This window comes from Pseudoalteromonas sp. P1-26 (assembly GCF_001401795.1).
Classification (GTDB): Bacteria; Pseudomonadota; Gammaproteobacteria; order Enterobacterales; family Alteromonadaceae; genus Pseudoalteromonas.
In genome coordinates this window covers 1-57671 of the sequence record NZ_LKDX01000022.1, presented here as the reverse complement: position 1 = coordinate 57671, position 57671 = coordinate 1, and the positions used below count along the sequence as shown (strand labels likewise).

The window sequence follows — 57671 nt, the reverse complement described above, 5'->3', positions numbered from 1 at the left end:
TAGCGTAAAAGGCGACACCATTGATTACGATGCAACCACCTATAATGTAGGTGTTAAATACAATTTACTTGAGGCTTTCAGCCCATTTGCCAATTATTCACAAGGGTCTGATATCTCAGATATTGGCCGCCTACTACGTTCAGCAACGGTGAATGATATTGGTCTAATTCAAACAGAAGCATCAATCATCGATAACTATGAAATTGGTTTTACCTCACAGTTTGATGACTTACGTTTTGAATTTGCAGCTTACCGCAGTACATCAGAGTTTGGCACCACGAATAGCTTTAATGAAGTAACCGGTGTTTATGAGCCGGTACGTGCACCGCAAGAGATTTGGGGTTACGAAACATTAGTTGATTATAAAATTAACCCAACTCTAAAACTGGTTGCAACTTACAGCTATGTTGAAGGTAAAAACACCGAAGACGACATTTACTTAGGTTCGCGCCAAATAAGCCCACCAAAAGGCACTGCTAACTTAAACTGGCAGCCTAATGATGAGTTATCACTTACGGTGAGTTATTTATATGTGGGTTCACGCAAACGCTTTGAACCAAATGCAGACGGCGACTATGTTGGCGACCAAGGGCCAATTAGCAGTTACAACCTATTTAACCTAAGCGGTCGTTATAACTTTAGCGAGAACTGGCAAGCGTTTATGGGCGTAGAAAACCTATTTAACAATGATTACTACCCTGCCCGTGCCCAGTCATACACCTACGGTGGCTATAACATTAAAGGTTTAGGTACCACTGTTACACTTGGTGCAACCTATAGTTTCTAAGTTAAATTTTGTTTAGAACAACAAGCCCTTCTTAGTAAGGGCTTTTTTTATTTAAGAATAGAAACGATAAATTGTTCATTTATCAACCATTAACGCAAACTTAAACGAGAATCACACTCAATAGTAAACAACTGATTTACAAAGGAAAAAGTTTGCAATCTTGTTTTTATATACTACAATTACCGCAACTTGGAATTCGAGGACAGCATTATGAAAGGTAACCAAAAAGTCATCGATAGTTTTAACAAACTACTCGCAAACGAATTAGCCGCTATAGATCAATACTTTATTCATTCTCGTATGTATGATGATTGGGGCCTAAATAAGCTGTATGAGCGTCTTAACCACGAAATGGAAGAAGAAAAAGATCACGCTGATTGGTTGATCAAACGTATTCTGTTTTTAGAAGGCGTACCAAACATGACTAAGCGTCGTGATCTATTAATTGGCTCAGACGTGAAAAGCATGATGCAAAACGATTTAACACTTGAACTAGAAGTGGTTGATTGTGTTAAAGAAGCAATTGCTATCTGTGAACAAGAAAAAGACTATCAATCACGCGAAGTGCTTGAAAAGCTATTGTTTGATACAGAAGAAGATCATGTTTACTGGTTAGAACAACAGCTTGGTCTAATCGACAAAATTGGTAGCCAAAACTACCATCAATCTCAAATGGGCGAATAGAGGCTAATTGTATGAAAGGCGATAAAAGCGTCATTGCTGCACTTAATAAAGTATTAGCGAATGAATTAGTAGGTATTAACCAATACTTTTTACACGCTCGTATGTTTAAAGATTTTGGCTTTTCAAAACTAGACAAAGCTGATTACAAAGTATCTATTCAAAAAATGAAAAACGCCGACCGTTTAATTGAGCGTATTTTGTTTTTAGAAGGTTTACCAAACCTACAAGATTTAGGTCGCCTACGTATTGGTGAAAACTCTGAAGAAATGATCGAGGCTAACATGAGCTTTGAACTTGATTCTCTACCTGATCTTAAAGCGGCAATTAAACTTGCTGAAGAGAAAAAAGATTACATCAGCCGTGAAGCGCTAGATAACATCTTAAATGAGCAAGAAGAACAGATTGATTGGCTTGAAACACAGCAGCAGTTAATCAAAACCGCAGGGCTTGAGAATTACCTGCAATCTCAAATGTAATTTGCTAAAACTTAAAAAAGCAGCCTAGGCTGCTTTTTTTATGTCTACGGATATGACAAGTTGCCTTCGAATTTGGCTTTTAAAATTCATTAGTTAGATGGAATTTCATTGCTTCTCGAACACACATGAGACTTCAGGTTTATTCAGCGTGTAAGTAATACTGCCGTTCTCTTTAAAACGCAGATCTTCAGTTGTTGAACCGTTGTCGTCTTCATTATCACAGCGAAAATATCGCTTGGTTCTAACAATGCCATCTACAAAGTATTTTAACTTCGAACTGACAACGCAAAAGTTAGGTATCTTCTTTACCTGCGTGCCGTTGTGTAAGTCACTAAAATCGATTAACGTCCCTAAGGTAAAGCCTTGCGTTGGTTCTTTTATCAATGAAAAAGATGCGTTTTGACAAACCGCATCACTGCCTTCTTTTGTTTTGTAATCACCTTGTTTGTCTTTTATCAGAGCCAAAAACTGTGTTTTATTGCTCGGCTTTACATCCAGCAGAGCGCTGGCAATTGACGAGGTCGATAGTAAAAAAGCCATTAAACAAAAGTAATATCTCATTGAAAATCCATAAACTTATAGACACTTTACTAGCATAGCATGCTGATTAAGGTTGGTGAATTTATAACGTATTAGTTAATACGATTAAAAAATGCTTTTGGTTCTATTTTATGAACTTTGCATAGGCAACCAATCTGTTTATATGCTATAAATTTTAATGATGATAATTTTTGGAGGGAATCAAATGAAAATAGTCAAACTCATCGCTTTAACCACATTTTTGGCCTTAACCAGTACTCAAAGCCTAGCTAGTGATAACGATTGGAAAACAATCGCAGAGAAAAAGGTCAGCTACAAAAGCGAAACCGATACCGTTAACCCTATCACCAGCAGCCACTACAGCCATATTAAAGTTAAGTGCACCCATGGCACTGTGAATCTTAAGAAAATTAAAGTCGTTATGAACAACGGTGAAGAAAAAGTATTTGATAACCTAGGTGTTTTAACCAAAGGAATGTCATCACGTAGCTTAAATTTGCCAGACAAAAACGACGCTAAACTTGATAAAATCAAACTTGAATATGAATCAGTAGGCAGCACAGCCCTTAGTATGGCAGGCGTAACCGAAAAAGCCGAAGTTGAAATTCTCGCAAAAAAAGCAAAGAAAGAAGATTAAAGTTGCGAGATGCGAGATGCGAGATGCGAGATGCGAGTCAAGATGTTAGAGCCTATACAGTTTCACAAGCAGCGGCGTCTTTCCGACGCAACTATTTAAAAACAAACGCGCGAAACAAGTTTCACGCCTACTTTAGAAAACATTAGGCACTAGGATTTAGGCTCTAGGACGCGATGTAAAATCGCTGCTACTTGTTCGGTGTTGAAACGTATCCTAGAAACTTGTAACTCGCTAGCTTTAGCCTTTTAACGCGCTAAACAAATTTCACGCCTTCGAGTGCCCTTGTAGGTCGCCATTTATGGCGACAAAAACCGTGGAAATTTTCACGTAGGAACGGCTTCAGCCGTGAACCTTAGATGTTCGGCGTTAAAACGCCTCCTACAAGCTTTACCCTCGAAACTGGCTAACCTTACCCTTTTAACGCGCTAAAGCACGACCTACATGAAAACGCGCGAAACAAGTCTCACGCCTACGATGGTGCCCTTGTAGGTCGCCATTTATGGCGACAAAAACTGTGGAAATTTTCACGTAGGAGCGGCTTCAGCCGTGAACCCTAGATGTTCGGCGTTGAAACGCCTCCTACAAGCTTTACCCTCGAAACTGGCTAACCTTACCCTTTTAACGCGCTAAAGCACGACCTACAAACTTGTATCTCGCTAACTTTACTCTCGTATCTCGTTAACTCTCTCAACGCTTATAAAGCGCTTCAATTGTTGCTGAATCAAGCGAATAGGCATTAATCATATAGCCTGCCAACGCGCCTGATGCGTTCTCTGGTAATTCAAGCTTTTGTGATAACGCATGTAGTGTAAATTGATATCTGTGAGCGCCATGGCCTTCTGGAGGGCAAGCGCCGCCAAAGCCTTTGAAACCATAATCATTTGTGATCTGCACACTGCCTTTTGGCATTGCGTTCTTCTCTGCACTGCCTGCACCGCTTGCTAAACTTGATACCGACTTAGGGATATTCACAACTTGCCAATGCCACCAGCCACTGCCTGTAGGCGCATCAGGATCATAAACGGTCAATGCGAATGCTTCAGTTCCTTTAGGTGCATTTTGCCACGCGAGTTGTGGAGAAAGGTTATCGCCATTGCAACCAAACCCTTTAAACTCTTGCGCACTCTCCATAAAGTCACCATGGGCAATGTCTTTGCTTGTTAGAGTAAATGTCTCAGCGAATGTGGTGCCAGATAAACATAGCAGAAATAACGGTGTAGCAATTTTCAATGTTGATGATTTCATAATACTCTCCGACTAATAAGAATAATCATAATACCTAGCAAAGACAGATCAAATTAGTACTAAAACTGTCAATTATTAGCCTGCTTCGCTCATTATTGTTTTACGAAGGGCTGTTGGAGTCGTATTAAACAAAAGTTTAAACTTATCGGTGAATCTAGATTGCGACGAAAAACCACATTGCTGTGCAATGGTGCCAATAGACTGTGAGCTACTTTGAATCAGGTGTAGTCCATGGCTTAAACGCGCGTTATCTTTAATTAACTGAAAACTACTGTCTTCTGCGGTTAACTTTCTTCTGAGTGTCGATTCGCTCATCGCTAACGTAGCTGCAATACTGCTTGCATCCCAATCACGCGTTAAATCACTAGCGATGATAGTATGTACTTTGTGAGTCAGTGTTGGCGGCTCAATAATTGCCCCTAAATCTTTAAAGCCCTGAGAAAATAGCACTTGCAGCAGCTCTTGTCTTCTAATTGGCCATAATTGTGGTGGTGTTACTGCAGCCCATTCAATAAATTGTTTTAAGGTCATTTTAAACAGCGGATCAACTTGCCCTTTAATAAACTTTTTCTTTGCGCCGGCTCGATATTTCAAACACTCAAAGTCGGTGTAATCAAATTCAATCAATAGCGCAATATAGCCAAAGTTTTGTGGAATATTGCGCATTGCAACCTGTGGTGTATTTGCCATAAAAACAAAATCACCTGCATAGCAGTTAACTTCTTCTGTATCTATTAGCGTTTTGCTACCAGATAATACAACGACAAGTAACGGGTTTGCGATAGGCACATTAACAATGTGCTGTTCATCATTAGCGCAGTAAATCGAAAACGGTAAAGACGGATATTGCTTTACTGTGCTCAAACCTATCTCTATCAATTCATTCATAATTTACAGTGTTTTTTATTGGACTCGAAGGAACGGATTGGACCGTGATTCTTAGTTATTCGGCGCTAAAACGCTACCGGCTAACTTTACACTTTAAACGCGCTAGAGCACGACCTACAAAAGCGTGAAAAAATATTAGGCACTAGGATTCAGGCTCTGGGACGCGATATAAAATCGCTGCTACTTGTTCGGCGTTGAAACGCCTCCTAGAAACTTGTAACTCGCTAGCTTTTCACTGATTTATCTAATTTAGTTACATAAGCTTTAAGCTCTGCAAGCTGAAGTTTTTCGCCTTGTTGAGCATTAATCGCTTTTGCATAGTAGCTGTTGGCTTGCTGCTGATCACCTTCATGCTCATAAATGAGACCAATGCGAAGATAAGTAAAAGCAAGATTGTTAGGGCCTACCTCTGTATGCAGCGCTTTAGCGCTATCAAGCTCAAGAATTCTTGTAAGTGCATTTAACGCATAAAGCGCACTATCACTCGAACCTTTGATGTACTGAGAATGAGCAAGTTCAAGCTCTTTTTTAAGAAACTCAGCTGTAATTTCATTTGCGTTTGTAGGTACAGCTAACGAGACTAAAGCAGCTAAGGTTAAAACTTTAAACATATTAAACCTCCTTTTAAAATGTGTTTTACAGATTAATCAAACTAGACCAACTGGTCAAACTTTACTCTAGTATCTCGCTAAACTCTCTTTTAACGCGCTAAAGCACGACCTACAACGCGCGAAACAAGTTTCACGCCTAAGATTGAAAGCATAAGGCACTAGGATCTAGGCTCTGGGACGCGATGTAAAATCGCTGCTACTTGTTCGGCGTTAAAACGCCTCCTACAAACAAACTTTTTCGATTATTCCTGTCTTATTTAATATAGGTTGTGCCCATTGATAATAATCAGAAGTACCTTCATCCCATGGCCATAAACCTTTTGTTGTTGGCCATACCATTTGAAGCATCTTAAAATTACTTCCATTATGTAACCACAGGCCATAACCTAAGTATTCTTTATAATGTGAACTATCTACATCGATGAAAGTCACATCGAAGCCTTCAAGAAAATCACTATAAAATTTACCTACTTCAAAAACCTCACCTTTAAGTAATCTATCTTTGTAGTTATTAATCATTGAGTGAGCCAATGAATTATCTAAACCTAGAATGATTAAGTCCGGTTTCTTCTGTTTTTTATTAATACCAATTGAGTAAGTAAATTCAGGCGCATCTTCCCCTTCCATAACTTTCAATACATGGCATCCAAAGTGTTCAATGTTGTTTAAAGCAACCTGATCTTGTTCGTTCATGATAACCTTTGATTTAAGTAATTTTTTACGGTCGAAAATAAACTATAAAATTTAAACATTATTTGTAAAAAGCAGGCAATTTCTTTGCTCTAAAGTTTTTAGCGTATATCCACCATTTAACTCCTACATCATCAATTAATTGATAAAAGTTAAAATTTGTTTCTAGGTAATTCTCATTTAGGTAGCTTGATACAAGCTCATTTGCGATAACAATTTTAATAGGCCCAACTAAACTAAATGCTAAACTTAAAGAATCAACATCTAAAAACTCTACTTCTATTTCCCCGTTGTCTCTAGTACCAATATCACCATTAAACTTTATTTTTAAGGAACCAGAAGCTTGTTCTGTTGGTACATTAATTTTTTCAACTGTTGCCAGCCCATGCAACCTTGCGAGGTAAGCATTTAATTCATCTAAATCCATTTGTGCATTAACCTTTAAATTTATACCTTACGCGCTAAAGCACGACCTACATAATATCGCGCGAAACAAGTTTCAAGCCTAAGATTGAAAACATAAGACACTAGGATCTAGGCTCTGGGACGCGATGTAAAATCGCTGCTACTTGTTCGGCGTTAAAACGCCTCCTACAAACTTGTAACTCGCTAACTTTACTCTCGTATCTCGCTAACTTTACTCTCGTATCTCGCTAACTTTACTCTCGTATCTCGCTAACTTTACCCTTGCATGTCGCTAACTTTACTCTCGTACCTCGCAAACTTTACTCTCGTACCTCGCAAACTTTACTCTCGTATCACGCTAACTTTACTCTCGTACCTCGCTACCTTTACTCTCGTACCTCGCTACCTTTACTCTCGTATCTCGCTACCTTTACTCTCGTATCTCGCTACCTTTACTCTCGTACCTCGCTACCTTTACTCTCGTACCTCGCTACCTTTACTCTCGTACCTTGCTAACTTTACTCTTTTATCAGACTTAATCGCGACCAAAACCAATCAACTTTTTGCCATTTAAACCTTTTTTATGCCATTCGGTTTGCTCTTCGCAGAAAATTTGCGCGTCTAATTCTTTACTTGGCTCTTCATTTAAACTGCCTGCGGGTACAAGTAGGTATTTACTGTCTTGTGATTCAAATGGCAGCGCTGAGCCACAGGTTTTACAAAACGCCCTAGATAATGCACGACCAGGGTAATTAAACCGCGTGATGTGATGTTGACCTTTAATCCATTCGATAGCATCAGGCGAGGTAAACAAATTTGCAGCGTGAGCAGTGCCAGTTAGTTTGCGGCATTGTTCGCAATGACAGAAGAAAAAACGCCTAAAGTTATCAGCGACTTTAAAACTCACTTCACCGCAGCAGCATCCACCAGTAAGTGTTTTAGTCATATCTATCTCCTTATTCGCTAAGCTAAAAATTTATTCCCTAAACGATGCGCTATTTAATAATTTTTGGCAATAAAAAAGGCCATGTTGCGCTTACAACATGGCCTTTTTGCATTGACACAACTTAGAAATCTAAGTTTGATAAAACTTCATCATCAACGTTATTAGACAAGGTCACTTTAAGTTTAGGGGTACGAGCCATTTCACGTTTAATCGCAAAATTAGCTTCTTCGTTACGCGCCCAACTACGACGAGCAATACCGTTGTTTACATCAAATAATAGCATAGATTTCAAACGACGCTCGGCAGCTTCACTACCATCTAGTAGCATACCAAAACCACCGTTGATCACTTCACCCCAGCCAACACCGCCACCGTTGTGGATAGATACCCAAGTAGCACCACGGAAACCATCACCAATTACATTGTGAATCGCCATGTCTGCGGTGAAGCGGCTACCATCATAAATGTTTGATGTTTCACGGAAAGGTGAATCCGTACCACTTACGTCATGGTGGTCACGCCCAAGTACAACCGGACCAATTTCACCACGATTAATGGCATCATTAAAGGCTTTAGCGATTTCAGCGCGGCCTTGTGCGTCTGCATAAAGAATACGAGCTTGCGAACCAACAACCAGTTTGTTTTGCTTCGCATCTTTGATCCACGTGATGTTGTCTTGCATTTGCTGTTGGATCTCTTCAGGCGAGTCCGCCATGATTTTATTTAAAACGTCTGCAGCAATCGCATCTGTTTTATCAAGATCTTCTGGTTTACCTGACGTACATACCCAGCGGAACGGGCCAAAACCGTAGTCAAAACACATTGGGCCAAGAATATCTTGTACGTACGATGGGTATTTAAAATCAATACCGTTTTCAGCCATTACATCGCCACCAGCGCGTGATGCTTCTAGCAAGAACGCATTACCGTAATCAAAGAAGTAAGTACCTTTTGCCGTGTGCTTGTTAACAGCATCGGCGTGGCGTTTAAGCGTCGCTTGTACTTTTTCTTTAAATACTTCTGGCTCTTCACGAATTAAACGATTTGACTCTTCATAGCTGATATCAACCGGATAGTAACCGCCTGACCAAGGGTTATGAAGTGAAGTTTGGTCTGAACCTAAGTGAATGAAAATATCTTCTGCTAAGAAGCTTTCCCAAACATCAACCACGTTACCGATAAAGGCAATTGAAACCACTTCTTCATTTTGCTGAGCCGTACGTACACGCTCAACAAGCTCTGGCATGTTATCGATTAGCTCATCAACCCAGCCTTGTTGATGACGCTTAATAGCTGCCTTAGGGTTAACCTCGGCACATACGGTAATACAGTTAGCAATATTACCCGCTTTAGGCTGAGCACCACTCATACCGCCTAAACCAGCAGTTAAGAAGATCTTACCTTTTGGTGATTCGCCTTTTTCCAGTACTTTACGGAATGCATTCATTACCGTAATAGTTGTACCGTGAACAATACCTTGTGGGCCAATGTACATAAATGAACCTGCAGTCATTTGACCGTATTGAGTTACACCTAGTGCATTGAATTTTTCCCAGTCATCCGGCTTTGAATAGTTCGGGATCATCATACCGTTTGTTACAACCACGCGCGGTGCTTCAACTGATGATGGAAATAACCCCATAGGGTGACCCGAGTACATGTGTAGCGTTTGGTCTTCTTCCATTTCGCTTAAGTACTTCATAGTTAATAAGTACTGCGCCCAGTTTTGGAATACCGCACCGTTACCACCGTAAGTGATTAGCTCTTCAGGGTGCTGTGCTACTGCAGGATCAAGGTTATTGTCGATCATTAACATGATAGCGGCAGCTTGTTCGCATTTAGCCGGGTAATCGCTAATTGAGCGCGCTTTAAGTTCATAGTTAGGCTTAAAGCGATACATGTAAATACGGCCAAATTGCTTAAGCTCAGCGGCAAATTCAGCGGCTAATTCTTTGTGCCATTCTTTAGGGAAATAACGCAATGCGTTACGAATAGCTAATTGCTTTTCGTCAGCCGATAAAATGTCTTTACGTTTTGGAGCACGGTTTGCATCACTTGGATACGGTTTTGGCTCTGGCAATACGCTTGGGATACCTTGCTTAATTTGTTCTTGAAAAGTCATTATTTGCTCCCTTAGTTAACTTTAAACGCTTGCGATTTAACAAGTTCTACCATAGCGTCGATGTCTGGCTTAAGTAAGCGGTCTTCTTCTAGTTTGGTAACTTTGCTGCGAATTAGCGCAAAGTTTTCTTCAATGATGTCTGAACACTTGTTAGGACGTCTAAATTCGATTGCTTGCGCTGCATACATCAACTCAATAGCAAAGATTTTATCAAGGTTACCTAAAATCTGGTTTAACTTACGACCAGAGATACTACCCATAGATACGTGATCTTCTTGGCCCATTGATGTTGGTACGCTGTCTGCTGATGGCGGGAAACACAATGATTTATTTTCTGTTACCAATGCCGCAGTCACATACTGCGGGATCATCATGCCAGAGTTTAGGCCGCCCGATGTCGTTAACAAACGTGGTAAGCCGTGTAAGCCCTCAAGCAGTAAGTAACAACGACGATCAGCAATGTTACCAAGCTCTGCCGCTGCGATTGAAGCGTAATCTAAAACCATAGCAAGTGGTTGGCCGTGGAAGCCACCACCCGAAATTGCTTCTTCTTCACTGATCACAATTGGGTTATCTGTAACAGAGTTCATTTCTGTTTCAGCAAGCTCTTTTAAGTGGTAATACGCGTTACGTGATGCACCATGAACTTGTGGAATACAACGTAATGAGTAAGGGTCTTGAACACGGTCACAATCAGTGTGTGAAGCCATGTTTTCAGAGCCTGCAAAAAAGCTACGCATACGTGCTGCAACTTCAACGTTACCTTTAAAAGCACGAATTGCGTGTAACTCTTCACGGAACGGCGATTCGCTACCCTGCATACCTTCAATACTCATAGCACCTGCGATATCTGCAAGGTCTAATAAGTAACGCATTTTAGTAAGCGCAGTAATGGCATGCGATAAAATAAATTGAGTACCGTTAATTAATGCTAGGCCTTCTTTAGCATGTAAATCTAAAGGCGCTAAACCGTGCTCTTTTAATACGTCTGCTGCTGGCTTGATTGTGTCGTTTACCCAAAACTCACCTTCACCTAAAAGAGGTAAGAATAAGTGCGATAACGGTGCTAAGTCGCCCGACGCGCCAACTGAGCCTTGCTCTGGTACAACAGGGATAATATCAAGTTCAATAAACTTAAGCATACGCTCAACAACGGTTAAACGAATACCCGAAAAACCTTGGCTTAATGCATGTACTTTGGTGATTAGCATCAGCTTTGAAATAGGTTTAGCGATTGGCTCACCCACACCAACAGCGTGTGTGATCAATAAGTTCTTTTGTAATAAGTTGGTTTCTTCTGGAGAAATTTGTGTATCACACAATGGGCCAAAGCCCGTATTGATACCATAAATGGCTTTATCTGAGGCAGCCATTTTGTCTACGTTTTGGCGGCTTTTATTAATTTTATCAATTGCTTCTTGGCAAAGCTCTGCCTGTAACGTACCGGCTGCAATAGCATTAACGCTGTCTAACGTTAATTGGTCAACACCATACTTAAATGTCATTTATAACTCCTAAAGAACAGGATTAAGTTTTATTTAGATGGAGTCTAGCTTGCTCTAGTTGTTTTACAAATGCATAATTATCGTTATTCATTCCAGATTTATCGAACTAAAAGAAGAGCTATGCAAGTTCATGACGTAGACCTGCGCTTATTGCGCGTTTTTGTAGCAATTGTTGAGTGTGGCGGGCTTTCAGCCGCAGAGTCACGTTTGAATATTGGCCGCTCAACCATCAGTGCGCATTTATCTGATTTAGAAGTAAGGCTTGGTATTAAATTATGTAAACGTGGCCGCAGTGGTTTTGAAATTACAGACGCTGGCGCCATCACTTATCAGGCATCAATTGAACTGCTTCAGCAATGCGAAGCCTTTGCTAATACCGTAGCCAGCTCTAAAAACGAGTTATCGGGACGTTTAAGTATTGCCATGATAGATACCATGGTCAGCGACCCACGCTGTGCCATTCCCCGCGCGATAGCAAGATTAAAAGGCAAAGGTAAAAACATTCAGTTTGATATTAATGTGTGCGAGGCACGAGAGGTAGAAACCTCAGTAGCCAATGGCCGCTCATTAGTGGGGATTGGCGTTAGCCGCCATCATATTCGCGGACTTAATTACACCGCCCTACATAACGAAACTAACTTTTTGTATTGCGCAGTCGGTCACCCATTATTTGAGTGTGATGACAAACAAATCAATGAGCTCATTAAAGAAGCCGAAGTCATTACCAGTAACTACATGCGCGATAAAGAAAGCCGAAACGACGGTTTAAACTATCAAAATAGTGCTGTTGCTTATCACGATGAAGGTATTGCACATTTGATTTTATCGGGTGAGTTTATTGGTTATTTACCCGATCACTACGCACAGTTCTGGGTCGAAAAAGGAATTTTTAAAGCTATCCAGCCAAACAAATATCACTACGATATTCCAGTGGTATTGATCACCTCAAAAACAAATGCCAGCTCGCCTTTAGCAAATGCCATGATTGATGAAATTAAGCGTTGTTATTCGGTTTAGCTTTAAACTTGTTGATTAAACTAAAAGCAATCAAAATCAGACCAAAAATACCAAGCAATATACGAGCTATGTTGCTTTTAAATAGCGCCTGTTCATAACTTTGAATCATCTTACCATTAAGTTTTAATTGATGGACTTTATACGCTTCGGCACTTTTATCATACGAAGCCAAAATATGAACGTTATCATTTAAGCTAATTGGTAAGTTAGTTGGTCTAAGGAATGTAGTCGTCTTCTCAGTACCAACAACTGTCATGAGTTTACATTTAAATTTGCCACAATTTCTATGTGAATCATAAAAGCGTTGTACTACGCCCGGCTCATCTATTAGTTGTTCTTTTATAGGCAAATCCAAAAAATAGAATGCGGCAATAATCTGTACTAACCCTATAAAAAATAAATAAGAAGATAAAAATTTTTTTTCTTCTTTTTCGTAAATTGAGTTATTGGTGACTGGTGCGGCGTATTAAGCATTGAGCTGTGGTTCTTTGAGTTCTTTAATTAATACGAGGCTAAAGGCGATCAAAGCAATGTTTGTAGTCACAGGATTAAACGCTTCGACTAACAGTGCGGGCTGCAAAACAGCAACAAACAGCATTAGCCCAACTAAAGCAGCTATATTGAGAATATTGATTAAGATTGAACGATAGAAAATAAAAAACAGCACGGCAAATATAATTTCACCAATGCCAGCTGCTCGGGTAATAAGTGTTGAAATTTCAGCATTAAAACCAAAACTGGCTGTCATTTTTAGTTCAAGGGGGGCTATGTGAATAAGTTTTGGCATCAGCCCATGATAAAGCCAACTAAAGCTGATAATAAATCGAGCTATTTGAATCGTAGTGAAATGCTTCATTGGGTAAGTTTACTGTGTGCTCTGATATTCAGAGCACACAGTATAGCTTATAAGCTAGTAGGTTGACCGAAACGGTTCTCAGCTTCATCACCTGCTAAAAAGCCATTTTCGATTAACGCCCAGATACCACCAATAACTGGAACTAAGCCAATCAATACCCACCAACCTGATTTATTACGGTCATGCCAGCGCTTTACTTGAACCGCAAGCGAAACCCACATAAGTGGGATATAAAAGATTAGTGTGATCACAGAGATTGCTGTTTCATTACCACCTGTGAATAATGCAACTACGAACATAAAAACAAATGAAGCTACAATAATACCTAAGAAAGAATACCAATAGGTCTTACGAGGAATACGACCTTTAAAAGAAAACAAAATTTCTTTCATGCTTAAAGTGGTTGTTTCTGTTGATGCTGTAGCAAGGTTTGATTCTGGGGCTTGATATACGTTTTCTGACACTGTCATTTCCTTTGATATGTGTTGTAGCAAACAAATTAATCTAGTCTGCTGATTTATGTTGTTAATAGTGCTGAATTAAGCATGAATAAGATAACACAAAATGATTGGATTTGGGTACTAAGAAATTAAGCAAGCAACTAACCACCGCTCCATTTTTGTTTTAACGAAGCAACTTCATTTACCGCTTTTATATTTAAATTGTTTAACTGTTGATAATTTGTATATTTTACAAACTTTGGGCCGAGCCAACCATCTTCATGTGTAAAAGCCATTGACCAAGCAAAGTTTTTTGGGAAAACATGAAAGTCTTGGCGATGCAAGTTTCCTTGTGGTTTTTTATTTGTGACATAGATACTATCTTCGCCTGGTTTAAAGTAGTCAGGCATGATGTAGTAGTTTAGTGCCTGATGAGAGCTAAAGTCAGTCAATGCTTCATCATTGCTTGTAAACTCTTTGAGCTCATCCCACAGATAGCTTTTCCCTTTAACAAATTCGGAAAATGATGTTAGATGCGGACAAAAACATTTTAACCATTGAAATGCGACTTTAGCGGCATCATCTCCGTGAAGCTCTGATTTGATATCTAAATTTTCCATTCGCATAGCGTGTCCTTAACTTTTTGCAAAGGGGTCTGAAAGTAACTCTGCTTTAAAATAACTTATCGCATCTTCAACATCAGAGAATGTTTTTTGCTGAAACTTAACCCCTCGTTCGAAGTAAAAGACCTCAATATGACTCTTTGCGTCGTAAATACAATGCCCTTCAATTCTTGGTAAAGTATCAATCGCATAGGTTTCTCTTTTAATGCCTTTTTTTATTAAATACTGCTTTAGCTCAATAAGCTCCTGACGCATGTTAGCATTCACTTTATTAATATTATTTAATAACTTACTGAGTTGTCATGGTAAAAGCAAGTAACCTAAAGACATAAAAAAAGCACCCTTAGGTGCTTTTAATTAACTCGGTTGCTGCCAATATTTAGCATATAAATTTGGGTAGGTTTGTTTTAAAAACTTAGCTTTATCTTTAAAACGTTTACCTTTTGGTTGCTCAAGGCCTGATGGTACAAAGGGTAATTCGTCATCATTACGTTCTTCGTAAAGCATACCGGCAATTAAATCGTACTCATCTAAATACGGGTAAGGCTGTTCGTTTAAATGATAAACCGGCGTACACTCGGCAATTGAGTCCGGGTTTTCAAGCGCCTTTAAAAAAGCCTGTTCACCACGTGAAATAAGCCAACATAAAAACTCAGAAAAACCATAATCATCGTTACAACCGGCCATTACATAAGCGGCACCAAATAAGTCCCAGGTATAGGCTTTACGCATACGTAGGTTAAACTGCTTATCAAATTCCATCAGCTGTTCGTCAGATAAATCAGTCAGCTTTGCTTTTAATGCGTTACAAACAGACTCAGGCTCGGCAGTTTTGTCTTCGGCGGTCACGAGTTGCCAAAATTCACTTTCGCTTAAAACACTCATGATAAAATCTCTTTCACGCGCCCAACTTGACCATCATCAAGTTGAACTTTAATACCATGCGGGTGGTTTGGTGATTTAGTTAATATACGTGACACCACACCTTGAGTTAACTGACCTGTTCGTTGATCTTGTTTTAAAACAATGTTGACTTCGCAGCCAATTGAAATTTGTGAACGCGTAGGCACTGCCATTGCTATATCTCTTTCAATAATTTTTGCCGATTATAGCCATTTGCGGCTGGCTTACCAAATTAAACCTGTTTGATTGGGCTGTTTTTAAGCAGCGCCTTTGGCAATATCTCATTTAAACGTTTAGTGATTGCTTCAGCTTTGCCTTTTATTTGAAAGTCATAACCTTGGCCGTTGCCATCTAATATGACGGCTAAATAGTTATCAGCAACTTTCAGTTGCGTAATACGGCTTAATTCAAGAGTCTCTTCTTTATCGCCATAATAAACCTGCTTAACCGTTAAGCTCGTGTCTGTTGCCGTGATTGTTTTACTAAGCGCTGTTTTGGCTGCAAATTTTTCTGTTGAGCGGTAGGCCTGCACCATAAAACCGATAGCAAATATAAAACCGGTAAAGCTTGAAATAGGTAATGAGTCTGATTGCAAGCTGTACACACCTATACAAATAAATAACATAGCAAGGGCTAGATTTAAGCTAACCATCTGTTTAGGGGTTAAATTTACGTACATTATTATTCCTTTAAAAACGCAATTGCTTTTGCATTGATAGCTAAATCTATAGCGCTCAATTCTTTGATAATTAAACTGGAAATTAACTGGGTTTGCTCAGCGGTTATCGGCAGCTCTTTACAATAACAACTTACTTTTAGTGATTGCGGTAGCTTTTTTAGGTCAGCAGTATGCGTTAACCATGAAAATTCCTGTACTTGTTCTTTTGCTTGTTCGCACGCTTGCGTTAATGCAACTCGAATAGCCTTATCTATACGTTTTTCAGTTTTAGTCATGTTCTGCTTGTTGTTTTTTAAATTCTTCGTAGCTGTCTTGCTGGCGCTTTACGCACTCATGGTACTCTTTATCTGCCATATGATTGCATTCACTTAAACGCGCCGATTGAATTTCATGATAACGGGCATCTGAGCTACAAGCTGATAAAAGTATTGCAAGGGTCGCAATCACGGCCAATTTTAAGGCATTTAAAAACATTAAATTTCCTTTATGTAGTTATACATTGGTGCTGCGTTTTCCTGTATATTGCGTGGGTTTAAATATTATTACCAAAGGGTTCTATATGATGTTGTCGCAGTTACAACAGCTGTTTCAGCGTATCGATAAAAGTAAAATTTTTCAATCATTTGTTATTGCTGTCATTGTTATTTCAGCGCTAACAGTGGGTGCACACACCTACTCTTTACATCCAACTGCTGAGCTTGCCTTACATTGGATGGACTTAGGTATCACGGTATTCTTTTTAGTTGAGCTCGTGATACGGTTTATCGCAAGCCGTGGTTTTAAAGACTTTTTCACCAAAGGTTGGAATATTTTCGATTTTATAATCGTGGTGGGAAGCCTTTACCCTGCAGCTGGCTCTACGATTTTTATCGCTCGATTACTGCGTATTTTCCGCGTGTTGCGACTTGTATCTATGATCCCAGAGCTTAGACTGCTAGTTAACTCGCTTTTAAAAGCCATTCCACAAATGGGCTATATTGCCCTGCTCATGTTCGTGATCTTCTATATTTATGCCGCCATGGGTAGCATGCTGTTTGCTGACATCAACCCAGTACTGTGGGGTGATGTGTCTATTTCTATGCTCACATTATTTAGGATTGCCACGTTCGAGGATTGGACCGATGTTATGTATGAAACTATGGCTGTGTATGAACTCAGCTGGATTTTCTACCTAACGTTTATCTTCTTAACAGCCTTTGTATTTTTAAACATGATGGTTGGTGCAATATTAGAAGTTATGTCTGAAGAGCATCGTAACGCCCGTGAAGAGCAAACATCTGATGCCGACATGCCAGCAACCAAAGGGCAAATTGCTCAGCTTCAAGCTGAAATGGCTGAACTAAAACAATTACTGAAAGAAAAGTAGAAAGTTTTTAGATAATAGCTTTTAGATATTAGGCGCTAGGACCTAGACTCTAGCGCTTCTACTTTAAAACCAACAAATATGAAGCAGCTTTTTGCAATCGAACTCAACCTGAAAATTTACGATCCAACTCGATAATTTCTTCTTTTATAGCTTTCACTTGCTCTTGTGCAGCTGGATGCTCTAGCAAACCCAATTCAATAATGCCTGTGCATTTATTTATAAATGTTTCAGTTGATTTATTTTTCGGAATAAAAATTACATATGCAAACTCTGGCATCAAACTTGGTTTACAACCACCTGGTTTAAGCAATATATTTTTAGCTATAGATTTATTAGCTGATAGAGTCTCAGTTAAATCAAAATCAACTTTAACGTTATTAGTCTCAGAGGCTTTTATTAGTTTTAGATTTGTGACCTTGATTAAGTGAACTGACTTAGATTTTTCGTCAAAAATGTTCTAATGAATACCCACAATTACAAGCAAAAGCTGAAAATGATTCGAAGCTGAGTAATAAAAAAAGCACCAACCAAACAATTCTTTTTAATGTCATTAAGCCCTTCATTTAACCTCAGAGCATTTATTTAAATTCATTAATTACTCTCAAAATAAGCTTGATATCTGGCCTTCTGCTATTTTTGTATGACATACAAACAATTCAAAAGGCATACCAATATACATACTCTGATGAGCGGATGAATCCAACACTTCTATAAATATATCAGCAGTTTCTCCATCAAAGAACTCTTTACCCTCTTCAAAAATAAGTCTACAGCTGGTATCGACACGGTTCAAATATGAAATTCGAGGGTAACAACCACTTCCTGTATATCTAAATGCATGAGCCGGGCGTTCTATGACTAAGAAAGTAACTTTTGCTGTAATATTCATTACATATCATCCTCTCTTTTCTACCTTCCATGGTGGGTCTAAGCGGTTTTCTCCCGCCCAATACAATTTAATTTTATTCCCTGATGGGTCTTTTAAAATTGCTTCTGTCCATAAATAACGCTGGGCGGTTGGCGGCTGCTCAAAGCTAATGCCTTTTTCAACAAGGCTTGCGTAGAGCTCATCGAGCTGCTCATGTTCAAAATAAATTACCGCACTATTACTATACTCTTCAGTTTCTAATGACAGCGAAAATGTGGCATCACCATCTGGGCATTGAAAGCGCGCGTAATGCGGGGTATCCACAATCTGAATCATTCCCAGTGTTAAGTAAAAAGCCACCGCTTCATTCATATCCTTTACAGGTAACGTCACCTGATTGAGATTCATTTGCTACTCCCATGTAATGCTTTATTCGTTGCTTCAGCATATCGCGTTCATTAAATTAAGCAAAAGATATGTTATGAGTTAGCGAGTTGCGAGAGTAAAGTTAGCAAGTTAGAAAGCCACAAGGTGAAAGTTTCTAGGAGGCGTTTCAACGACGAACATCTAAATTCACGGCTAAAGCCGTTCCTACGGGATTCATCGTATAGGGGTGAAACTTGTTTCGTGCTCTTGTAGGTCGTGCTTTAGCGCGATTGAGGGGAAAGTTAGCAAGCTACAAGGTGAAAGTTTCTAGGATACGTTTCAACGCCGAACAAGTAGCAGCGATTTTATATCGCGTCCCAGAGCCTGAATCCTAGCGCCTAATGTTTTCTTTCGTAGGCGTGAAACTTGTTTCGCGCGTTGTCTTGTAGATAGTGCTATAGCACGTAATTTGAAGAATGTTCACGGTTATTGTCGCCATAAATGACGATCTACAAAGACTATCCATTGGTAAAAACTAATTGAGATGGGTTGTCTGTTTGAATAAACAAGACTCTTGTCACTGTTGAACCTGATTCATCTTTTGATGTGTTTGTGAAAAGGTAGTTTTCATCAAAAGTACTCAACTTATCAAGATCAAAATCAGAGTTAGCCTCATGGTGAAATGACATAGCACAGACTTTACCTCTACAAGCAAAGTCTTCAGCATAAACGTCGTTTGTGCGAATTTGACTCAACATCTCGAGCAGCTTAACTTCTCTTACTATTGAATTATCGGTTTCTTCTGCACCTCGTACATTATTCAAAAAGTCATGAAATTCAGGAATTGTGATTGCGCCAAATACGCTTTGCTGTTTAATTTGCCCATTATCAGTGATGAATGAATTGGTAACAGATTCTGATGATGAAAAATGTCTATCAGCTAAATTCGTTTGTTGACCTCGCTCTTCACTCACCTTATTACCTTCAGGCTCTGAATTGGCTAATTGTTTAACTTGAATAGTGCTTTGATGTATATCTTTGTTATTCGCCGAGATCACTTCTTTATTAGAATCACTATTAACTTGACTCTCTATTACGGTAGCCGTCACCTCACTATTGTTGCTCGATGAAGTAACCAAATAAGTTATTAGCGAACTGATAGCAATCAAAATTAAAACTGTGAATCCATTTAGTTTAACCATTACTAAAATCCTTTTATTTTTAAACCTTAATTCCCTGAAAATACAATAGATTATTTTGTATGACAAGTAATGATTTTTTTTTATAAGATACAAGGGGAAAGTTTGTAGGAGGCGTTTCAACGCCGAACAAGTAGCAGTGATTTTACATCGCGTCCTAGAGCCTGAATCCTAGCGCCTAATGTTTTCTATTGTAGGCGTGAAACTTGTTTCGCGCGTTGTAAGTCGTGCTTTAGCGCGATTGAGGGGAAAGTTAGCAAGCTACAAGGTGAAAGTTTCTAGGAGGCGTTTCAACGGCGAACATCTAAATTCACGGCTAAAGCCGTTCCTACGGGATTCATCGTATAGGGGTGAAACTTGTTTCGCGCGTTTGTAGGTCGTGCTTTAGCGCGATTAAGGGGAAAGTTAGCGAGTTAGCAAGCTACAAGGGGAAAGTTTGTAGGAGGCGTTTCAACGCCGAACAAGTAGCATCGATTTTATACCGCGTCCCAGACCCTAGATCCTAATGCCTAATGTTTATAACGTAGGCGTGAAACTTGTTTCGCGCGTTTGTAGGTCGTGCTTTAGCGCGTTAAAAGAGAAGTTAGCGAGCTTCGAGGTGCGAGAGTAAAGTAAGTGAAAGTTTGTAGGAGGCGTTTTAACGCCGAATATTTATGGTTTACGGTTATTGACGACCTACACGGCTGCAGTCATTCCTACACGAGCTCCATGTGCAATATTGGAAATGGTTTGCCCATATCATCTAATGGCGAGCGTGAGGCAACTTTAAACCCCATATGCTGATAAAACCCCACTGCAAGTGGGTTTTGCTCATTAACATCTACTTTGTTGGCAGCTAATTGCTCAACCGCATAGTTCAAGAGTGTTTTACCTATCCCCATACCCCTTGCGGCATCTAAAATGAACAACATTTCTATTTTACACTCATGTACGCCAACGAAGCCTAAAATTGCCTGATGCTCATCCTTAATGCACTTTAAAGTCACATTAGGAAATGCCTGTTCAATAATAATTGGCTTAAAAAAAGCGATGTCGTCTTCAGTTATAAAATCATGGGTTGATCGAACTGAGTTTTCCCATACAGCGAGTAGCTCTGGATAATCTTGGGCGTTCACACTATCTATTTTCATTATTTGCCATTTTATAGGAGTTTTCGTGCCTTGTGTTCTCTAATCAAATAACAAAATGATTCGTTACACGCTTTAGTTATTTATTCCATTAAAGCATGCAAAGTATATGAAACAAAGTGTATTTTACACTTTAAATTTACCCACTAAATCAGTCAGTGTATTCGATAACAGGTTTAGTTTCTCTCCATTACCTCTTGCACTATCGGCAATTTCGCTTACATCATCTGCCGCATTTTTAATTTCAACCACATTGCGGTTAATGTCTTCGGCTACATGCTGTTGCTCTTCGGCTGCAGTGGCAATTTGTGTATTTAAATCGCTAATATTGACGATGGACGCGGTTATTTCGCTAAATTGTTGCTGTGCTGAATGAGCTAGATCAACTGTTTTGTTTGTACGGTTTAAGCTGGTTGTCATCTCTTTTGACACTTGATCAGACATTTTACGTAACGTATCTAACTGACTTGCTATTTCTTCTGTTGATTCTGAGGTTCTTTGTGATAACGCACGCACCTCATCTGCAACTACCGCAAAACCTCGACCATGGTCGCCTGCCCTCGCCGCTTCAATTGCTGCATTTAAGGCTAACAAATTGGTTTGCTCTGCAATGCCTCTTATGACACTTAAAATCGACATGATATTTTCACTTTCAGCGTCGAGTTGATTTATATCCTGGGTTGCTTTGGTGATCACCTCAGACAAAGACACAACACTATCAACCGTTTCAGATATAACACTTTGCCCAAGCTCAGAGGCCTGCTGTGTTTGCGATGCAAGTTCGGCTGCATTGGCACAACTAGCAGAGACTTCATTAGCAGTCGCTGCCATTTCATTAATCGCAGTGGCCGCCATTTCAAGGGCTTGTTGTTGCTGTGATGTTGAACCAGATAATTGCGCCGCCTGTGATGATGTTTGCGCTGAGGTATCACTAACATTTTGCGCACAATCATTAATTTGCGTGACTAAATCCGATATTAGATTCAAAAATAAGTTAAAGCTGTTAGCCAGTTTGGCCGTTTCATCGCGTGTTTTAATCACTAAACGTTTAGTTAAATCACCACCACCTTGCGATATCTCGGTAAGACCATCACTTACTTCAACAATAGGTGCAGAAATTAATTTAGAAATATAGCTAGCAACTAAAATGAACACAGCAATCAAGATTGCACTGATGACTAAAATGGTAATCGTCATAGCGTTTGCGGCACTCATCACTTCAGATTTTTCTACTAAGCCTATAAATTTCCAGCCTAGTTTTTGTGAGGTATAAATATTCGCTAAGTAATCTTTGCCATTAATGTCGATTTCAAATTGCCCCTGATTATTCTCAGCGAGTTGCTTGTATTTTCCGTTATTGACTTGTGCTAACTGTTTAAACCTGTAATCAGCATTTTTAACGTCCACCAGTACATTGCCACTATCTTCAATCAACATTAAATAGCCAGTTTCACCAAGTTTAATGTTCGCAATAATATCGGTAAGGCCCTGCAAGGATACATCCATGCCCTGCACACCAATAAACTCTCCTGCTTGTTTAATCGCTTTAACAGTAGAAACAATTACCATGTCATCGGCTGCCCAATAATAGGCATTGGTTCTTACCGTTTTACCATCTGCTGCTTTGCCTGTTTCGTACCAAGGCCTCACTCTAGGGTCATAATTCGCTGTAACTTCCCCCTCTGGCCATTGAATATAACCGCCTTGCTCATTACCCATATAAATATATGCAAGTCCCGGGTGGGTGGCGCCAAAGTGATCAAACAAACTAAAGGCGTTTTGTTCGATGTTACTACCACTTAAATGATCAAGCTTTTCTGCACTAGGTGACTGCATATGGGTTTTAACACCTTGCTTGGCATCTAAGATAGCGGCATGGGAAGCAAGGTAATCGACGTTTTTTTCGATTTCGGCAAAAAACATACTGATACCATTATCGACTTGTCTTGCTTCTCTTTCACTAAGCTCGGCAAAACTATCGAGGGCTTGCTGTCTTGTTTGTGTAATTACAAGCACAGCAATGATAATGAGTGGCAGCGCAATGGCTGACGCAAAGGCGAGTTTTAATTTTTTTGAAATGTTCATAGCCAACTTCCAACTAAGCACTTAAGAAAATATAGTGAGGGCTTGGAAGTTCGGCAAATAATTAAGTGTTTATTTTTTCGGTGCAAAGTAGATTAGGATAAATAAAATCAATCAGTTTTACATATCTTCTAAGATTGCTTTAACTCGAAACTTACCGTCTCTAAATATGACATTTAGTTGACAGATACATGGAATGTACTAACTTTAGTTTTAGTAGTTAACATGCTTTTAACAAAGCAGTGCTTGATACTTTCCAACCAATTGGCAGCATTTGCGGGATGCAAATTAGCTGCCTATTCCTACTTCATGTTTAAGCATATAGCTAAGTAAGGCTTGGGCATCTGGGTGTTTATCTGATTTTAACCCTGTTACAACACCTTGTTGATCCGCTGCCGATTTATGCTGGCCTAACTTTTCTTTTGCCTGAATTGAATCAAGTTCGATTTTAATACCAACAATGCCACGAAGTAACTTGGCTTGATAATCAGCTGGCAATAAACTGGTGTCGTTTAAAATACTCGGCTCGTATTGGCTAATTAACTCATCTAGGCAGGCTAAGGTGTTTTCATCATTGAGGTATTCTACTTTGCCCTTGGCATGCACCACAGCGTAGTTCCAAGTTGATACAGCTGGCTTCTCGCTATACCAAGTGGGAGATATATAACTATGCGGGCCGTTAAAAACCACTAATACACGGGTATCTTGCAAGCTTTTACCGTGACGATTAGCCCGTGACACATGACCATATAAAGTACCAAACTCGCCTTCATCGGGTTTATAAACTAATGGTAGATGGGTTGCCTCAAACTCACTATCAACCATCAGAGCAAAGCTGTAGGTTTTGATAAACTGCGACACTCGCTCTGGTGTCATTTTCCATTTATTGGGGGTATGCATTACTTTCCTTTAGTGCTAAAAAAGGCCAGCAAACTGCTAGCCTTAATATTGAGATGTGTGATTAATGTTGGCCATCAACAATAATGCGTAACATGCGACGAAGTGGCTCAGCTGCCCCCCATAACAGTTGGTCACCAACCGTAAACGCACTGATATACTCTGGACCCATCGCTAATTTACGAATACGACCTACCGGAATAGACAGCGTGCCAGTTACTTTTACAGGGGTTAAGTCTGTAGCGGTAATGTCACGATCATTTGGGATCACTTTTACCCACTCATTGTGAGAAGCAAGAATTTCTTCAATTTTCTCAACGCTAATGTCTTTGCGCAGCTTAATTGTCATTGCTTGTGAGTGACAGCGCATTGCGCCAATGCGAACACATAAGCCATCAACAGGGACAGGTTGTTCGCTGCTACCTAAAATTTTGTTTGCTTCAACTTGCGCTTTCCACTCTTCTTTACTTTGACCGCTTGGCATTGGTACATCAATCCAAGGGATAAGGCTACCAGCTAGAGGCACACCAAACTGGTCTTGTGGTAAATCGCTTGAGGCAATTTTTTCGGTGACTAACTTATCAATCTCAAGAATCGCAGCATTTGGATCTGCAAGCTTGTCTGCCACTGTTTCGTGAATTGCACCCATTTGCGCAATTAACTCTTTCATGTTGCGTGCGCCTGCACCAGAAGCCGCTTGATATGTCATTGGGCTTACCCATTCAATCAAGTCTTGTTCAAATAAACCGCCTAGGGCTAATAGCATAAGTGATACGGTACAGTTACCGCCCACATAGGTTTTAACACCTTGCTCTAAGCCCGCACTGATAACGTCTTTATTTACCGGATCTAGCACAATAATACTGTCGTCACTCATACGCAGTGCCGATGCCGCATCAATCCAGTAACCTTGCCAACCTGATTCACGTAATTGCGGGTAAACGGCTTTGGTATAGTCACCGCCTTGGCAAGTAACAATAATATCCATCTTCGCAAGCTCAGCGATATCATTGGCATCTAAAAGCGGTTTAGCAGGGCCAGCAAGATCAGGGCCTAATTGACCGGTTTGTGAGGTGGTGAAAAAAGTCGTGTCGATATTAGAAAAATCATTTTCTTGCTGCATACGTTCTAATAACACAGAGCCAACCATGCCCCGCCAACCGACTAATCCTACTTTTTTCATTGTTTGTTCCACTGTTTGATTCATTCAAATTACCTAAACTGTTAAAAATTAAAGTCCATTGCGTGAGAGTTTAATTTTTACAGAAGTAATCTAGCATTGCGGCCTTAGCAAAACCAGCGCTAACCGAGTAACATCAAAATTTTTCATCTTAGCATTGGGCAAGCTTCTGGTAGCACCATATTTAGCGCGCCAGCGTGCACTTCAAAACGCTGTTGTTTTGAGGTAATTGGCTCGCCATCTAAGTTTATTGGCATTTCTGTTTGTGTTTGCCATTCAAGCCAAGGCACTTGAAAGCGTTTTACCCATTGTTGCGATGAATTAGGGTAATTGCTGAGCTCTTCGATAACCGCTGGTACATCTGAAATTGCAAATGATGTAAACGCCACTAAATCAACCAAGCCATCATTTATGTACGCATGTGGCGCAAGGGGCTGACCGCCACCCGCTTGGCGGCCATTACATACGGCGGCGGCAATAATATCTCCCGAAGTACGTTCACCATCAGGCAGCGTTAACTCGCCACTGTAAGGTACAAAACTCAGCGCTTGTACAAGACCAGCCAGGGTATACGCGCCACCACCGAGTAAGTTTTTCAGTGCAGGCGGTGTGGTTGCGGTAATTTTTGCCCCAAAGCCAGCACTGGCTACGTTCACAAAATAACGCTTATCAACCTCTACCGTATCAATTGCATACGGCTGACCCTGTGCGGCAAGTTTCAGTGCTGGCAAGTACCCGTGAGGAATATTAGCTGCTGTAGCAAAATCATTTGCTGTGCCCATAGGTACAATTGCAAGCTCTAAACGTTGTGACTTTTCCAGTTTCATTAATGCATTAACGGCTTCATTAACTGTGCCATCACCACCAGCTACGACAATACGTTTTACACCTTCTGCGACTGCTTCATTAATAAAGCGCTCAATGTCACCGCCTTCATAAGTAACACGCACTGCAAGTGGCTGACGAGTTCGAAATTGACCGATGGCATCACGAAGCTGCTCATCAGCCGCTTTTTTGCCATTTATAATTAACCGTAAGTCCATTTTTAATCCCTGTTTTAACACTTAGAACTACCATAACACGCAATGGTTTCTAGAAACAAAAAAGCCCTGCTAGTGCAGGGCTAAATCAACGTTAGGATTTATTATTGTATCCTTCCTTGGTCAGAGATTTAAAACTGATATTTGTACTCAATTGAGAACTCAGTGCCTTTCTCTTTAGAGCGAGTTAAGGTACCCGCTGACTCTATTTCAGATTTTGCGCCCAAAATATTCGTCACTTTAAACTTCAAGCTTGAGTTGAAATCAGGGAAATAGGTGTAGTTAAAGTCTAGAGAGTGGAAAGGTTGCTCCATCCAATCTTCTTGACCTTCAATGCCAGGAATTATAATCCGCTCACCAAATACGTTATAGATTAGCGTTGAAGCATGTTGCCCACTAGGTGCGTCATAGCCTAACTGCATGTTTACAACATATTTTGAGTGACCCGTCATGCGACGTGTTGTATTTGTAACCGCTGCAGAAACCCCTGTTTGTTCAACAATCGCCTGACGGTCCATGTTGATTTCTGAGTCACTTAAAGTCACGTTACCTGTCATGAATACGTCTTGCCAGAATCCACCTAAGAAAGCGAAATCTTTCAGGTATTCAAATTCAACACCAGCAACATAGCCATCTTCTGCATTAGCAATACGTACCAGAGGTGGACCATCTTGTGCAGGTGATTGAACAGACTCAATTGGGTCAACCATGTCTTTATAGAACACACCAACAGAGAAGTTCTCGCCCGTATCAAAATAGTTTTCCCAGCGGAAATCATAGTTTTTGATTTGGGTTGTACGTAGACCTGGCGTACCACCTACAGGGTATTCTGTAAGCGGATCGATGTAAGTTGCGTCAGAAATCTCACGTAAATCTGGGCGAACAACAGTTTCACCATAGCTTAAGCGCCATTGCGTTTCGTCACTTTGTACATAAGTTAATGCAAGTGCGCTATAAACGTCGTCTTCACGGAATGCGAGCTGATCTAACTCATCATAATCGATAGAAGATGCAAGGCCACCAGTAAATGGGTCAAGAGGAACAGATACTTGACGGAAATCTTCCCAACGTAAACCACCGGTAATACGCCATGTGTTATTGAAGAAGAAATCAGCTTCGAAGTAGTATGCATCCACTTTCTGCGCTGACTTATAGTCATCGCCTGAAACCGTTGTGTCGTTTAAGATTGGCTGCGTTAGTGACGCGTTTGTAAGTACATCCTCAGATAAAATGGTGTTTAACTCATTTCCGTTTAAGTCAACATCTGAGAATGCACGTGTATTGATATCAAAACGACGGTTAGTTGCTGAACGCTCTTTAGAGATAAAGTCGGCACCTGATTTAAGCTCAACATCCACGCCATCTAGCATAATAGGCAACGTAAAGTTAAAACCGTAGTTCTCTACTTCATCATCCAAATCTTGGAAAGTGTAACGTGCAGCTGTTGTTGCATTGGTTAATGCGCTTTCGTTTACTGTATCGTAAAACCCATCTTCGTTAGCATCAGTAACAATGAAACGAGTTTCCATGTTACCTGGTGCGTAACGGTTTGAGCGACCAATTGAATACTTCCAGTCAAAACCCGCGTAATTCAACCAATCAAAAGTATGCATACCTTTTAACTGATTAACGATCAGCTCACGCTCTTCATAACGAACATCGTACGAGCGTACACGCTTGTTGTCTGAGGTATTGTTGTTTTGGTCAATACCTAAACGGTCTGAAATTTTATCTTCAGTATCACGTAGGATTAATGCTGTGTAGTCAATTTTATGCGCTTTGTCATACTCAACACCAACCGTAACCATTCCTGATGTCTTAACCGTGTGTTCTGTACTTAGTACTTGGTCATAACCACGGATCATGGTTGTTGAGTTTTCACCAATCAAGAAACCTTGACCTTGATACTCATCTGAAACAACGTGTTTATTATCGTAGCTAAGCGACGATAAGAAACCGTAGCGCCATTTATCCGATTCAAAGCTGTTACCTAACGTGGCAGTGAACTTTGTATTTGGATCAACCTTTGCTGATTTTGGATCATAATCGCGATTTAACGACAGTGCTAAAGCACGGCTTTGCTCAGGTGTTAAATCATCAAGCGATTGACCACTTTGGTATACATCAAGGATAGGACGCGGAATTTCGCGTGTGCCATCGTCAACACCGTACCAGTCATCCGAACCACCGTTGTATTCAAGACCATCATCAAAGTTATTGTTGTTATAACCAAGCTGACCCGTCACATCAAATACAAACTGATCAGGAATTGATTTCAAGCGAATATCAACGTTACCACCACCAAAAGATGCTGGCATTGACGGTGAATATGATTTTTGTACTGATAAGCTTTCGATAATACCTGATGGAAATAAATCCAGTGGTAATACAGAACGCGTTGGATCTGGGCTTGGTACAGCAGAATTATTTAACTGTGTACTTGAATATCGTTCACCTAGACCACGTACATAAATAAACTTACCATCAACAAGTGTTAAACCTGTTACACGGCGTAGCGCTGCAGCAGCGTCACTATCACCACTACGTGAAATTTGCTCTGCACCCATAATATCAGCAACGAATGCTTGCTGTTTACGCTCTTCTAGAACAGCTGTTGCAGTGCCTTTTAAACGACTTGCACTTACAACAACTTCTTCAAGAACAGCTTCTTCGTCTGCTTCAGCTGCGTGTGCTGAGACACTCAATCCGCATAAGATAGCTGCGCTTAGTGCTGTTAAGCTGAACTGTTTTGAATATTGTTTCATGTTTACCTCTATCTGAAATAAGTTACAGAAAGTTGTTTAAAGGTGCTAAACACGTTGTTTAGCACCTCGCTTACTGTGTTATTCCAGACCTACTGTCCAACCTTCAGTCCAGTTGTTATCAGCAGATACTGCACCAATGTGCGTTGTTGTATCGAAGAAACCGTCGATTGCTTTAACGTCTGTCGCTGTTGTTGTATCGATAGTGAAGATACCATTTACAACTTGCGTTTGACCTGTAGCAACTAAGTTACCTAATGTGTTTGTCCACCAGTTTTCAACACTGAAATCTACACCACTTGGGTCTTTGAAGTTTTCAGAACATGCAATCACTGATGATTTAATCATTAAGGTACCATCTTGAGCATTCTTAACTGTTTCACTTTCACCTGAAGCAGCACCTTCAATCTCTAGACATTCGCCCATACCTTCAGGGCCCGTTACGATTGCGTTATAGATTTGCGCACCCGTACCTTCACGGAAGTACATACCTTCTGAGTCATCTTCACCATCAAAGGTATTACCGATGATTGTTAAGTTAGCAATTGTTGGGTTTGACTTAGGTGTTTTAGACGGTGTAGAACCATCGTTGTCTGCTTCAATACCACGGTTCGCGTCTGAGTTATCAGCTGCTTGCTTAACAAGAATGTGCTGCATTTTACCTTGGAAACCATTGTCCCAGTCGATGCTGTCATCTTGAATGCTTGTTAGTACTAAGTACTTCGCTTGAACGTTACCACCGAAGAACTCAACACCGTCATCCGCATTTTGGTGTACTTGTACATACTCAACAGTTGTACCAGAACCAACACCACCGAACGTGATACCGTTTAATTCGTTATCTGGTGCGATTTCGTACCCACCATTCATCACACGAACATAACGCAGTGTACCTGAGTTATCCGTTGTATCAGTACCACCGAACACCGCACCTGACTCAACACCTTCAACTTGAAGTGCACAATCACCTTCTGCTGGACACTTGTTTGATGGTGCGTTACCAAGAAGTACTAAACCACCCCATTGACCAGCGGCTGTAGTACCACCCATCACATCTTGGCTTGAAGTGAACGAGATTGGCTCATCTTTAGTACCGTTAGCATTAATTTTTGAACCACGGCTAATTACTAAGTAATCATCACCTGTACGGCCATATACTGTTACGCCTGGCTCGATTGTTAAAGTAGCTGAATCTGCATTATCTTCACCTACAAATACTGCGCCGCTTAATGCGTAGTAGTTACCCGCAGTAAGAGTTAAATCAGCGGTGATACGACCAGACACTTCACATGTTGTTGTGCTGCCATCAACTGGAGAAATTGACGTTGTACCTGATGGACAACCTGCTACTGCTGGTGGTGCAGTTACTTCACCGCCACCGTAACCAAATGCCCAACCTTCACGCCAGTCATCTGAATCATTCAGTGCACCAACAAAGTCAACTGTATCGAAGAACGCATCAACAGTATTTGCTACATCTTGGCCCGCGCCTAGTAATGGAGAACCTGCAATTGGTTGACCGTTTGCACCAAGCATTGGCTTATCATTGATTACGTTACCAGATTGTGCTGTAAACCACGTTTCAAGCTCTAGTAATGAATTGCCGCTACCATCAACTGGGTTTTTGAAGTTTTCGCCATTAGTACACGACATGAATGTGTTTTGAATTAAGATAGTACCATCGTTAGCGTTATTAACTGTTTCGCTTACACCGTCTTCAGCACCTTCAATTTCTAAACACTCACCCATTTCGTCAGAGCCAGTGATCACAGAGTTGTAAAGGTGTAAACCTGTACCTTCACGAAGGTAGATACCCTCAGCATCGTCTTCACCGTCGAAGTTGTTGCCGATGATTGTTAAGTTAGAGATGATTGGTAATGATTTTGGTTCTTTAGAAGGTGTGCTACCGTCGTTATCTGCTTCGATACCACGGTTTGCATCTGTTGAATCTGGATCTTGTTCAACGTAAACGAATTGCATTTTACCTTGGTAACCATTGTCCCAGTCGATGCTATCGTCGTCGATGCTTGTTAATACAACGTGCTTCAGATTTACCGCACCACCGAAGAATTCAACACCATCATCTGAGTTGTTGTGAACTTGTAAGTACTCAACCGTTGTACCAGAACCAACAGCACCAAATGTAATACCATTTAGTTCATTATCTGGGGCAATTTCATAACCAGCATTTTTAACAACAACGTACTTTAAAGTACCAGAACTATCTGTATTGTCTGTACCGCCGAATACAGCACCAGATTCAACACCTTCAACTTGAAGAGCACAATCGCCTTCAGCAGGACACTTATTAGAGATACCGTTACCAAGAAGCACCATACCGCCCCATTGGCCTGCAGATGTTTCTTCACCAACTACGTCTTGCTTAGAAGTAAAGATGATAGGGTCGTTTTTAGTACCTGTAGCTTCAATTTTAGAGTCACGGCTAACAACTAGGTAATCAGAACCGCTGTTACCGAATACTACCGCACCCGCTTCAATTGTTAACGTTGCACTGTCTGCTTTATCGTTACCAACGAATACAGCACCATCAAGCGCCCAAAATGCGTCTGTTGATAATGTTGTATCTTCAGTGATTACGCCTGAAAGAACTTGTACTGTCACATCACGACCTAATGCAGCAGACACTTCGTTCGAAAGACTTTGGCTGTATACACCCGGTAACTCTTCAGTTGTTGGTGGTGTAGTTGGGTTAGTAGGTGTAGTTGGTTGCTCAACTGTTTCTTCTACGTTGATGTTGATATCACCACCGCCACAACCTGCTAGTGAGATTGCTGTAGCTACAAGACTAACCTTGAATAAGCCAGATAATTTCATTGTTCACTCCGTTAAGATAGATATTTAATTATTGTGTTAGCGCATAAACTCAAGTCACCAAAAAGCACTGAAACTTAATGCTTTTGGGTCACTTGAGTTTTAAACTGCGACTACCTTACGGGAGCTGTATGACAAACTAGTTACACTTTAATAAACATAAAATGACAATATTAATTATATAAAAAAGAGTAAGTTAGTTTATTTTAGGAATTGAAAAAAGCCGCCCGAAGGCAGCTTTGGTGTTGCGATTATAAATTAGTTCTTTTGTACGCTTACCTGTTGAATACGATTTAGAGTAAAGCGGTACGTAATGTTTCGGCGTGCACTTTTTCACGCTTCACATACTTGATCCATTGCTCAGCTAAACGCTGCGACTTTTTGTGTTTTTCCGCTTGTTCAAACGCTAAAATCGAGGCATCAAAGTTTTGTAAATTGTATTGCGCCATACCTAAGGCAACATACACATTCGATTCAAACTCTAAGCCGCCTTTATCTAGGGCTTTACGTGCTGCATCCGCTGCTTCTTCGTATTTTTCAAGATTGATGCTTACCTCTGCAATACGTTGTTCGTACTGACCATGCGTTACTAAATCAGCGGCTTTTGCAAAGTAAGCAAGTGACTTTTCAGCTTCTTTTGCTTGTACCATCGCTTCTGCAACAAAGGCATAGTTTTTCGCTGATTTTTCAGCGACACCGTCTTGCATAGCTTTACTCATAACATTTGCCGCTTTAAAAGCCAGGCCGTTGTATAAATACACTTGTGATAATTGACGTAGATCTGATTTAGATTTCATGAAACCTTGTTGATATGCCGCTTCTAAAACCGCTAATTGCTTTTTCTCTGCGCCCGTTTCACCGTACATGCCGCCTAACTGAACCCAGTACTCTGGCTTGTTGTAAAGCTTAACTAAACGTTCAAGTACCTCGACCACTTTGTCAGACTGATTAAGTGAGTAGTACATTGCACGCTGTAAGATTAACCAGTTTTCTTTTGGCATTTCACCTTTGCTGTCGGCTTCTGCGATAGCTAGGTTAATGTTTTCAATGCCTTTTTGGTAATCTTTAAGCTGATAATACGCTTGAGATTTCAATACATAATAAGCATCTGTTTTAGGCTTGTCGTTAATCACATCCCACTGTGCTAAATATTTGATTACCTTTTCGTAATCGCTATTAGCCATTGCAAGTTGCGCTAAACTAAACGTGGTGCTTACACGTAAGGTTTCTGGAATCGCATCTTCGTTTACTACTTTTTCAAACGATGCAATTGCTTTATCAAGGTCGTTTTCGTTGTAGTAAATAAAACCGTAGAAATTATGCATCATGGCAATTTCATACGAGTTCATGCTCGAAGAGCGCTCTTGAATACTATCAAGAGCTTCTAACCCTGCTTTTGCATCTCCATCATCAGCCAGCTTTTGTGCTCGTGCTAATTGGCTATACACTTTTTCGCGCAGTGCAGGTACCCGTTTAGTTTTTTGTTCTTGTGCGTAAGCCGTTGCCAGTGTGACACCTGGTAACATGCTAACAACGCTTGGGACTACAAGGCTGCTTGTGAAAGCAGCCGCGCAAATCACGGCAACTTTTAAAGGTTTCATAATCGCATTCCTCTTTTCTAACCGTTAATTTGGAAAGAAATTTTGTTCTGTACGCCCGCTACTTCAACAGCTTCACCGTTAACAACGCGCGGTTTATATTTAAATTTAAGTGCTGCATCCATCGCAGCGCGGTCAAACAAAGACTCTGGTTCAGCTTTAATAACTTTCGGGTCACGTACTGTGCCTTGCTTGGTTACTGTAAACTCAACAATCACATAGCCTTCGATCCCACGCGATAAAGCTCGGCGCGGATAAACAGGCGCTACTTTTACAATCGGTAAGTATTCACCGTCGCTTGATTCAAGGGCTAAGCCGCCAGCTAAGTTAACGTCGGCTTCAACACTGGCACCAAAGTCAAAGTTGGCATTGCTCGCGTTAGGATCACTGTTTTGCATTTGCGGTGATTCCATTGGCGGAGGTGGCTCTTTTGGCGTTGGTGGCTTTTGCGGTTTACGTTCTTTCTTTTGCACTGTCTCTTCTTTTTTCAGACGAACAAAATCAAGTACGTTTCCTTTTACGGGCTCAGACATGGCCCCTTCACCACCGGTGATCAGTGCCTGCATGCCTAAAAACAGCATGACAGTCACGATACCAGCGATGATTAATGCAACTATATAACGCATCGCTCACATTCCTTATGATGCTTCTTGCGCAGCAATCGACACATCAAATGCGCCTGCAGCACGTGATGCATCCATTACTTTAATAAGTACATCGGTTGTGGCTTTCTTATCAGCTTGAATAACCACACTACCTTGTGGATTTTCAGCTTTTAAGCGCTCGATATTTGCTTGTACTGCACGAACATCTACTTGGCGTTTGTTGATCCAAATTTCACCTTTGTCAGAAATAGCAACTAAGATGTTGGCACGCTCTTTTTTCACTGCCGTTGCCGCTTCTGGGCGGTTTACATCAATACCGGCTTCTTTTACGAATGATGCTGTTACGATAAAGAAGATAAGCATGATGAAAACAACGTCTAGCATTGGCGTCATGTTGATTTCTTCAGCGTCGTCTTCTTGAAATAAGTTACCTAGTGGCGCTCTCATTGTTAGTCTCCTAGTGGGTGATGCTCACATCACCCTAAAATTCGTTTAGTGGTCTAAGACCATGTTGTCTTCAAGTAATTGCACTTCGCGTTTTGCACGACGTTGTAAGAACGTTGATGCGAAAACCCCTGAAAGTGCACCCACCATGCCGGCCATTGTTGGGATAGTGGCTTTAGACACCCCTGATGCCATCGAACGTGCACTGCCTGTGCCTGTGATTGCCATTACATCAAATACTTCGATCATGCCGGTTACGGTACCTAACAGACCTAAAAGTGGACATAACGCAACCATTACGTTGATTAGCGCAAGGTTATTATTTAGTTGCATGCCAGCGCGTGAAATCATCGCTTGGCGAATTTGCTCTGCGTTCCAGCTGTTACGCTCTGCTCTATTGCTCCAAGTGCTTTTTACGTCTTTCTTGTAGCGTTTAAAGCCACCAAAGAAATACATAAAACGCTCAAGTATCAATAACCACATCGCGAAGATGAGGACCCCGATGACCAAGAGAACTTGGCCACCTGTGTCGAGGAAATCACGTAGAGCATTGATTGCATCAATCAATAGCACCATGATTTATGCTCCTTTCTCGCTTCGCTCTGCGATGATACCTGCGCTTTGCTCTTGTAAAATCAACAGCATATTTTTAGAACGCGTGTTAAGAAGTGTGTATAAGAATACTGTTGGGATAGCCACAACCAGACCAAGTACCGTTGTTACAAGTGCCTGAGAAATACCACCCGCCATTAGTTTAGGGTCACCTGTACCGAACAAGGTAATTGCTTGGAAGGTGTTAATCATACCGGTTACCGTACCTAGTAGACCAAGTAGCGGTGCTACCACAGAGATAATCTTAATTAGCGTCAGGTTACGAGTAATTTTTGGCATTTCACGAATGATTGCTTCGCTTAATTTAAGCTCAAGCGTGTCGTACGCTACATCTGGGTACTGGTCTTTCACTTTCATTACGCGACCTAGTGGGTTGTCATCACGTGCCACTGTGTCTTTAAGCTGACGACGGATTTTGCTACCCATAATCATCAGAGATACAAAACGCTCAAGTGCAATTAGTAAAGCGATTAAACCAACACCTAAGATGATGTAACCAACCGTACCACCTTGGTGAACTTGCTCTTCAGTATCTGGTGCTTGTACTAAAAGGCCTAAGATTGAACCACCTGTAGGGTCAAGTGCGAACGGTACAACACCTGAATTTGCTTGCTGTAAATCAGCAGCAGTTGCTGTGTAACGGCTGCTAGGCTGACGTGTAAGCTGGCTGATTGTATTTGTAGCCGGTGTGTACTCAAGGTATTTACCGTCTGCGATTAAGTTAAATGCACCAACACGCATCACTTCTTTTTGTGCTTTGCTGCCACCTTCAACGATTACATCTGTTGTAAAGCGAGATACTTTACCTTGCTCAGTCATTTCGCGTTGTAATTCAAACCAAACTTTTTCGATATCATCGATAGAAGCAAGCTTTGACGTTGAACCCATTTTTTGTGCTAGCTCATCCATGAAGTTACTACGACCAGGAAGCTCTGCAGAAACAACTGACGTCATGAATTTGTTGCTTGAATCGCCCGCAACTTGTTGTAACACACCGAATAGTTCTTTAAGTGAACCCATGCGGTTAGAAAGTGTGCCTGTTAAGTTAGCTAGCTTTACTTCGTTTTCTTCAAACTGAGTTTCTAAACGCTCAGACTCGTTAAGCATTGCAGTACGTTTTGCTTGTGTATCTTTAAGCATTTGTACTTGCTCGTTTTGACGTGCCATGAACTCTTGTTCACGTTGTTTATTTTCGGCGCTTTGCTGTGCTTTACCTTGCTCTAATGTTTTTAGTAATGAGTCTAAATCCATTGGCTCAGCCGCTAGGCTGCTACCAGCAAAACCAAGGCCAGCTGCAAACACGGCCATTTTTGTCATTTTCGTTAATAATTTCATCTCAAACCTCTTATTCAGCAGCGTGGACTGGCAGTGTTAACATATCTGGGGCAAGTTGCTTACGTGCAATGCGTAAACCTTTGTTGATTTGGCTGATTGCAGAATCTGGTAATTCAACAAACGATTTTGTTTCTTTATCCCAGCTGCCTGCTTTTTTGCCATCGCGTGTTAAATAAATAAGTTCTAAACGACCGATGCGTAAGAAATCTACTTCGCGCTCTTGGCCATCTACATTCAGTAATGATGTATACGCTTCGATAGTGCGACCGTAATCAACTTCTACTTGGTAAGCTTCAAGTAAGCGGCGGAATTTTTCACTTGAAGTGATGTCTGCGCGATCCATCATTTCTTTTAATGATGCAATACGCTTGCTACGTTCTTCAGTTAAGAAAGGCACGTCTAGTGCAACGAATTGTTCAAGACCTGTGATCATACGCATCATTAACGGCGTAATTTGACGCTCGATAACCGATACCTGATCCATTGACTCGTTTAACGCGTCCATTTCTGCAATTTGGTTATTCAATTGCTTAGTAAGTTGCGCGTTATAAACAGTTAAGCCGTCAATTTCTTTATTAAGGGCTTTGAATTGTTGTAAACGACCTTGCATTGAATCTGCAATCTTGTCGATTTTAGTTTGTGATTGCGCTGCAGATTTGTTTATCTCGCTGCTTTTATCAATTACTTTATCTAGATCGTTTGCATGTACTGCTGCAGATGCCGCTACAATACCTGCTAAAATCAGTGGTTTAACGCCTTTCATCGCATACACCTTTACTCGTTAAGTTAGCTTAATTTGCTAGTTGGGTTGTTTTATTGTGCGAAAGGATAACGATGAAAAATGACAAGCATGTTGCGCAAAAAATACAAAAATATGACAGCTGTAACAATTAGTTTATATTGCGCAAAGATAAGGCAAAAGTTGGAGGGTTTCGGGAACTAAATATGAGATGTTATTTGCTGATAAGTGCTTTGCCAGTCTTGATAATTAACCGGGATAGCAGTGTATAGCCCTTTATTTTCAAGGACTAAAGATGGAAATCCTTGAATAGGTAAGCTTCTGGCTTGGTTTATTTCGGCCATGAGTAATGAATTTATTTTTTCACTTTCAATTTCGTTTATAAATGCGTTTTTTTCTAACCCTATTTGCTCAGCAAGGCTTGCAAGAGTGCTGATGTCAGATGGATTTTGTGCATTTAAGTAGTAGGCTTTTTGAATGGCGTAAAGCATTTCACATTCTTTATTGTGCTGCCTTGCAACAAGCACAGCACGGCATGCAGGGTAAGTAGAGCGACGTGGTTGCGCGGTATGCCAAAACTCATGATTAAATGGAGTGCCAAGCTGCTGTTCTATACGTTGCCATGTTTGCTGTAAAAACTGCTGCATATCTATTGGCATTAGCTCATCTGAATCAGGCGCAAGGCCACCCACTTTATATTCAATAGCCAGTTTATCGTCAAGGGCAGCTTTTAGTTTTAACCAGGTTTCTCTGTAGCCCCAGCACCAACTACACATTGGGTCGTATACATAAATTAGCTTGGCCATTTAGCTTATCTCAGTTAAATCAGAGACCACTACATTACGCCCTTTCGCTTTGGCTTTATAGAGGTTGTCGTCGGCTTGTTTAATCGCTTTACTAAATTGGCTACCACGTTCTAGGCTGGCAATGCCAATACTACAGGTAATGGTTACAGACTGCCCAACATCATAAGGGATCTGTTTTTCGGCGACATAACTACGCAGTTTTTCAGCCACCGCATGGGCAATGTTAAGCCCGGCTTTTGGCAGCAAAATAATAAACTCTTCGCCGCCATAACGGGCTTTTATATCTGTGCCACGTAATTTATCGTGCAGCATAGAGGTAAAGGCTATTAATGCCTGATCGCCAAAGTCATGACCATAAGTATCGTTAAGTGATTTAAAGTTATCTAAATCAATTAATAATACCGACATAGGTAAATAATTAGCCGCTTCAGCTTCAAGGCGCGGCTGAATATGCTCATAAATGTAACGACGATTGGCAAGGCCTGTTAGTGGGTCTGTTAATGCATCGCGTTTTTCTATTAAGGTAATATCAGCAATTTTTTGATGGCTTTTTTGCCTAAAGTATTCACTGATCCCAGAAAACAAAATTACCATAGTGAAAGAGGCTAAAAACCGTGAGGTTTCAACTTGCCCGTAATGCGCTTGCCCAAAGTTGGGGCTGAACAGCAGTGCAACTGCACTAGCGTACATAATACCAACCAACACACTGCCCACTTTTAACCCTAAAGTGACATAAGCCACAATAGGGTAAAACATGAGCCAATATAAAGCGGTGTTTTCTTTGCCGCCGGTGTACACCAAGGCCACACAGAGAAGCAAAATAATCGATAAAATAATGCAGCTTACAGAGACTAAAGCACCAGTGCGAAAGTAATAGAGCATGCACAGCACAATAGTTATATCGCTCACCACTAACATAATAGTGAGCGGTAAGGCGTAAATTTGATAGTTAGATAACACTAACGAAGTGATTAATACGATGGCAAAAAAAGCCATGGCAAATAACGTGAAGGCACGACGCTGTTTATCCGCCGTGTCGACACTGTTTAACGTAATGGCATTAAGCCAATTTTGATCCAAAATTGCAGTCTCTTAACAACTAAACTTTAAATTTAAGTACCAATTGCTCAAGCTCATAGAACTGGGCTTTCAATTTAGTGCACTCATTCAATGTATTATTAAGATTGCTTTGACCTTGATTTGAAAGCTCACTAATTGAGTGTATATCACTGTCTAGGCTTTGAATCACTTGGTTTTGCTCAGTCGTGGCATTAGCAACACTGTGGTTCACCTCATCGATTGACTCAATGGCACGGGTTACCTCAGCCATTTTATCGCCTGCTACATGAGCTTGCTCAACACTCTTTTCACTGTCGCGAATACTGGCCGTCATAACTTCAACGGCAGTCGCAGAACCTTGTTGTAACTGAGAAATGGTGTCTTCGATTTCTTGTGTTGATTGTTGTGTACGGTGCGCAAGTTGGCGTACTTCGTCAGCTACAACCGCAAAACCACGACCTGCTTCACCGGCACGGGCCGCCTCTATCGCCGCATTAAGAGCGAGCAAGTTAGTTTGTTCACTCACACCTTTGATCACTTCAAGCACTTGGCCAATGCTTACAGTGTGTGCATCTAAACTATTAATGGTTTTTTGCGCCTGCTCCATATTACGAGATAAAGCATTAATCGCGGATAAGTTGTCAGCTAATGCAGATTGGCTTTGTAACGATTGGCTGTTAGCACTGGTTGCTAACGTTGACGCATTACTTGCACTATTTGAGATTTCTACCGCACTCGATGTCAGTTCATTGATTGCCGTTGCCACGTTATCAGTACGTTTTGTTTGGTCAGCATACATGTCGAGCGTGCCTTGAGTTTGGTTAACTAAACTCTCAACTAAGCGTTCAAGCTCAACGGTGGTATTTTTAACTTGCTCGATTGATGTATGAATTTTCTCGATGAACGCATTAAAGTAATGGCTTAACTCGCCAAACTCGTCATTGTTTTCAACCTCAAGACGGCGAGTTAAATCCCCCTCACCTTGGGCAATATCTTTAATTGCATCGTTTAAGCGCTGCATTGGACGCATTAAATAGCGAAGTAAAAACTGCATCATTAATACAATCGCCACTATACCCATTAGCATGTAAATAGCCGCCATATTTCTAAATGAGGCAACTGATGAGTAAGCAATTTCTTCGTTGATCACCACACCTAAATACCAATCAACGTTTTGAATTCCTTTGATTTTGGTAAACGATACCAATTTATCTAAGCCACCTACCTGTACTTCAACAAACTCAGATTGTAACGACAAGCTTTTACCAAATAAGTCACTCATGTTTTTGTCGTTAAATTTAGTTTCTGGGTGGCTTAAAATGCGCCCTTCACTATCTAGTAAAAAGCCATAACCAAAGCCTAAAAAGTCAATTTCGTTGACGATTTTAGTAATGGTTTTCATGTCGATGTCGGCACCTGCAACCCCGCTAAACACACCGTTAGCTTGCATAGGCGCTACAGCTGAAATAGTCAGTTCATTGGTGGTTACGTCAATATAAGGAGCAGTAAAGGCAGTGTTTGTTTTGTTTTCAACAAGCTTGTACCACGGGCGTGTTGTTGCATCGTAGTCTGGCGGTAAGACAACAGATTGGTCATTCAATACAAAGGTGCCATCCGTGATACCAATATAGGTATTCTTAAAACTCCCCGCTTTGTCGGCTGTGTTCAGCTGCGTAAGTGTAAGCTCTTTGCTATCACCAAGTTGATAGGTATCAGCAACTGACGAAACAATCGCTAATTTAGCATTTAACCAGTTAGCTATGTTTTGCGACACTGACTGAGAAATCTCTTGAAGAACGAGCGAAAGCTGCTCCTGCGTTTGGCTGCGCATAGAGATGAAGTTATTAATGGTGAATAAACCGAGCACTATCACTAAAACCAGTGATGCAGCCACAGTTACCTTGGTGGTAAATTTAAGAGTGCTTTGCATGACAAACCTGTTTGTTATTTTTTTCGTTGTTAGCCTCATTATATTTAACAAATTTAAAGCTCTTTGTCTTATAAAATTAAGCTAAAACTAGAAAAACGTTCCTTTTATTAAAGTATGCTTTCTTTGAAAATCAATTACTTTGTTAACGGCAGCCAATTCCACTTCTTAAGTCACATTAATAAAAAAGCAGCAAAAACCAAATTGGAACGTTCCCATAAATTATTACTTAAAGCGCCCCTGAATACGTATTCATTAAATCATTTTGTCATCTAGTTTTGTTCGCTTTAGCAAAAAAATGGCACAAAAAAACCCCGCAACTCAGTGCGGGGTTTTTATTAATTGTTATTTTTAGCCGATGCGTTTTTTCCAGCTATCAGCTAAACGTACAACATTTAAGCCATACCAAGCGATAAATGCATAACAAATCACTGGTACGAAGAAGCTTTGTTGGATGTTTACTGTATCAGCGACTACACCTTGTACTAATGGTACTAAGGCACCACCAACGATTGCTAAACATAACCAACCCGAACCTTTACTAGTTAGTGAGCCTAAACCTTCAATAGCAACAGAGAAAATAGTCGGGAACATAATTGAGTTAAATAAACCAATCGCAAGTACAGAGTAAAGCGCCACATCACCTTCAGTGAAAATAGTCACTAACAGCAATACAATAACCATCATGGCATTAAAGAATAACGCTTTTGAAGGCGCAATCTTTTGAAGTGCTGCAGAGCCAATGAAACGACCCACCATTGCACCGCCCCAGTAATAAGCAATTAGGCTTGCAGCCGCATGCTCTTCAAGGCCAGCGATGTGTTCTTCGCCAAAATAGTTTACTAAGAAGCTACCAATTGAAACCTCTGCACCTACGTAACAGAAGATACCTACAACACCCATCATTAAATGAGGTGCTTCGGCAAGGCTGTGGCCTTTCGCTTTACAGTCTTGCTCTTCTGTATGCTCTGCAATCACAGGTAATTTAAAGAAGGCAAATACTACAGCAATGGTCAGTAGTGCTGCTGCAAGCATAAGGTAAGGCACTTTTACAGATTCTGCAGTTGCTGCGTTTGCAGCTAATGTGCCTGCTGTACCAAAGAATAAAATACCACCCACATATGGACCAACTGTGGTACCTAGTGAGTTAAGTGCTTGTGCTAAATTTAAACGTGACGACGCCGTTTTTTCAGGACCTAACGCCACAACATACGGGTTAGCAGATACCTGTAATACGGTAATACCTGCTGCTAGAACAAATAACGCACCTAAGAATAACCAGTACTCATGCACAACAACTGCTGGGTAAAATAACATACAGCCAATTGATGCTACGACTAAGCCGGTTAGTACGCCATTTTTGTAGCCCATTTTTTTAACCAACATACCCGCAGGTAGCGAAACAATAAAGTAAGCGCCAAAGAAACAAAACTGAACCAGCATTGCCTCTGTGTAGGTTAAATCGAACACCCCTTTTAAGCGCGGGATCAACACGTCATTTAAAACTGTAATGAAACCCCATAAAAAGAACAGGGTTGTCATTGCTGTCAGTGGTAGCAGGTAGTTTTTATTTTGCTGCGAACCATCGGCGACAAACGATTGGTTTGTATTTATTTCACTCACGTGGTTTTCACTCCGTTAACAAGTTACCTTTGATTCTACACATTGAAGTAAAAATAGCACAAAGATTTACTAGGAACGTTCCAATAATTTTATTTCCTGCTATAGTTGCAAGATGAACACAGATTTATTAATAACGCATGGCCACAGTTAACTTTAAAAGCCCTGATTTTCTTAAGCAGCATATCCAAGATACTCTTGCTTTTTATCACCCCCATTGTGTTGATCATTCAGCCCATGGCTTAGCGGGCTTTTATCAATTCTTTAAAAATAATGGCGCGGTTTACGAAAAACACACTCGGCATTTAGTGTCGAGCACCCGCTTTGTTTTTAATTACGCGATGGCGTATATCGAGTTTAAAGATCCAGAATATTTAAGCCTCACTAAACATGGTTTAGCCCACCTTGAACATGCGCATAAACAAGCATCTGGTGGTTATGCTTGGCTTATTGAGCAAGATGATAACGGCACAGTAACAGTGTTAGACGACACCAACCATTGCTATGGGCTTGCCTTTGTTATGCTTGCAAACGCGGTTGCTTTAAAAGCAGGGGTGAACGACTGCAAAAAAACTATTTCACAGGTATGGGATTTATTAGAGCAGCACTACTTTGAACCACAGCATAATGCCTATTTAGATGAGCAAAATGCCGATTTTAGCTGTGCAGATGACTATCGCGGCCAAAATGCCAATATGCATTTATGCGAAGCCTTACTCATGTGTTTTGAAGCAACTAACGAGACCCGTTATTTAAAACGCGCTAAACAACTTGCCGAAACTTTTACCGTAAAACTGGCAGCCCACAGCCAGCAGTTGGTGTGGGAGCACTATTCTAAAAATTGGCAAATCGATTTAGATTACAACAAAGATGACCCGCAGCATTTATTTAGACCTTGGGGATTTCAACCAGGTCATCAAACTGAGTGGGCAAAACTATTACTTATTTTAAACCGCCATATTGATGAACCTTGGCTGGTAACGCGCGCTAAAAGCCTGTTTGATGAAACCCTGAGCATCGCGTGGGATCAGCAACATGGGGGCATTTTCTATGGCTTTGCACCAAATAAACAAATTTGTGATAGCGATAAATACTTTTGGGTGCAGGCCGAATCATTAGCCGCAGCAGCCCTACTCGCTGATGCCACAAATGACGAAAGCTATTGGCAGTGGTACGAAAAAATTTGGCAGTACAGTTGGCAACATATGGTAGATCACCAATATGGTGCGTGGTATCGCATTTTATCAGCACAAAACCAACCATACAGTGACGAAAAATCGCCAGCAGGCAAAACCGACTACCATACTATGGGTGCCTGCTACGAAGTATTAAGAACCTTAACCTTGAGGAATGCATAATGAGTTTAGTGTGTTTTGGCGAAGCATTAATCGACTTTTTATCTGATGGTAAACAACCAGAATCATTTACCAAATACGCAGGTGGCGCACCAGCTAATGTCGCTGTTGCAGCAGCAAAACTAGGCCTAAACACCAGTTTTTGCGGTATGTTAGGCGATGATATGTTCGGTCACTTTATTAAACAAGAGCTTGACCAGCATGCAGTAAACACCCAGTACTGTACATTCACCGATGCGGCTAAAACAGCATTGGCGTTTGTATCACTTGATGACAGTGGCGAACGCTCATTTAGCTTTTATCGCCCACCAGCCGCAGATTTACTGTATCGAGTGGACGACTTTGACCATGCAATGTTTGCAAATCACGCCATCATGCATGTATGCAGCAACAGTTTAACTGAGCACAACATCTATCAAACCACAATTTATGGTTTAACTCAGGCGAAAAAAGCCGGTGCAATTTGTAGCTTTGATATGAATCTGCGCGAAAACCTTTGGCCAAGTATGCGCCATACGCTTGATAGAATGTGGCACGTTATATCACTTTCAGATATCGTGAAACTGTCATTTGAAGAGCTTGAGTTTTTAAATCAAAAAAGCCATCAAGAAATGCCACTTGAGCATACTATTGATGCCATTTTAAAGGCGGGTGTAACCTGTTTGCTAGTTACTAATGGCGGCGAAGCAATCAGCTTTTACCACGCAGACTTTAAAGGCCAAGTTAGCCCACCAGCTACAAAAGTGGTTGATACCACAGCCGCAGGCGATGCGTTCATTGGCGGCATGCTGTCAAAGATTGGTCAGCACTGTGAAAACAAACAAAGCTTTAAAGCGTTTTGTCAAACTCCAGATAATATCGAACAAACCATTGCTTACGCAGCGAAGGCCGGCGCTTTTGCTGTAAGCCGTTATGGTGCATTTGCATCATTACCTAGCGCCGAAGATCTTTTATAACAGCTCATAATTGCTTACAAATCTATTAAGCACTCTAGTGGAGAGTGCTTAAATTTCATGGTATGTTTTTTAACTAATTAAAGAAAAAGGAATTCATCCTATGAATAATAAGCTTCTTGCTGGGGGCGCGATTGCCATTGTTGCAGGTGCGTTGTTGTACTCACAAAATAAAGCCAGTGTTGATGTAGATTTACCAGAGCTAGCCTACGTACCTGCCGATACGGCAGTTTTTTATGGTCAACTTAAACCCTTTCCGTATAGCAAGTATTTTGCGCTTATGCCAGATGCAATGAAAGGTACTAGCGATTTAACGCCCATCATTGCTGAGCTTAAAACTGTTGATGATAAGAATGCCCTATTCCTTGCATCACTGATGGAAAAATACCAACAATCACTGAGCTCTTACGATGCCTTCAAATCGATTTGGGGCTTTGGTGATGACTACAAAGGCATGATGTACGCACAAGGTTTAATGCCGATTGTGCGCTTTCAGGTCGCTGATCAAAGCAGCATTATCAATAGCATTAAACAATCTGCTGATGAAGCCGGTATTGCGTATACAACTGAAAGCCTTGAAGGCGTAAGCTACACACGCTTTGCCATTGAGCTTGAAGGCTTAGATAACTTCAACCTAATTGCATCAACTCACAACAATTGGGCTACCTTAACGCTGACCACTGCGCTTTCTAATGAACAAGATTTACGTATTGCCCTTGGCGTAGAAAAACCGGCTCAATCACTGGCTGAGACTAAAAAACTGCCTGAGCTTATTAAAACTTTCTCACTTGATGGCAACTCGGTTGGCTTTGTTGATCATCAACGTATCGCCAATGCTGTAACAGGCAAAGAAGACTCTCGCTTACACCAGATGCTCAAAGAGCTACTTGATAAAGCCCAGCAAGCAAATGCGTTAGCAATGATTTCAACTCCTGAGTGCCAAGATGATATTGCTGCCATTGCCGCTAAATGGCCTGCGACTGTATCAGGCACAACAAAAACACGTATTACAGCCGACTACGCTGACTTTGACGTAAAAGCAGTACTGCAAAGCACAGATCAAGACTTACTTAATACTCTTCAAGCCGTACGTGGCTTTGTACCAAAACATACCACTGGGCTTGACGGGCAAATGATGAGTGTTGCTTATGGTATTGATGTAGCAAAAGTCCTCCCGCTTGCCAACACATTAACGGGTGCAATTAAATCAGCTGAGTTTAACTGTGGCCCAATTGTCGCATTACAAAATGAAATGCAAGAAGTGAGCACCGCTGGTCTTGCTATGGTGTCGGGTTTTGCAAATGGCGTACAAGGCATGAGTGTAAGCGTTCAAGATGCTGCATTGACCATTGATGACTACAACGGCCCACAAATTGATAAGCTTGATGCCATTGTTACTCTATCGGCGACCGATGCCCATGGCTTGTATTCAATTGCGCAAGGTTTTGTACCGCCACTTGCTAATATAAAGCTACCAGCTAATGGTGATGCAGTGTTGATCAATGAATACATTCCATCGCCTGTGCCACTTAACTTTGATATTAAAATGGCGCTGAAAGGCAATCATATTGTGATTTTTACGGGTGATAAATCTGCACAAATCGCCGAAACCTTAGAGTCGCAAAGTGTTACTAAAAATGGCTTTGTGAACATGGCATTCGACGTACAAAAAATCTTATTACCTTTACTTGATACGATTGCATCAACGGGTCAATTAAGTGATGAAGAAATGGCTGAGCTTGATTCCCTTCGCGACCAGCCTGTCGGTGTTTATTTTGCCACAGACATTACCGACAACGGCATTGGCCTTGAAAGTAACATACAAATTACTAAAAAGTAGCTTTTGAATTTGAATCTAAAAAGAGCGCTATTTAGCGCTCTTTTTTTGTTGCCATTTTAGTGAGTTGTTGGTGTCACGGCTATTACAAATGGTGTCGTTTGAACTCTCAATACCACCGAGTTTGGCAAGTCGGTCGTATAGCACCACATTGCAGGTTGCGGCTAGGTTCATACAGCCTATGGTTGGCACATACACTACTTCATCACACCATTTCAGCACGTCTTTACTGACCGAGCCATCTTCAGGGCCAAACACATAAAATGCGTTTTCAGGGTGCTTAAATTCAGGCAGCGGCGTTGCACCTTCAACAAGCTCAATCACCACCGTTGTGGCACCCTCAGGCTTTGCTTGCTCTAGGCTTTCAACTTGCGTGAGCGGAATATGTTCAAGCACATTTTTGGTATCGGTGTGATACTTATTAGCACGTAAATAGCGGCTACCAGTAAAAAACACCTGCTTAGCATTGTAACAACCCGCGGCACGTAATACCCCACCCACATTCGTTGGGCTTTTTGGGTTTAACAAGCCAATGCTTGCTTTAAGTGTGCTCATTAATCAATGTCTCTGGTTGGCCATTCGGCCACGTACAGATCAAAGTCATCAAGGTCTACATCACAGTCTTTCACTGTTTTGTCACGCACAGAAATACCCAGCTCATGCATCATATCTTTACTGCCACCGTTCAGTAGCGGGTGCCAAGACGCAAGGCCACGGCCTTCGTAAAGGCGGCGGTAGCTACAGCTTTGCGGCATAAAAAAGATATCTTTGAGGTTTTCTTTAGTGAGCTTTACACATGAAGGCACCAAGGTTTGGCGGTTCGCATATTCGCTGCACCCACAGGTGTCGTTGTCTAGGTATTGGCAAACAATATTAGTGAAGATCAGTTCTTCACCCTCGCGAAGTTGATCCGTTGCGGTAAATTCATCTTCGTCTTCACTGTCGATAAATGTGTTTAAACAACATTTACCACAGCCGTCACAAATGGCTTCCCATTCGGGTTGTGACATTTGCTCAAGCGAGCGCTTAAGCCAAAATTGATCTTCTAACATGGTATTACTCAAAGCCCCTAAACAGCGCGCATTCTAGCGTAAAGCCAGCATGCGCGCAAAGGTGCTATTTTTGCTCGTTAACCCAACGCTTAATTTTCTCTTCAAGAATTGGCATAGGTAATGCGCCATCAATCAGAACTTGCGTATGGAAGGCTTTAATGTCGAACTTATCGCCTAGCTCTTTGCTCGCGAAGTCACGTAGTTCTTGAATTTTGAACTGACCTAACTTGTACGACAGCGCTTGGCCCGGCCATGCAATGTAACGCTCAACTTCGGCAATAATGTCGCTTTCGGCCATTGATGAGTTAGCCAACATGTAATCAATACCTTGTTGACGTGTCCAACCTTTTGCGTGGAAACCAGTATCAAGCACTAAGCGCATTGCACGTAATTGCTCATCTGATAAACGGCCGTACCACATGTAAGGGTCGGTAAATAAGCCAAGCTCTTTACCTAAGCTTTCTGCATACAATGCCCAACCTTCTGCAAATACCGTGTAGCCACCGAATTTACGGAACAGCGGTAATCCTTCAATTTCTTGCTGCAAGGCAATTTGAAAGTGATGACCCGGCGCGGCTTCGTGAATAGACAAGGTTTCAAGTAAAAACTTAGGCTGCGCTTTTAGATTAAAGGTATTGATATAGAAAATACCTGGGCGTGAGCCATCTGGCGCTGGCGATTGGTAAGATGCACCCGCAGCAGATTCAGCGCGGAAATCTTCAACTGCTTTTACAACGTATGGCGCTTTTGGCGCAATATCGAACATTTGCGGCAGCTTAGCATCAATCTTTTCTTTTACTGCTTCGTACGCAGCAATTAGCTCTTCAGGCGTATCGTAGTAAAACTCATCTGAGGTTCTTAGGTGTTCAAAAAACGCTTTTAAATCGCCTTCAAAACCGACTGTCTCTTTGACTTTTTTCATCTCAGATAAAATGCGCGATACTTCGCTTAAGCCAATGTCATGAATTTCATCGGCGTTTAGGCTCAGCGTAGTATGCTGTTTAATTTGATACTCATACCATGCTTTACCATTTGGCAGGTCGCTGTAACCAATGCTTTCACGGGCATTTGGAATGTATTCATTCGCTAAAAAGTCAGCCATTTTTTGATACGCAGGCACTAAACGCTCGCTGATCATCGCCGTGTACGCGCTTGTTAGCTGTGCTTTTTGCTTGTCGCTGAAAGACTCAGGTAACTGAGCAATTGGCCCCCAGAATAATGACTCTTCTGGTTTTTCTACGATATGAGTTTGAAATTGCGGTAATAATTTTTCAGCAAGCGGCTTAGGAAGAACCACTTTGTCTTTCATGCCTTGGCGCATTGATTGCTCAACACTGTCTAACCACGCGATGAAACCATCAGCACGTTTTTCAAATGCTTGATAATCTTCAACCGTGTTAAAAGGCTGTGCACTTTGCCCAGAACCTAACGCAGCAAAGGTATTGTGCGCCCCGCCCATTTGGTTAATTGGCATTAAGTAACTTGGAAACTGAGCGCCTTCAATCGCAAGGTCTAAATCGCGGGCTAGAATTTCGTAGCTCAATAATGATTGACCTTTTAATTGCGCCTTGTCGATATTTGCTAGTTTGTTTTTGTATTCTTTAACAAAGTTAAGCTGCTCATCGCGGTTTGCTTTACTAATAGGTGCAATAAATTGGTCGTTATATTCGCTACGGCCAATGTAAGTACCACCAATTGGATTAAACTTTAAGCCTACTTCAAAGTAGTCTGCTAGTAATGTATCAAGTTGCTCTGTGGCTGACGTTGCGCTTGGTGCTTGTTTGCTTACTTCTTGAGTTGGTTTTTCGTTGCTTGGCGTTGATTCATTACAACCAAGTAATGCAAACATCACCGCTGAACTAAGTAGTGCTAGTTTTACGTTTTTCATTCTTTCCCTGCCCTTATATTAAGTACGCGTAAATTATGAGGGTTTAGTTCCCTATTTAGCAAGTATCGCTGCAACTTATCGCAGTTTATTTACACTTTGTAAGCTGATTGCTAGAGTGGCGGCTCGACTTACCAATTTTGAATAAAAATGAAAAAGACAGCTCTTGCTATTAGCTTAGGCCTTGCTTGCCTAACCTCTTTAAATACCTACGCAACAACCTACTTATCGGCAAAAGCCATGGTAGATGTAAATTCAGGTAAACTGATTAAATTACCACTTATTAGTATAGATAACGGTCAAATTACAGCTGTACAAAGTAATAAACAGCCTAGCTTAAAAGATGGCGATAAGCACATTCAATTACTAGAACTGACTCTGGTGCCAGGTTTAATGGATATGCATGTGCATTTAACGAGCGACCCTACCGTGCCGCGCAGTGAGCGAATTGGTCAATCGATTCCGCGCAAAGCAATTAAAGCGGCGCATTTTGCCGAAAAAACACTGTATGCGGGTTTTACAACGCTGCGTAACTTAGGCGCAGAAGGCTACAGCGTGATTGCAGTACGAGATGGCATTAACGCAGGCGACATTGTTGGCCCACGTATTTGGGCTGCAGGCCCGTCATTAGGTGTTACTGGCGGTCACTGCGATAACAACCGTTTACCACCAGAAATGAAATACACCGCCGAAGGCGTTGCTGATGGCCCATGGGCCGTGCGCGCTAAAGTACGTGAAAACATTAAGTACGGTGCCAATGCCATTAAGTTTTGTGCAACAGGCGGGGTATTCTCAAAAGGCACAAAAGTCGGTATTCAACAATATAGCCAAGACGAAATGAACGCCATTGTTGACGAAGCTCATTTACGTGGCCTCACCGTTGCAGCCCATGCGCACGGTACCAGTGGTATTAAAGCAGCCATTATTGCTGGTGTAGACAGTGTTGAGCACGTTAGCTTTGTCGATGATGAAGCCATTAAACTTGCGAAAAAACACGGTACTTGGTTCTCAATGGATATTTACAATACTGAGTACACCCTTGCCTTTGGCGAACAAAACGGAGTTGCAGAAGAAAACCTCAATAAAGAGCGCCAAGTGTCTAAAAAGCAACGCGATAGCTTTAGCCGTGCAGTAAAAGCAGGCGTTAACATGGTATTTGGTACCGATGCAGCGATTTACCCTCATGGCGATAACGCGAAGCAGTTTTCGCGTATGGTTGAGTTTGGTATGACACCGCTGCAAGCATTGCAGTCTGCCACCATCAATAGTGCCAAACTACTTAAAGCTGATGATCAACTTGGCCAAATCAAAAGCGGTTTCTTAGCCGATATTATTGCCGTTAAAGGCAACCCGCTTGAAAACATTGCAGTACTAGAAGATGTACAATTTGTTATGAAAGACGGTAAAGTTTTTAAATAAGCTATTATGTTGGCTTTGCATGAGTGAAGTCAGCAACCTTCCTTTGTATCGATATCGTAAACAAGATTGCCAACCATAAAACCAGTTGTTAGCAACTTGTATCTAAATAAAGAAATTACCCAGAACAGATAAATAAAACTTGAAATGAAAATAGCTCGCATTATCATTGCCGAAAAACTTCGACAAATTACCTATAATGACGACACATAAATACTCAATTTTAGCTCTAGCCTGCTTAAGCGCATTCAATGCAACCGCCAACGATTTTGACTCAGTTGAACGTATTACCGTATACGACAAACAAAACCGAGTAGTACTTGAATCTGGCCTTGCCACTAAATCAAATATGACCCTAATGGAAACGCCAGCCCCGGTTGTAGTTGTTGATCAAGAGCTTATCAACTCGCAAGGCGCAACAAACTTACAAGACTTAGTGCGTAACATCAGTGGTGTAACCCAAGCCGGTAACAACTACGGTATTGGCGATAACTTAGTGATCCGCGGTTTAGGTGCTAACTATACATACGATGGCATGTACGGCGGTGCAGGCCTAGGCAACACCTTTAACCCAACACGCTCAATGACCAATGTTGAATCTGTTGAAGTACTTAAAGGCCCTGCAACGGGCTTATATGGTATGGGTAGCGCAGGCGGTGTTATCAACCTTATTGAAAAGAAACCACAATTTACTGAAAAACACACAGTTAATGCCGAGCTTGGTCAATGGGATAGCTACTCATTAGGCTTTGATAGCACATCGGCATTAACCGACAACCTTGCTTATCGCGTTAATGCAAAAACAGCTCGCAGCGATGGCTACCGCGACTTAAAAGACGACCGGGATGAAATTTATGGCGCGTTAAAATACGTATTAAGCGACAAACAAGACATCATGATTTCTGCCGCTTATATCAAAGATGCCATTGCCGTTGATTCAATTGGCCACCCTATTCGTATTTTTAACAGCGACTCAGTGAATGGCAAAATCGCAGGTGAAGTAACCGCTGCCGATTTAATTAACGATGCAACGGCACAAGGGCTGCAACTAACTGAACAGCAACGCCAGCAATTAGCAGATTCACTGGCAGCAAATGATGGCTTAACACCTTACACTTTTGGTCATAACGGTATTATCTCGCCAATGGCGAATGATAACGAAGGCGAAGAACTACGCTTTAAGTTAACCCATAACTACTTCATTACTGATAATTTATTTTTAAATCAGCAACTACAATACCGTAATTACGAATCAAGCTTTGCCCGCCAAACGGGTGCTTATAACTATGTTTATTGGAACCGCAGAGGCGTGATCAATGCTGATCCACGCGCTCCTTTAGTGGTTGATGACGTACTTTACCCATTTGCTGCTCGTCGCCAAGAGTACCGCCAAGTAGAAGCTGACGAAAAATCATGGCAATACTTTGCTGACTTGCGTTATGACTTTAGCTTTGCCGGAATTGATAACGAACTACTAGTAAACGCCAACTACGAAGACCGCGATATTCGTTTTAAACAATACTCAATTTACGATGCCGACAAGGTCATTAAAAACAAAGATGGAGAGGTTATTTACCAAGGTCAATTACCTTACATTTTTGATATTCGTAACCCGAACTGGGGCGAAGGTAGCTTTTTTGATTACGACCCGCTAAAAACCAGCGATTACAACAAAAAAGTTCAAGCTTGGGGTGTAGGTATTCAACATGTTGCCTATATTCACGACACTTTCACAACCCGTGTAGGCGTTGCCTTTAACCGTATTAAACAAAGCTACGAACACTTTGGTGTTGATGCGCGCTACCGTGCTAGTGCCGCCGAGCCAACACCAGAAGCAGATACATCAGACAGCGGTATGACCTACAACCTAGGTGCAACCTACAAACTGAGCGATGATATTTCGTTCTTTGTAAACCACTCTAAAGGTCGAACTGCCTACAGCGTACTTGGTAGCGTGTCGGGTAACGAAGCAGACCGCGATGACGCCGAGTCAGTCAGTAACGACATTGGTATGCGTGTAAAAGCGTTTGACGATCAACTACTAGCATCACTTGTGGTATTTGATAGTGCTCGTACAAACCTTGAGTATGCCAACCCAGATTACGAAGCCGGTGTATCTGATGCCTCAGTACCAAAAAGCTTTTACGATGGTGAAGAGCAAACCAAAGGTGTTGAACTTGATTTAAATGCCGATTTAAACGAGCAGTGGAAACTTAACGTAAACGCGGTTTATCAAGACGCCCGCGATAAGAAAAACCCTAACTCATCATCTTTCGATACTCGCCAAAAAGGTGTGCCTTATGTAACAGCAAGCAGCTGGTTAAGCTATGACGCTAGATGGTTTAATTTAGCCGAGCCACTGACAATTAGCGCAGGCGTACAGTATGTTGATGACCGCAGCACAAACTCAACCTCGTTTGGTATTCCAGATGGCTACGTACCAAGCTACACGGTATACGACGCCGCAATTCAATACCAAACAGATGATTGGAAACTACAGTTAAACTTAAATAACTTGTTTAACAAAACCTATTACTCAAAAGCAATGTTCTTAGGCGGTATGCCAGGAGAAGAGCGTAATGCTAAATTAACCTTTAGCTACACACTTTAATTGTGAATTGATAGCAAAAAGCGCGGCTTAGTTGGGTCGCGCTTTTTTGTTTGGATTTTTGATATTAAACATAAGATGATAGATTTTAAATGACAGATAATTTTGCAGGGATTTTGTGAATTTTAAGACAATTTTTCTAGTTACAACGCTAGTTTCATTTAAAGGAATCACAATGGAAAACACATACTTCACATGGGCGGAGCTCTCTAAAAATTATAACGATGAAATTAATAGTGCAGATTCTGTTTATTTCAGCATGGAGTCGAATGGCTTAACAACGTATTCAATGCTCGCTTTCGATTTTCATTTTCTTTCTGATAGTAAAGCCAAATTAAATAATTTGGCTGAACTTCTGAAAAATAGTTACGGATATAAAGTTTTAGAGCCAGTTAATACCGAAAGTGGTGTATGGCATTTATCAGGAAAAACGAGTCCCTTTCCTGTAACTGCAGATAACTTGGTGTATTGGACATTAGATATGTACAAAAGAGGATACGAGTTTGATGCAAAATTTGATGGGTTTGGAGCGCCATTCGATAAAAACAATCAATTTTTTCCGCCATTTGAGGCAACAACAGCAGACGAATTTTTTAACAAAGGTTTTGATTACTATAATCAAGGCAATCTTTCTGCTGCCATTGCGCAATGGACAAATACACTTAAAGTGAATAGCAAAGACGTAGACGCTCTTTATTCGAGAGCGATAGCAAAGAATGAATTATATGCTTCTAATGCTGCAATGATTGATTATGATAAAGCGATAGAGATTGCACCAAGCTTTTCTAGCGCATTATTAAATAGAGGAGCATTAAAAGATGACAACGGCGATCATCTGGGGGCAATTGCTGATTATGGTTCTGTAATTGAAATTATCCCGAAGGATGAAATTACATTGCAGCGCGCTTACGCTAATATGGCAAACTCTTTCAAAGCTTTAGGCGATTTAAAAGCCGCTTGTCAGAATTGGAAAAAGCAAAAGAGCTTGGTGCAGATTACGTTAATGCACTACTAGCGGAATACTGCAAGAGTTAGATAGGCTATTACAGTCTGTACTGTAACTTCGATGAGAGTTGATAGGATAACAGCCAAACTTTAGCTATACATGTTATGAAATATCAAAAGGTCTGCCATTGAAATACTACAATTCGACAATTATAAAGACTGCAGCAAAAGCATCGTTCTTTTATATCTCTTGGCTAGTTGCATTAATCGGTATTCCAATAGTGTTTTTTAGGGATGGACTTGATCTCATTGAAAAAGCCTTATTATTCACAGGGTTTCTGTTATTTTTCTGGTTGATGTATTTGCTTTTATGTATTTCATTTCATCGATTTAGTATGCGAAATGAACAAAGTCGTATCAGCTATTTAGCTAAAGAGGATATTGAAAATGGTAAAGAACTAGGTACATATTTGGATGGTTGGTAAGCATTCAAGTTTTATAAATTTGAGTATGTATAGTCTCATTTATAAATTAACCCGACAGGTTAGATAGTTTCTAACTGGTGAAGCATTTATATGCTTGAAACGAGTATTGTCGAATTTAAAAAGAAATTCCTTTTCAATTTCAAGATTAGCACCCGCTTTAGCCTATTGTGATTGTTTAAAACAAAGAATGAGTAATATGAGCTTTTATTGGATTATTAATTTTCGTCATTCAACTCAAAATCCAATCTGACTTGCATTTCCTTTTGAGCAACTGGAACACCATTTACAACTTTAGGTTTGAATTTCCATTTCTCCAAGGCAATAACAGCTTCTTTATCAAAAACGATAGACGGATTTGACTCAAGAACTTTGATATTAATTGGGCTTCCATTGCTATCAATATCGAACGAAAGCAAAACCCAGCCTTTTGGAACAGGTTCCACATCAGAAGAAGCACACCCCGATAAAGCATAGATAAGACAAATCAATATTAACTTTTTAATTTTGAACATCCTTTTGACAGTTAACGACCCATTTAGGTTGTAAGTAATACAACGGGATCTTACGCTCTAATAATTAAGCACATAATCAACGTTTGATAAATTGCTTATTAATCCCACCAAACTGCTACTGGTCGGGTTTCAGCGGGTATTTCATAAGCCTCGTAATCTTGATTAACAAAGCCCTCCCAAATTTCGTCGGGTTTTAAGTGTTCAGGGAAACATGAACCTATCTCAGATTCAGAAGCAGAGGTCATTATGTACACTGTATCCGAAAATGGCCAATCTGGATCATCAAAAGCAGACACTTGGATTCTAATATCCTTTACATCAGGTCGGTTGATAATAGCCTTTAATACTTTGAAAAATTCATTGGGATGCGGAATATCAATTAAATTGCATCCTATGCTTCCTACTACATCGTTTCCCTCGAAAAACTCATCAATTGAAAGTAATGGTCTTGGTGTCTCCGGGTCATCTGGATGACCGTTGCGACATACTCTTTCAGTGATTCTTTCTAGTGCTTCCATGGATAACTCTCTCCTAATTAATAAATTTATAGTTCGCTGACACTGTTGAACACAATGAAAACAGCAAACTGTTAATTTACGCACTTTACTGTCTTGTTATATACCCTTTACTTACCTGTTCTTATTTGAGGGAGTTGTATTTGCAATATAACAAATGCAGGAATTAATGGTAAAAAAGCCAACCAAGATAATGGATTAACAACCCAAAACCAGATGAACCAAGTTTCTGCGATAATTAAAAGAAGTAATTTATTAACGCGCTTGAAAAGAATGCAGTCACCGATAGCTAATAAAGGTAAACCAAAACATAACGAGCCAAATAAGACTATAAATGGGTGCGGAGCCTCAATTTGAATGTTTTTTATCACAGAAAAGTAAAATTCGCTCCCATAGCTAGACAATAATGGGCTCATTAGTAAAAACACCCAAACTGCGCTCCAGCTACCATTACGCTGATGCTTAGAGTGGATTTTATTTTTTTCTTGAAGCTTGCTCAATGCATCCATTTAACTCAGGCTCTCTCTAAGTAGATAACGAAAAACTATGTGCTACTATGTTTGGTTAAAATTAGTCACGAGAGCGCACGCCAAGGTTTTGCGTCCCAACGAGCGGTAGCTAGTGCCATAATTTGTTTGTTATACTTTTGACTGAGCAAAAAACTGCCTCATCCCGGTGCTATAAAACACATAGTACGCCCAAAAAGCAATTAATGCCCCACCTATTACTACCCCAGTTAAAGAATAGAAAGACATGAAGGCAATAATAGATGCCCAGTATAAAAAAGTACCTACACGGCCAGCCCAGTGTTTATTCACTGAAGCGAAGCAAATTGCAATGATTAGTATGCAAAATAATAGGAAACTAGGTGCCATGCCTGTTAACCAAAATTCTTGGTAAGTAAGGCTGCGCCCATTCAACGAATACTCTCCGTTTGGCCAAGGCCAGAAAGCAAAAAATACCATAAGTGAATATGTAATTGAGTTAAGCATATGCTGAAACTGGAATAACTTTGGCATCCCTTTCGTTTCTTTGAATACTCTAATGAATTTATTAAAAATCATCTGTGATGCCTGTTCGACGTATAACAATTTTATATTGCGCGCTTCGCGCATCTTTCTGCAGATGTCACGCTCATGTATTAATAAATCTATTCTTAACAAATAACGTATGTATTACCAACTATAATTTTTTATTAATACTAGAGAGATTTAGAAAGATAAATTGCGCTCGTCGCTTATTTTCTTGAATATGGAAGCACAACAAGAAAACTATATATTTACACAGTTCCTCGTTTTGGTAATAACATAAAAGTTATGTGGTATGTCAGATTTATGGAGTTTAGCCAATAGCATTAAATGCATAGCACTGTATCGGATCACTCAAAGCAGACCTATAGAGTAATTACGTTAGCTCATCTAGAGGCAGTAACGAGTTATAGTTCCCTGCTTTTTAGCATATGAAAAACTGTCAGATTCAATTGAATCACTTAACCAAACCTGTGTTAACACCAAGCGATTTTGTCGTACTTTAATTACCACGCGATTCTGTCGTAATCGCTAATTACCAAGGGAAATTGACGGTTATCTT

The 57671-nt window shown here is 40.8% G+C and carries 60 protein-coding genes (1 of these 60 running past the window's edge); 13 read left to right on the top strand and 47 right to left on the bottom strand.

Going from position 1 to position 57671, the window contains the following annotated elements:
• The 3 genes from AN394_RS12215 to bfr (AN394_RS12205) form a co-directional block, all read left to right on the top strand.
• Positions 1-787 carry the 3' portion of a TonB-dependent receptor gene (locus tag AN394_RS12215; protein WP_054563837.1) on the top strand. 1349 nt of this gene lie to the left of the window's left edge, so the window shows 787 of its 2136 coding nt (coding positions 1350-2136); its start codon lies beyond the left edge, outside the window; its stop codon occupies positions 785-787.
• Between the two features lie 210 nt (positions 788-997).
• Positions 998-1471, top strand: a complete 474-nt coding sequence (gene bfr / locus AN394_RS12210) for a bacterioferritin (RefSeq protein ID WP_054552096.1) — start codon at positions 998-1000, stop codon at positions 1469-1471.
• Positions 1472-1482: 11 nt separating this feature from the next.
• On the top strand, positions 1483-1947 hold the full coding sequence (gene bfr, locus AN394_RS12205; RefSeq protein ID WP_054552095.1) for a bacterioferritin: 465 nt from the start codon (positions 1483-1485) through the stop codon (positions 1945-1947).
• 105 nt (positions 1948-2052) lie between these two features.
• Here the strand turns inward: bfr (AN394_RS12205) and AN394_RS12200 are convergent, their stop codons facing one another.
• On the bottom strand, positions 2053-2508 hold the full coding sequence (locus tag AN394_RS12200; RefSeq protein ID WP_152966989.1) for a hypothetical protein: 456 nt from the start codon (positions 2506-2508) through the stop codon (positions 2053-2055).
• Positions 2509-2692: 184 nt separating this feature from the next.
• Here AN394_RS12200 and AN394_RS12195 point away from each other — a divergent pair, with 184 nt between their 5' ends.
• Positions 2693-3124 carry a hypothetical protein gene (locus tag AN394_RS12195; protein ID WP_054563835.1) on the top strand — a complete coding sequence of 144 codons (432 nt, stop codon included), beginning with the start codon at positions 2693-2695 and terminating at the stop codon, positions 3122-3124.
• A gap of 687 nt (positions 3125-3811) precedes the next feature.
• Here the strand turns inward: AN394_RS12195 and AN394_RS12190 are convergent.
• The 8 genes from AN394_RS12190 to hutH form a co-directional block, all read right to left on the bottom strand.
• Positions 3812-4369 carry a YbhB/YbcL family Raf kinase inhibitor-like protein gene (locus tag AN394_RS12190; RefSeq protein ID WP_054563834.1) on the bottom strand — a complete coding sequence of 186 codons (558 nt, stop codon included), beginning with the start codon at positions 4367-4369 and terminating at the stop codon, positions 3812-3814.
• Positions 4370-4444: 75 nt separating this feature from the next.
• Positions 4445-5233 (bottom strand): helix-turn-helix transcriptional regulator, encoded by a 789-nt coding sequence (locus AN394_RS12185; protein ID WP_235575518.1) that lies wholly within the window; start codon positions 5231-5233, stop codon positions 4445-4447.
• Positions 5234-5481: 248 nt separating this feature from the next.
• Positions 5482-5868 (bottom strand): hypothetical protein, encoded by a 387-nt coding sequence (locus tag AN394_RS12180; protein WP_054563832.1) that lies wholly within the window; start codon positions 5866-5868, stop codon positions 5482-5484.
• Positions 5869-6090: 222 nt separating this feature from the next.
• Positions 6091-6561, bottom strand: a complete 471-nt coding sequence (locus AN394_RS12175) for a DUF4262 domain-containing protein (protein ID WP_054563831.1) — start codon at positions 6559-6561, stop codon at positions 6091-6093.
• Positions 6562-6619: 58 nt separating this feature from the next.
• Positions 6620-6985 (bottom strand): hypothetical protein, encoded by a 366-nt coding sequence (locus AN394_RS12170; protein WP_054563830.1) that lies wholly within the window; start codon positions 6983-6985, stop codon positions 6620-6622.
• A gap of 513 nt (positions 6986-7498) precedes the next feature.
• Positions 7499-7909: a GFA family protein gene (locus AN394_RS12165; protein WP_054563829.1), complete on the bottom strand. Its 411-nt coding sequence runs from the start codon at positions 7907-7909 to the stop codon at positions 7499-7501.
• A gap of 121 nt (positions 7910-8030) precedes the next feature.
• Entirely contained in the window at positions 8031-10031 is a 2001-nt protein-coding gene (locus AN394_RS12160; protein ID WP_054563828.1) for a urocanate hydratase, read from the bottom strand.
• A gap of 11 nt (positions 10032-10042) precedes the next feature.
• The gene (hutH, locus tag AN394_RS12155; protein ID WP_054563827.1) at positions 10043-11536 is read right to left on the bottom strand and encodes a histidine ammonia-lyase; all 1494 of its coding nucleotides are present in this window, start codon (positions 11534-11536) and stop codon (positions 10043-10045) included.
• Between the two features lie 120 nt (positions 11537-11656).
• Between hutH and AN394_RS12150 the strand changes: the two genes are divergently transcribed.
• Positions 11657-12553: a LysR family transcriptional regulator gene (locus AN394_RS12150; protein WP_054563826.1), complete on the top strand. Its 897-nt coding sequence runs from the start codon at positions 11657-11659 to the stop codon at positions 12551-12553.
• Here AN394_RS12150 and AN394_RS12145 read toward each other — a convergent pair.
• The 10 genes from AN394_RS12145 to AN394_RS12100 form a co-directional block, all read right to left on the bottom strand.
• Positions 12531-12809 carry a hypothetical protein gene (locus tag AN394_RS12145; protein WP_152966988.1) on the bottom strand — a complete coding sequence of 93 codons (279 nt, stop codon included), beginning with the start codon at positions 12807-12809 and terminating at the stop codon, positions 12531-12533. The two genes, AN394_RS12150 and AN394_RS12145, sit on opposite strands and share 23 nt — an antisense overlap.
• Before the next feature lie 210 nt (positions 12810-13019).
• Positions 13020-13409: a DoxX-like family protein gene (locus tag AN394_RS12140; protein ID WP_054563824.1), complete on the bottom strand. Its 390-nt coding sequence runs from the start codon at positions 13407-13409 to the stop codon at positions 13020-13022.
• A gap of 47 nt (positions 13410-13456) precedes the next feature.
• Positions 13457-13873: a DUF805 domain-containing protein gene (locus AN394_RS12135; RefSeq protein ID WP_082401739.1), complete on the bottom strand. Its 417-nt coding sequence runs from the start codon at positions 13871-13873 to the stop codon at positions 13457-13459.
• A gap of 137 nt (positions 13874-14010) precedes the next feature.
• On the bottom strand, positions 14011-14469 hold the full coding sequence (locus AN394_RS12130) for a hypothetical protein (RefSeq protein ID WP_054563822.1): 459 nt from the start codon (positions 14467-14469) through the stop codon (positions 14011-14013).
• Between the two features lie 15 nt (positions 14470-14484).
• Positions 14485-14727: a hypothetical protein gene (locus tag AN394_RS12125; RefSeq protein WP_054563821.1), complete on the bottom strand. Its 243-nt coding sequence runs from the start codon at positions 14725-14727 to the stop codon at positions 14485-14487.
• Between the two features lie 102 nt (positions 14728-14829).
• On the bottom strand, positions 14830-15357 hold the full coding sequence (locus AN394_RS12120) for a DUF4240 domain-containing protein (RefSeq protein WP_054563820.1): 528 nt from the start codon (positions 15355-15357) through the stop codon (positions 14830-14832).
• Entirely contained in the window at positions 15354-15548 is a 195-nt protein-coding gene (locus AN394_RS12115) for a YwbE family protein (RefSeq protein WP_036971837.1), read from the bottom strand. Before AN394_RS12115 ends, AN394_RS12120 begins: the two co-directional genes overlap by 4 nt.
• Positions 15549-15607: 59 nt before the next feature.
• Positions 15608-16054, bottom strand: a complete 447-nt coding sequence (locus AN394_RS12110; RefSeq protein WP_054563819.1) for a hypothetical protein — start codon at positions 16052-16054, stop codon at positions 15608-15610.
• A gap of 2 nt (positions 16055-16056) precedes the next feature.
• Positions 16057-16329, bottom strand: coding sequence for a hypothetical protein (locus AN394_RS12105; protein WP_054563818.1), 273 nt, complete (start codon positions 16327-16329; stop codon positions 16057-16059).
• Complete coding sequence (locus AN394_RS12100) at positions 16322-16528, bottom strand: hypothetical protein (protein ID WP_054563817.1); 207 nt, start codon at positions 16526-16528, stop codon at positions 16322-16324. The genes AN394_RS12105 and AN394_RS12100 overlap by 8 nt, the downstream gene beginning before the upstream one ends.
• Before the next feature lie 88 nt (positions 16529-16616).
• Here AN394_RS12100 and AN394_RS12095 point away from each other — a divergent pair, with 88 nt between their 5' ends.
• The gene (locus AN394_RS12095; RefSeq protein WP_200907879.1) at positions 16617-17420 is read left to right on the top strand and encodes an ion transporter; all 804 of its coding nucleotides are present in this window, start codon (positions 16617-16619) and stop codon (positions 17418-17420) included.
• Positions 17421-17523: 103 nt separating this feature from the next.
• Here AN394_RS12095 and AN394_RS22040 read toward each other — a convergent pair whose 3' ends face one another.
• From AN394_RS22040 to fucP, 21 genes are all read right to left on the bottom strand, one after another.
• Positions 17524-17697, bottom strand: a complete 174-nt coding sequence (locus AN394_RS22040; protein ID WP_160316776.1) for a hypothetical protein — start codon at positions 17695-17697, stop codon at positions 17524-17526.
• Between the two features lie 324 nt (positions 17698-18021).
• A complete protein-coding gene (locus tag AN394_RS12085; RefSeq protein ID WP_054563814.1) occupies positions 18022-18309 on the bottom strand; it encodes a hypothetical protein in 288 nt (95 codons plus the stop codon).
• Positions 18310-18315: 6 nt separating this feature from the next.
• The gene (locus AN394_RS12080; RefSeq protein WP_054563813.1) at positions 18316-18696 is read right to left on the bottom strand and encodes a VOC family protein; all 381 of its coding nucleotides are present in this window, start codon (positions 18694-18696) and stop codon (positions 18316-18318) included.
• A 476-nt stretch (positions 18697-19172) separates the two neighbouring features.
• Positions 19173-19856 (bottom strand): hypothetical protein, encoded by a 684-nt coding sequence (locus AN394_RS12075; RefSeq protein ID WP_054563812.1) that lies wholly within the window; start codon positions 19854-19856, stop codon positions 19173-19175.
• Positions 19857-20548: 692 nt separating this feature from the next.
• Positions 20549-20983, bottom strand: coding sequence for a GNAT family N-acetyltransferase (locus AN394_RS12070; RefSeq protein WP_054563811.1), 435 nt, complete (start codon positions 20981-20983; stop codon positions 20549-20551).
• Positions 20984-21106: 123 nt separating this feature from the next.
• Positions 21107-23065 (bottom strand): methyl-accepting chemotaxis protein, encoded by a 1959-nt coding sequence (locus AN394_RS12065; protein ID WP_054563810.1) that lies wholly within the window; start codon positions 23063-23065, stop codon positions 21107-21109.
• Positions 23066-23350: 285 nt separating this feature from the next.
• Positions 23351-23962 carry an FMN-binding negative transcriptional regulator gene (locus AN394_RS12060; protein WP_055021637.1) on the bottom strand — a complete coding sequence of 204 codons (612 nt, stop codon included), beginning with the start codon at positions 23960-23962 and terminating at the stop codon, positions 23351-23353.
• A 61-nt stretch (positions 23963-24023) separates the two neighbouring features.
• On the bottom strand, positions 24024-25166 hold the full coding sequence (asd, locus tag AN394_RS12055) for an aspartate-semialdehyde dehydrogenase (RefSeq protein WP_055021636.1): 1143 nt from the start codon (positions 25164-25166) through the stop codon (positions 24024-24026).
• Positions 25167-25285: 119 nt separating this feature from the next.
• Positions 25286-26182: a lipid kinase YegS gene (gene yegS / locus AN394_RS12050; protein WP_055021635.1), complete on the bottom strand. Its 897-nt coding sequence runs from the start codon at positions 26180-26182 to the stop codon at positions 25286-25288.
• Between the two features lie 128 nt (positions 26183-26310).
• A complete protein-coding gene (locus tag AN394_RS12045; protein ID WP_055021634.1) occupies positions 26311-28944 on the bottom strand; it encodes a TonB-dependent receptor domain-containing protein in 2634 nt (877 codons plus the stop codon).
• A gap of 78 nt (positions 28945-29022) precedes the next feature.
• On the bottom strand, positions 29023-31776 hold the full coding sequence (locus tag AN394_RS12040; RefSeq protein ID WP_054563805.1) for a hypothetical protein: 2754 nt from the start codon (positions 31774-31776) through the stop codon (positions 29023-29025).
• Positions 31777-32066: 290 nt separating this feature from the next.
• The gene (locus AN394_RS12035) at positions 32067-33374 is read right to left on the bottom strand and encodes a lipopolysaccharide assembly protein LapB (protein WP_054563804.1); all 1308 of its coding nucleotides are present in this window, start codon (positions 33372-33374) and stop codon (positions 32067-32069) included.
• A gap of 17 nt (positions 33375-33391) precedes the next feature.
• On the bottom strand, positions 33392-33997 hold the full coding sequence (locus AN394_RS12030) for an energy transducer TonB (protein WP_054552071.1): 606 nt from the start codon (positions 33995-33997) through the stop codon (positions 33392-33394).
• Between the two features lie 12 nt (positions 33998-34009).
• Complete coding sequence (locus AN394_RS12025; RefSeq protein ID WP_036971869.1) at positions 34010-34423, bottom strand: biopolymer transporter ExbD; 414 nt, start codon at positions 34421-34423, stop codon at positions 34010-34012.
• A 45-nt stretch (positions 34424-34468) separates the two neighbouring features.
• Positions 34469-34996 (bottom strand): MotA/TolQ/ExbB proton channel family protein, encoded by a 528-nt coding sequence (locus AN394_RS12020; protein ID WP_054552070.1) that lies wholly within the window; start codon positions 34994-34996, stop codon positions 34469-34471.
• Positions 34997-34999: 3 nt separating this feature from the next.
• A complete protein-coding gene (locus AN394_RS12015) occupies positions 35000-36367 on the bottom strand; it encodes a MotA/TolQ/ExbB proton channel family protein (protein ID WP_055021633.1) in 1368 nt (455 codons plus the stop codon).
• A gap of 10 nt (positions 36368-36377) precedes the next feature.
• Positions 36378-37130, bottom strand: coding sequence for a DUF3450 domain-containing protein (locus tag AN394_RS12010; protein ID WP_054552068.1), 753 nt, complete (start codon positions 37128-37130; stop codon positions 36378-36380).
• A gap of 176 nt (positions 37131-37306) precedes the next feature.
• On the bottom strand, positions 37307-37912 hold the full coding sequence (locus AN394_RS12005) for a DsbA family protein (RefSeq protein WP_054563801.1): 606 nt from the start codon (positions 37910-37912) through the stop codon (positions 37307-37309).
• Positions 37913-38992 carry a diguanylate cyclase gene (locus tag AN394_RS12000; RefSeq protein WP_235575516.1) on the bottom strand — a complete coding sequence of 360 codons (1080 nt, stop codon included), beginning with the start codon at positions 38990-38992 and terminating at the stop codon, positions 37913-37915. It lies immediately after the preceding gene.
• A gap of 19 nt (positions 38993-39011) precedes the next feature.
• On the bottom strand, positions 39012-40901 hold the full coding sequence (locus AN394_RS11995; protein WP_054563799.1) for a methyl-accepting chemotaxis protein: 1890 nt from the start codon (positions 40899-40901) through the stop codon (positions 39012-39014).
• 348 nt (positions 40902-41249) lie between these two features.
• A complete protein-coding gene (fucP, locus tag AN394_RS11990; RefSeq protein ID WP_055021632.1) occupies positions 41250-42521 on the bottom strand; it encodes an L-fucose:H+ symporter permease in 1272 nt (423 codons plus the stop codon).
• Positions 42522-42658: 137 nt separating this feature from the next.
• Between fucP and AN394_RS11985 the strand changes: the two genes are divergently transcribed.
• From AN394_RS11985 to AN394_RS11975, 3 genes are all read left to right on the top strand, one after another.
• Positions 42659-43876 carry an AGE family epimerase/isomerase gene (locus AN394_RS11985; protein WP_055021631.1) on the top strand — a complete coding sequence of 406 codons (1218 nt, stop codon included), beginning with the start codon at positions 42659-42661 and terminating at the stop codon, positions 43874-43876.
• Complete coding sequence (locus tag AN394_RS11980; protein ID WP_054563796.1) at positions 43876-44829, top strand: carbohydrate kinase; 954 nt, start codon at positions 43876-43878, stop codon at positions 44827-44829. The genes AN394_RS11985 and AN394_RS11980 overlap by 1 nt, the downstream gene beginning before the upstream one ends.
• Before the next feature lie 100 nt (positions 44830-44929).
• Positions 44930-46666: a hypothetical protein gene (locus AN394_RS11975; protein ID WP_055021630.1), complete on the top strand. Its 1737-nt coding sequence runs from the start codon at positions 44930-44932 to the stop codon at positions 46664-46666.
• 27 nt (positions 46667-46693) lie between these two features.
• Here the strand turns inward: AN394_RS11975 and AN394_RS11970 are convergent, their stop codons facing one another.
• The 3 genes from AN394_RS11970 to AN394_RS11960 form a co-directional block, all read right to left on the bottom strand.
• A complete protein-coding gene (locus AN394_RS11970) occupies positions 46694-47218 on the bottom strand; it encodes an RNA methyltransferase (RefSeq protein ID WP_054563794.1) in 525 nt (174 codons plus the stop codon).
• The gene (locus tag AN394_RS11965; RefSeq protein WP_054552059.1) at positions 47218-47715 is read right to left on the bottom strand and encodes a YcgN family cysteine cluster protein; all 498 of its coding nucleotides are present in this window, start codon (positions 47713-47715) and stop codon (positions 47218-47220) included. The genes AN394_RS11970 and AN394_RS11965 overlap by 1 nt, the downstream gene beginning before the upstream one ends.
• Before the next feature lie 64 nt (positions 47716-47779).
• Positions 47780-49603 (bottom strand): DUF885 family protein, encoded by a 1824-nt coding sequence (locus AN394_RS11960; RefSeq protein ID WP_055021629.1) that lies wholly within the window; start codon positions 49601-49603, stop codon positions 47780-47782.
• Positions 49604-49750: 147 nt separating this feature from the next.
• On the opposite strand from AN394_RS11960, the gene AN394_RS11955 reads away from it, so the two are divergent.
• The 4 genes from AN394_RS11955 to AN394_RS11940 all read left to right on the top strand — a co-directional run bounded on the left by AN394_RS11955 (position 49751) and on the right by AN394_RS11940 (position 55054).
• On the top strand, positions 49751-51019 hold the full coding sequence (locus AN394_RS11955; RefSeq protein WP_055021628.1) for an amidohydrolase family protein: 1269 nt from the start codon (positions 49751-49753) through the stop codon (positions 51017-51019).
• Positions 51020-51215: 196 nt separating this feature from the next.
• Entirely contained in the window at positions 51216-53627 is a 2412-nt protein-coding gene (locus AN394_RS11950; RefSeq protein WP_055021627.1) for a TonB-dependent siderophore receptor, read from the top strand.
• A 172-nt stretch (positions 53628-53799) separates the two neighbouring features.
• Positions 53800-54639 (top strand): ribonuclease E inhibitor RraB, encoded by an 840-nt coding sequence (locus AN394_RS11945; RefSeq protein ID WP_055021626.1) that lies wholly within the window; start codon positions 53800-53802, stop codon positions 54637-54639.
• 118 nt (positions 54640-54757) lie between these two features.
• Complete coding sequence (locus AN394_RS11940) at positions 54758-55054, top strand: hypothetical protein (RefSeq protein WP_055021625.1); 297 nt, start codon at positions 54758-54760, stop codon at positions 55052-55054.
• 215 nt (positions 55055-55269) lie between these two features.
• Here AN394_RS11940 and AN394_RS11935 read toward each other — a convergent pair whose 3' ends face one another.
• The 4 genes from AN394_RS11935 to AN394_RS11920 all read right to left on the bottom strand — a co-directional run bounded on the left by AN394_RS11935 (position 55270) and on the right by AN394_RS11920 (position 57145).
• Positions 55270-55566, bottom strand: a complete 297-nt coding sequence (locus AN394_RS11935) for an energy transducer TonB (protein WP_055021624.1) — start codon at positions 55564-55566, stop codon at positions 55270-55272.
• Positions 55567-55664: 98 nt separating this feature from the next.
• Complete coding sequence (locus AN394_RS22130; RefSeq protein ID WP_055021623.1) at positions 55665-56084, bottom strand: hypothetical protein; 420 nt, start codon at positions 56082-56084, stop codon at positions 55665-55667.
• 107 nt (positions 56085-56191) lie between these two features.
• A complete protein-coding gene (locus AN394_RS11925; protein WP_055021622.1) occupies positions 56192-56590 on the bottom strand; it encodes a hypothetical protein in 399 nt (132 codons plus the stop codon).
• Between the two features lie 129 nt (positions 56591-56719).
• Positions 56720-57145 (bottom strand): hypothetical protein, encoded by a 426-nt coding sequence (locus tag AN394_RS11920; RefSeq protein ID WP_055021621.1) that lies wholly within the window; start codon positions 57143-57145, stop codon positions 56720-56722.
• Positions 57146-57671 lie beyond the last annotated feature (526 nt).

Excerpts from the sequence above, each read along its gene's own strand:
- bfr (WP_054552096.1), top strand. The coding sequence starts at position 998 with ATGAAAGGTAACCAAAAAGTCATCGATAGTTTTAACAAACTACTCGCA.
- bfr (WP_054552095.1), top strand. The coding sequence starts at position 1,483 with ATGAAAGGCGATAAAAGCGTCATTGCTGCACTTAATAAAGTATTAGCG.
- AN394_RS12200 (WP_152966989.1), bottom strand. The coding sequence starts at position 2,508 with ATGAGATATTACTTTTGTTTAATGGCTTTTTTACTATCGACCTCGTCA.
- AN394_RS12195 (WP_054563835.1), top strand. The coding sequence starts at position 2,693 with ATGAAAATAGTCAAACTCATCGCTTTAACCACATTTTTGGCCTTAACC.
- AN394_RS12190 (WP_054563834.1), bottom strand. The coding sequence starts at position 4,369 with ATGAAATCATCAACATTGAAAATTGCTACACCGTTATTTCTGCTATGT.
- AN394_RS12180 (WP_054563832.1), bottom strand. The coding sequence starts at position 5,868 with ATGTTTAAAGTTTTAACCTTAGCTGCTTTAGTCTCGTTAGCTGTACCT.
- AN394_RS12175 (WP_054563831.1), bottom strand. The coding sequence starts at position 6,561 with ATGAACGAACAAGATCAGGTTGCTTTAAACAACATTGAACACTTTGGA.
- AN394_RS12170 (WP_054563830.1), bottom strand. The coding sequence starts at position 6,985 with ATGGATTTAGATGAATTAAATGCTTACCTCGCAAGGTTGCATGGGCTG.
- AN394_RS12165 (WP_054563829.1), bottom strand. The coding sequence starts at position 7,909 with ATGACTAAAACACTTACTGGTGGATGCTGCTGCGGTGAAGTGAGTTTT.
- AN394_RS12160 (WP_054563828.1), bottom strand. The coding sequence starts at position 10,031 with ATGACTTTTCAAGAACAAATTAAGCAAGGTATCCCAAGCGTATTGCCA.
- hutH (WP_054563827.1), bottom strand. The coding sequence starts at position 11,536 with ATGACATTTAAGTATGGTGTTGACCAATTAACGTTAGACAGCGTTAAT.
- AN394_RS12150 (WP_054563826.1), top strand. The coding sequence starts at position 11,657 with ATGCAAGTTCATGACGTAGACCTGCGCTTATTGCGCGTTTTTGTAGCA.
- AN394_RS12145 (WP_152966988.1), bottom strand. The coding sequence starts at position 12,809 with ATGACAGTTGTTGGTACTGAGAAGACGACTACATTCCTTAGACCAACT.
- AN394_RS12140 (WP_054563824.1), bottom strand. The coding sequence starts at position 13,409 with ATGAAGCATTTCACTACGATTCAAATAGCTCGATTTATTATCAGCTTT.
- AN394_RS12130 (WP_054563822.1), bottom strand. The coding sequence starts at position 14,469 with ATGGAAAATTTAGATATCAAATCAGAGCTTCACGGAGATGATGCCGCT.
- AN394_RS12125 (WP_054563821.1), bottom strand. The coding sequence starts at position 14,727 with ATGCGTCAGGAGCTTATTGAGCTAAAGCAGTATTTAATAAAAAAAGGC.
- AN394_RS12120 (WP_054563820.1), bottom strand. The coding sequence starts at position 15,357 with ATGAGTGTTTTAAGCGAAAGTGAATTTTGGCAACTCGTGACCGCCGAA.
- AN394_RS12115 (WP_036971837.1), bottom strand. The coding sequence starts at position 15,548 with ATGGCAGTGCCTACGCGTTCACAAATTTCAATTGGCTGCGAAGTCAAC.
- AN394_RS12110 (WP_054563819.1), bottom strand. The coding sequence starts at position 16,054 with ATGTACGTAAATTTAACCCCTAAACAGATGGTTAGCTTAAATCTAGCC.
- AN394_RS12105 (WP_054563818.1), bottom strand. The coding sequence starts at position 16,329 with ATGACTAAAACTGAAAAACGTATAGATAAGGCTATTCGAGTTGCATTA.
- AN394_RS12100 (WP_054563817.1), bottom strand. The coding sequence starts at position 16,528 with ATGTTTTTAAATGCCTTAAAATTGGCCGTGATTGCGACCCTTGCAATA.
- AN394_RS12095 (WP_200907879.1), top strand. The coding sequence starts at position 16,617 with ATGTTGTCGCAGTTACAACAGCTGTTTCAGCGTATCGATAAAAGTAAA.
- AN394_RS22040 (WP_160316776.1), bottom strand. The coding sequence starts at position 17,697 with ATGCCAGAGTTTGCATATGTAATTTTTATTCCGAAAAATAAATCAACT.
- AN394_RS12085 (WP_054563814.1), bottom strand. The coding sequence starts at position 18,309 with ATGAATATTACAGCAAAAGTTACTTTCTTAGTCATAGAACGCCCGGCT.
- AN394_RS12080 (WP_054563813.1), bottom strand. The coding sequence starts at position 18,696 with ATGAATCTCAATCAGGTGACGTTACCTGTAAAGGATATGAATGAAGCG.
- AN394_RS12075 (WP_054563812.1), bottom strand. The coding sequence starts at position 19,856 with ATGGTTAAACTAAATGGATTCACAGTTTTAATTTTGATTGCTATCAGT.
- AN394_RS12070 (WP_054563811.1), bottom strand. The coding sequence starts at position 20,983 with ATGAAAATAGATAGTGTGAACGCCCAAGATTATCCAGAGCTACTCGCT.
- AN394_RS12065 (WP_054563810.1), bottom strand. The coding sequence starts at position 23,065 with ATGAACATTTCAAAAAAATTAAAACTCGCCTTTGCGTCAGCCATTGCG.
- AN394_RS12060 (WP_055021637.1), bottom strand. The coding sequence starts at position 23,962 with ATGCATACCCCCAATAAATGGAAAATGACACCAGAGCGAGTGTCGCAG.
- asd (WP_055021636.1), bottom strand. The coding sequence starts at position 25,166 with ATGAATCAAACAGTGGAACAAACAATGAAAAAAGTAGGATTAGTCGGT.
- yegS (WP_055021635.1), bottom strand. The coding sequence starts at position 26,182 with ATGGACTTACGGTTAATTATAAATGGCAAAAAAGCGGCTGATGAGCAG.
- AN394_RS12045 (WP_055021634.1), bottom strand. The coding sequence starts at position 28,944 with ATGAAACAATATTCAAAACAGTTCAGCTTAACAGCACTAAGCGCAGCT.
- AN394_RS12040 (WP_054563805.1), bottom strand. The coding sequence starts at position 31,776 with ATGAAATTATCTGGCTTATTCAAGGTTAGTCTTGTAGCTACAGCAATC.
- AN394_RS12035 (WP_054563804.1), bottom strand. The coding sequence starts at position 33,374 with ATGAAACCTTTAAAAGTTGCCGTGATTTGCGCGGCTGCTTTCACAAGC.
- AN394_RS12030 (WP_054552071.1), bottom strand. The coding sequence starts at position 33,997 with ATGCGTTATATAGTTGCATTAATCATCGCTGGTATCGTGACTGTCATG.
- AN394_RS12025 (WP_036971869.1), bottom strand. The coding sequence starts at position 34,423 with ATGAGAGCGCCACTAGGTAACTTATTTCAAGAAGACGACGCTGAAGAA.
- AN394_RS12020 (WP_054552070.1), bottom strand. The coding sequence starts at position 34,996 with ATGGTGCTATTGATTGATGCAATCAATGCTCTACGTGATTTCCTCGAC.
- AN394_RS12015 (WP_055021633.1), bottom strand. The coding sequence starts at position 36,367 with ATGAAATTATTAACGAAAATGACAAAAATGGCCGTGTTTGCAGCTGGC.
- AN394_RS12010 (WP_054552068.1), bottom strand. The coding sequence starts at position 37,130 with ATGAAAGGCGTTAAACCACTGATTTTAGCAGGTATTGTAGCGGCATCT.
- AN394_RS12005 (WP_054563801.1), bottom strand. The coding sequence starts at position 37,912 with ATGGCCAAGCTAATTTATGTATACGACCCAATGTGTAGTTGGTGCTGG.
- AN394_RS11995 (WP_054563799.1), bottom strand. The coding sequence starts at position 40,901 with ATGCAAAGCACTCTTAAATTTACCACCAAGGTAACTGTGGCTGCATCA.
- AN394_RS11985 (WP_055021631.1), top strand. The coding sequence starts at position 42,659 with ATGGCCACAGTTAACTTTAAAAGCCCTGATTTTCTTAAGCAGCATATC.
- AN394_RS11980 (WP_054563796.1), top strand. The coding sequence starts at position 43,876 with ATGAGTTTAGTGTGTTTTGGCGAAGCATTAATCGACTTTTTATCTGAT.
- AN394_RS11975 (WP_055021630.1), top strand. The coding sequence starts at position 44,930 with ATGAATAATAAGCTTCTTGCTGGGGGCGCGATTGCCATTGTTGCAGGT.
- AN394_RS11970 (WP_054563794.1), bottom strand. The coding sequence starts at position 47,218 with ATGAGCACACTTAAAGCAAGCATTGGCTTGTTAAACCCAAAAAGCCCA.
- AN394_RS11965 (WP_054552059.1), bottom strand. The coding sequence starts at position 47,715 with ATGTTAGAAGATCAATTTTGGCTTAAGCGCTCGCTTGAGCAAATGTCA.
- AN394_RS11960 (WP_055021629.1), bottom strand. The coding sequence starts at position 49,603 with ATGAAAAACGTAAAACTAGCACTACTTAGTTCAGCGGTGATGTTTGCA.
- AN394_RS11955 (WP_055021628.1), top strand. The coding sequence starts at position 49,751 with ATGAAAAAGACAGCTCTTGCTATTAGCTTAGGCCTTGCTTGCCTAACC.
- AN394_RS11950 (WP_055021627.1), top strand. The coding sequence starts at position 51,216 with ATGACGACACATAAATACTCAATTTTAGCTCTAGCCTGCTTAAGCGCA.
- AN394_RS11945 (WP_055021626.1), top strand. The coding sequence starts at position 53,800 with ATGGAAAACACATACTTCACATGGGCGGAGCTCTCTAAAAATTATAAC.
- AN394_RS11935 (WP_055021624.1), bottom strand. The coding sequence starts at position 55,566 with ATGTTCAAAATTAAAAAGTTAATATTGATTTGTCTTATCTATGCTTTA.
- AN394_RS22130 (WP_055021623.1), bottom strand. The coding sequence starts at position 56,084 with ATGGAAGCACTAGAAAGAATCACTGAAAGAGTATGTCGCAACGGTCAT.
- AN394_RS11925 (WP_055021622.1), bottom strand. The coding sequence starts at position 56,590 with ATGGATGCATTGAGCAAGCTTCAAGAAAAAAATAAAATCCACTCTAAG.
- AN394_RS11920 (WP_055021621.1), bottom strand. The coding sequence starts at position 57,145 with ATGATTTTTAATAAATTCATTAGAGTATTCAAAGAAACGAAAGGGATG.